Here is a 57,671-nt window from a genome sequence, read left to right on the forward strand (position 1 = left end):
GGGAACGGCAACTGACAAAAGGGTAGTGATGGTGCAATCGTTTGATGTCGCGGTCGTGCAGATCGGTGAGCTCACCGACGACGTCGACCACAATCTGGAACGGCTCGTCGACGCGGTCGAGGGTGTCACGTCAGGAGATGCGCCGGACCTTGTCGTCCTTCCGGAACTGATCACCGCACCCTACTTCTGCACCAGCCACGACACCGACCGGACCGGATGGGCGCAGACAATCCCGGGGGAGGCGACGCAACGAATCGCGGCCATCGCACGAAAGCGTGGCTGCGCCATCGCCTTCGGCACCTATGAGTGGACGACGGACGGCACCTTCCACAACTCGGTCGTCCTGATCGACGGCGCGGGAGAGATCGTCGACTGGCGAACCCCGCACGGCGGCCGGATGCCCGCCTATCGGAAACTGTCGCTGCCGGCGAGCAAGGTCAGCGGCATCGACATCGACGAGAAGTACCACTTTGCTCCGGGGCCGGCGCCCGCGACCGCGGATCTGCTCGGCACCCGCTTCGGTTGTGTCATCTGCTACGACCGGACCTTCCCCGAATACTGGGCGGTCGCCCGCGCACTCGGGGCCGAGGTGATGCTGGCCATCGTCTCGTCGCTGGGATCACGGGAGGACCTCTTCCTGGCCGAATTACAGACGCGCGCACTGGAATCCCAGACCTGGGTGATCGCGGCGAACCGCGCCGGACCGGAAACCCTCAACGGGGTCACCGTCGACTACTTCGGACTGTCGTGCGTGATCGCACCCAACGGTGAGATCGTCGCCCAGGCGCCTGCACACCAATCCGGCGAGACGCTGCGGTTCACCATCGACCTCGATCGTGTGTCCCAGGTGCGTCGCGCACTGCCGCTACGTCGCGACCGCCGTGCCGACGTCATCTCCCTCCTCGACGACCTGACATCTGGTGTCATCCAACCTCTTCCGATCGATCGTGGGTCCGACCACGGCGACGATGACGCCGTTCCGGCGACCGTCACCCCGATCGGGTTGCGGCGGTGACCGGAACCCACTACCCGGATCTGACCGCGGACGCGGTGGCCGCCGTGGACGAACTCGCCGGCGCTGCGCACACGGACATGTCGGAGGTCCTGCAACGATCCCGGGAGCGGACGCTGCCGGCGTCGCCGTGTGTGACCGGCGCCGAGCCTGCGGACTTCCACGGTCGGATGATGGCGTACCCGGTGCCCGACGGACCTCCGGTCCGGGTGCCGGTCGTGCGCACGGACGCCGCGCTGCACGATTTGGGCGTCGTCGAACTGCTCGAGGCCTTTCGCACGGGCCGCACCACCCCGACCGAGGTGCTCGAGGCACTGAGTCTGCGTTGGGACGAACCGGAACTCGTGGGCGGGGCGATCCTCGCCACCGTGGACGGTCGCTCTGCCGCCGCGGCGTCGGACGACCGCTGGCGATCCGGAACGCCCCGTCCGCTGGAGGGAATCCCGTTCGCGGTCAAGGACATCATCGACGTGGCGGCGTCGCCGATCACCGCGGGATCGCACACGACGGGCAACCGGATCGCAAGCGCCGACGCCACCGTGGTCGCCCGCCTCCGGGCGGCGGGAGCCATTCCGGTCCTCATCACCGCGACCACCGAATTCGCCTGCGGTGCGCCGTTCAACGCACGATACGGGCCCGTCACCAATCCCTGGGATCGGGAGCGGTGGACCGGAGGCTCGTCCACCGGTTCAGGTGGTGCGCTGGCCGCCGGACTGGTCCCGCTCGCACTCGGCTCCGACACCGGCGGTTCGATCCGCGTACCCAGTGCGCTGTGCAACCTCTCGGGTGTCAAGCCCACCTATGGGCTCGTCCCGCGAACCGGTGTGGTGTCGCTGTCGTGGACGCTCGATCACCTCGGCCCGATGGCGAGATCCGCCGCCGACCTGCGTGCTGTTCTCGCGGTAATCGCCGGTCCCGACGGCGTGGACCCGACCGCGGTGACGCCCTCCATCACCGCAGCACTCCGCGATCGGCTCGGCGACCACGGCGGGTTGGATGCCCCGTCCCTGGCCGGTGTGCGCGTGGGCATTCCGCGCAATTGGTTCACCGAGGTCTGCGACGCCGCGGTCCTGAGAGCCTGGCAGGCGGCCATCGGTGTTCTGTCGGATCTCGGCGCCGAGACGGTAGTCGTCGATCTGCCCGACGCGGAACTGCTGTTCGACGAGTTCACCATCGTCCTCGTCAGCGAACTCGCCGCCAACCAAGAGGGTGCGCTGGATCGGTTCGCGCACTTCGACATCGGCACCCAGGTGCGGATCGCGCGCGGCCGCGTGCCCGGGGCGATCGACTACATTCGCGCGTTGCGTCGGCGGGCGCCCGCGCTGACCGCCACGGTCGATGCCTTCGACACCGCCGGGATCGACGTCTTCGTCACGCCCGGTATCGGGGCGACCGCGCCACGTCTGTCCGACGTCACCGTTGAGATCAACGGGGAACGGCACCCGATGCAGGGCGTCATCGGCCGCAACACCGGCGTCTTCGATCATCTCGGTCTCCCAGCCGCGATGATCCCGGCGGGATTCGCGGACGGACTACCGGTGGGCGTCCAACTCGTCGGCCGACCGTGGGCCGACGACGCCGTCCTGCGGATCGGGCAGGCGTATCAGACCGTCACCGACCACCACCGTCGTCGACCGCATGAGTGAAACCCCGACACGCGCTGCTGCGAGACCGCATCCACACCCGTGGCGGGTGTTCGCCGCCACGAGTGTCGGGGTGATCGCGGTCTTCGTCGCGATGAGCGGACTGACCGTCGCATTGCCGACCCTCAGCCGCGAGCTCAATGCCACGCCGGCGCAGTCGACGTGGATCCTGTTGGGCTACATGGTGGTCACCACCGCGCTGATCCTGGTGTTCGGTCGGCTCGCCGACATCGTCGGCCGCCGTCCGCTCTATCTGTCGGGCCTGATCGTCTTCACGCTCGCGTCGACCCTGTGCATCGTGAGTCCGTCCGCCGAGTTCCTCATCGTCGCAAGGGTTCTGCAAGGGATCGGTGCGGCCGCGGTGGTCACCAACAACACAGCTCTGCTGACCGACACCTTTCCGCCGCATCTGCTCAGCCGGGCACTCGGCTGGAATGCGACGGTCGCCGCGATCGGCCAGATCATCGGACCGGTCGTCGGCGGAGCGGCCACCGCGTTGTTCGGTTGGCGGGGGTTGTTCGCTGCGGTGCTCGGGATCGCCCTGATCGCCACGGCGGCTTCGCTACTGGTGATCCCGCGGGGCGTGGGCGGCATCAGGAGTCGCGAACCCTTCGACCTCGCAGGCGCCATCCTGGCAACCACGTTGCTGACCGCTGTCGTGCTGGCGCTGACCCCGGGCTCGTCGGCCGCATGGCTGCCGTGGTGCTTCGGGGCGGTGAGTCTTGTCGTCGGCGTGCTGCTGATCGTCGTCCAGCGTCGCCGGGCGCATCCGCTGATCGATCTGAGTCTGTTCGCCGACCGCGGCATCTCACTGGTCCTCCTCGCCGGTCTGCTCACCGCCACCGCCACCTACGCAGTCGCCCTGATCATCTCGCTCTACGTGCAGGCCGTGGACGGGACCTCGCCGTTCGTCGCCGGTCTGCTCGTCACGCCGGTGGCGGCGGGGACCGTCATCGCGGCGTCGGCGGCCGGCTGGTTGGTCATCAGGATCGCGCCTCGCACACTCGCCGCGACCGGGATGGCGTTGAACACCGTCGGCGTGCTCGGTGTGGCCGTCGTCCTGTCCGCGGACGGTTCGCTCCCGGTGACCGCGCTGTTCCTGTTCCTGATCGGCACCGGCATCGGGTTGTTCATGACGCCGAGCACGAGCGTGCTGATGTTGACCGTGCCGGCGAAGCGTCGTGGGATCGCGAACGGGATGCGCTCGACGCTCCAGAACGTCGGCAACCTGCTCAGCACGGCGATCGTGGTCGCCATCATCCCCATCGGGCTGGGCGCCGCAGCACAGCAGGCGGCGTACGGCGGTTCCCCCGCCGCGTTCGACGATGCCGACCTCAGCCGGTTCGTCGACAACCTCCAGCTGGCCGGCGTCGTTCTCGGGGCCATGTCCGCGGTGGGAATCGCGGTGTGCCTGTCCTTTCCGCGCCGGATGCCCACCCCGGAAGCCGAGGTGCTGCCCGTTCCCGAGTACGCCACGACGAAGGAGTCCGCATGACCGAATCGAACACCCCGGCGCCGTCTGGACGCCTCGGCCGGACCGAGCAGGCAACGGATTACGCACGGGCCGGCTTCGGTCAGGAACTGACGCCTGGGGAGCGGCCTGCGCTCGTGCTCGTCGACCCGGCCCGCGCCTACATCGACAAGGACTGCGCGCTCTACGCAGGCGTCGAGGAGAACGTCGAGGCGATGCGGGCAATGTTGGCGTCCCGCGGGCGCTTTCCTCGGAACGAGCCTGAACTCGTACCTGAACTCGCGGCGGATCGACACCGTCTTTCTGGCCGGACTGTCGACGAGTGGGTGCGTCCGGGCCACCGCACTCGATACGATGCAGCACGGCTTCATCCCGATCGTCGTCGAAGATGCTGTGGGAGATCGCGATCCGGCGATCCACCATGCCAACCTCTTCGACATGCAACAGAAGATGGCCGAGGTGTGGTCGCTGGCAAGGACCCAGGAGTTCCTCGGCCGTCTGACCGCGCCGTCGTCCGACGGCTGAACCAACGAGAGGCATTGCCATGACCACTACCGTCGTCGCCGGTAATCCGAAACCCGGTTCGCGAACGCTCGACGCGGCCAACCGGCTCGCCGAATCGCTGACCGGTTCCGCACCAGACCACATCGTCGACGTCATCGAACTCGGCCCGGGTCTCCTCGGTTGGGGCGACGACAAGGTCAAGGCCGCCGTCGAAACCGTCGCGTCATCGGATCTCGTCGTCTTCGCGAGCCCCACCTTCAAGGCGACCTATACCGGCGTCCTGAAGCTCTTCCTGGATCAGTTCGCCACCGGCGACGGTCTGCGCGACGTCACCGCGGTGCCGCTGATGCTCGGCGCCGGACCGGCGCACGCCATGGCACCCGACCTACTGCTGAAGCCGGTGCTCGTCGAACTCGGCGCCGCGTGCCCGCTGCCCGGTCTGTATCTGATCGACTCCACGTACACCGAGGACACCCGGATCGCCGACTACACCGAGCGTTGGAAGTCGGCGTTGCCGGGCCAGGGGACCGGCGCCTGACGTCCCTCAGCTCTTGGAGCCGGACCCCGGTGCGGCGAGCACGCGATGGAGTGCAGCCTTGACCGCGTCGGGGGTGATCATGCTCGCCCCGGCCATGATCCGGGTCATCGCCGACGGGGCCACCGACCGGGCCTCGCCGCTCATCATCGCCTCGTAGCCCTGCCTGGCGACCTCGGCCGGATCGTCCTTCGACATCCGGCCCATGCGGGTGTCGTCCATCTCGGCGCGATGGAAGAAGTTGGTCTCGGTCGGCCCGGGCATCAACGAGGTGACGCTGACCGCCGACTCTTTCAACTCGTTCTGTAGCGCCTCCGCGAACGACTGCAGGAACGACTTGGATGCGTTGTAGGTGGCCTGGAAGCTGCCCGGCATCATCGAGGCGATCGACGAGGTGATCAACAACCGGCCGGAGTCGCGCTCGACCATGTCGCGGAGCACGAGCTTGGCCAGGTGGACGGTGGACCGGACGTTGAGGTCGATGATCGACAGGTCCTCGGCGAGGTCGGTGTCGACGAAGGCGCCGCCATGTCCGATGCCGGCGTTGAGGGCAGCCGAGTGGAGGGGCCGACCGGTGTTCTGTACAGCGGCGTACAGCGCGTCGACGCCGTCGGCCGTACGCAGGTCCGCCCGAACCGCCGTGACCTCGCGGCCCTGTGCCCGCAGCCGGTCGGCGACATCGTCGATCGCGGGGTCCTCCGCGCAGATGATCAGGTCGAACCCGTCGTCGCCGAACAGCTCTGCCAGTTCGCGTCCGATGCCGCTCGACGCTCCGGTGATCAGTGCGAGACGTGCTTGTGCATGTGCCATCTACACCGCGTACCCGTCCGCACTCGGATCATGCGTGAGACACGGGCGGTTTCAGCCCTTCTTCGTCCGGCGGCTCCCGGCGTGCCAGTCCTCCTGCTCGGGCGTCTCGTCGTCGGTCACGCCGAAGGCGCGCAGTTGCGGCTTCTCCCGCAGGCTCCGCTTGAGTTCGGCGAAGCCGGGGAAGCTCGCCAGTCCGATCACGTGGTCCCAGAGGGTGACCGCGTCCTCGTCGCTGGGCAGGCGACTGATGACGGGCCCGAAGAACGCCACGCCATTCGGCGGCTGGAAGTGGATGATCGGCGTGCCGACGTCGCGTCCGGTGAGGGCGAGTGCCTCGTCGGTCTCGGCCTGGATCTCCGCGTCGATGCCGGTGTCCTCCAGTGCGTCGACGTGATGGGTGGGTAACCCGAGCTCCTCCAGTACCGGGGTGAGGAAGCCGACGGTGCCGCGGTGGTCGGTGTTGTCGACCGTGTACGTGCCGGTGTGTTCCTCGAAGAACCTGGTGCCCAGTGCGACGTAGAACGGATCGATCGCATCCCGTCCGTGCTCTCGACGGATGCTCGCAGCGACGCGGAGCAGCCGGAGTCCGGCCGTGTGTCCCGCCTCGTACTCGGGCGGGAAATGCGCGGCGTAGTCGATGTGCGAGTTCAGCAGTCGGAGCGAGATGAACCGCCAGTCGACGCCGTAATCGCGCTGCGCCTGGACCTTGCGAACCCATTTGCTCGTCATCCACGCGAACGGACACACGGGATCGAAGTAGAAGTTGATGTCGGCGTGGGTCATGGGGTCGACGGTAGTGCCGAAAAACGCCCCGGGTGAACGGATCACCCGGGGCGTTTCGATTGGTACAGCGAGGACTAGAGGTCCAGCGAAGCGAGCGCCTCGTTGAAGGTCTTGCTCGGACGCATCACCGAAGCGGTCTTGTCCCAGTCCGGGTAGTAGTAGCCGCCGATGTCGACCTGCTGACCCTGGACGGAGTTCAGCTCCTCGACGATCTTCTCCTCGTTCGCGGCGAGGGTCTCGGCCAGCTGCGCGAACTGCTTGGCCAGCTCGGTGTCCTCGGTCTGGCCGGCCAGCTCCTGGGCCCAGTACAGGGCGAGGTAGAACTGGCTGCCGCGGTTGTCGAGCTCACCGGTCTTGCGCGACGGGCCCTTGTCGTTCTCGAGCAGCTTGCCGGTCGCGGCGTCGAGCGCCTTGGCCAGGATCACCGCACGCTCGTCGTCGAACTTCTTGCCCACGTCCTCGAGGCTGACCGCGAGGGCGAGGAACTCACCCAGCGAGTCCCAGCGGAGGTGGTTCTCCTCGATGAGCTGCTTGACGTGCTTCGGTGCCGAACCGCCCGCACCGGTCTCGTAGAGACCGCCGCCGGCCATCAGCGGCACGATCGACAGCATCTTCGCGCTGGTGCCGAGCTCCAGGATCGGGAAGAGGTCGGTGAGGTAGTCGCGGAGGATGTTGCCGGTCGCCGAGATGGTGTCCAGGCCGCGGACGACGCGCTCGAGGGTGTACCGCATGGCGCGGACCTGCGACATGATCTGGATGTCCAGACCCTCGGTGTCGTGGTCGGGGAGGTACTTGTGGACCTTCTTGATGAGCTCGTTCTCGTGCGGGCGGTACGGGTCGAGCCAGAACAGGACCGGCATGCCCGAGTCGCGGCATCGGTTGACGGCCAGCTTGATCCAGTCCTGGATCGGGGCGTCCTTCACGATGCAGAGGCGCCAGATGTCGCCCTCTTCGACGGTCTGGGTCAGCAGGACCTCACCGGTCTCGATGTCGGTGATGTTGGCGGTGCCGCCGACCGGGACCTCGAAGGTCTTGTCGTGCGAGCCGTACTCCTCGGCCTTCTGCGCCATCAGGCCGACGTTGGGGACGGTGCCCATCGTCGTGGGATCGAACTGCCCGTTGGTCTTACAGAAGTTGATCATCTCCTGGTAGATGCGGGAGAAGGTCGACTCCGGGTTGACCGCCTTGGTGTCCTTGAGGCGTCCGTCGGCGCCGTACATCTTGCCGCCGGCGCGGATCATCGCGGGCATCGAGGCGTCGACGATGACGTCGCTGGGGGAGTGGAAGTTCGAGATGCCGCGGGCCGAGTCGACCATGGCCAGCTCGGGACGGTGCTCGTGGCACTTGTGCAGGTCGTCGATGATCTCCTCGCGCTGGGCGCTGGGGAGCGACTCGATCTTGCTGTACAGATCCGACAGGCCGTTGTTGACGTTGACGCCGAGCTCGTCGAACAGTGCGCCGTGCTTCTCGAAGGCGTCGCGGTAGAAGACCTTGACCGCGTGGCCGAAGACGATGGGGTGCGAAACGCGCATCATCGTCGCCTTGACGTGGAGCGAGAACATGACGCCGGTCTTGTAGGCGTCCTCGATCTGCTCTTCGTAGAACTTGATGAGCGCCTTCTTGCTCATGAACATGCTGTCGATGACGTCGCCGTCGGTGATGTCGACCTCGGGCTTGAGGATCAGCGTCTCGCTGCCGTCGTCCGGGATGAGTTCCATCTTGACCTTGCGGTCGCCTTCGACGGTCATCGACTTCTCACCGTGGTAGAAGTCGCCCTCGCGCATGTGCGCGACATGGGTACGCGATGCCATCGACCACTCGCCCATGCTGTGCGGGTGCTTGCGCGCGTACTCCTTCACGGCCTTCGGCGCGCGGCGATCGGAGTTGCCCTCACGCAGAACCGGGTTGACCGCGCTGCCCAGGCACTTGGTGTACCGGTCGCGGATCGCCTGCTCTTCCTCGTTCTTCGGGTTGCCGGGGAAGTCGGGAAGGTCGTAGCCCTTTTCCTGCAGTTCCTTGATCGCGGCGAGGAGCTGCGGCACCGAGGCACTGATGTTGGGGAGCTTGATGATGTTGGTGTCGGGTTCCTGGGTGAGCTTGCCCAGTTCGCCGAGGTTGTCGGTGACCTTCTGGTCTTCGGGGAGGAGATCGGAGAACTCGGCGAGGATGCGCGCAGCGACCGAGATGTCGCTGGTCTCGACTTCGATGCCGGCCGCTCCGGCGAACGTGCGCACCACCGGCAAAAACGCGTGGGTGGCGAGCATGGGGGCTTCGTCGGTCAACGTGTAGATGATGGTCGGCTTCTGGGTGCTCATGCCTAATGTTCTCGATTCTGTCTGTATTAACCGGTGTCGCCGGCGACCTTGTGAGTCAGGCTTCACCGATACCACGCTTGCGGTGTGCTCGTGTGACAACTACTCCCCGATTCTGCCCCCTGTGATCAGCCTCGCGTTCAGGGGCCTCGGGTCTTGTGGTTTGATGCCGCCGGAGCCGGGACGTCCCGGTACCTCCGGAACCCGCGTCGGTGCAGGTAGTTCACATTCTCTCGCGTTCGACGTGACTCCGCGCGTGGGCGATGGCCTCGTCGAGGGTGTCGACGAGATGGTTGTCGTGGCGTAGGGAGTCGACGACACCGACACCTTCGAGCAGCCCGAGGTGTTCGGGTTGCACGCCCTTGATGATCACCGTGATGCCGCGCTTTTCCAGATCGGTCACGATCTCGGCGAGCGAGCGGGCGCCGGTGGCGTCGAGCATGCCGAGGTGCGACATCCGGATGACGACCACCTTCACCGACTCGTTGCGGTCGGCGCCCGCGGAGATGGTGGTCGAGATCTTCTCGGCGGCGCCGAAGAACATCGCGCCGTCGAGGCGGAGCAGGGCGATGTGCTCGTCGCCGGGTCGCGCCGGCCCGGGCAGCGGCTCGCGGGTCACGCTCGCCCGCTGAGCGACCTGGCGCAGCGCGAAGAACGCCGCGACGGCGATGCCGATCTCGACGGCCTCGATGAGGTCGAGCGTCACGGTGATGATCGCGGTGACCACGAAGATCAGGGCGTCCGAGCGGGTCGACCGCAGGATCGCGCGAACGGTCCCGATGGACACCATGCGGAACGACGTCACCATCAGCACGCCGGCGAGCGCGGCGAGCGGGATCTCCGACACCGGGCCGGTGGCCAGGTAGACGACGCCCAGGAGCAACAGCGAGTGCACGATCGCGGCGACCCTGGTGCGGGCGCCGGACCGCACGTTGACCGCGGTGCGGGCGATCGCGCCCGTCGCGGGCATGCCGCCGAAGAGGCCCGACGCGATCGACGCCAGACCCTGCCCGGACAGCTCGCGGTCGGGCTCGTACGGGCCGGTCGGCGACATGGTCGCCGCGACCCGCGCCGAGAGCAGCGACTCGATGGCGGCGAGCGCGGCGATCGCCACCGCTGCACCGAACATCGCCCGCAGTGCCTCGGAGTCGACGTGCGGGATCGAGGGCGCGGGCAGCGACGACGGGAGCTGTCCGATCGTCGCCACGTCGAACACATCGGTGAAGTAGACGATCAGGGTGACCGCGATGACCGCGGTGAGGGATTCGGGGATGGAGGCATGGATACGCGGCAGCACCACCATGATCACCGCGACCATCGCGACGACGGCCAGCGTGGCCCAGGCCTTCGACCAGTCGGCGTGGACGACGACGTCGATCGCCGTGTTGAGGGTCCGCATGCCCGCCGGGGCTGCCGTGTTGAACGCGGCCGGAACCTGCTGCAAGAAGATGATCGCCGCGATACCGAGGGTGAAACCCTCGATGACCGGCCACGGGATGAACGTCACTGCTCGCCCGAGGCCGAGGACGCCCGCGATCAGCACCAGCAGTCCCGCGAGGACGGTGACCATGGCGATGCTGCTCAGGCCGTGTTCGGCGACGATCGGTGCCAGGATCACGGCCATCGCGCCGGTGGGTCCGGACACCTGGACGTGCGAGCCGCCGAAGACCGCGGCGACGAGACCGGCGACGACCGCAGTGATCAGGCCCGCGGCGGCGCCGACGCCGGAGCTGATCCCGAAGGCGAGCGCCAGCGGGAGGGCGACGATACCGACGGTCACGCCGGCGAGGATGTCGGTCTTCCAGCTCCGGGGGAGGTCGGCGTAGTCGCTGCGTCGAGGAACGAACCCCTTGACCCGGGAGAGCGTGCCGGTGACGGCGTCGGTACTCACCGGCGGGTCACTGGTGGAAGGGACGAGATGGCGTCGAGTTGCTCGCGCTGTGCGTCGAGGGTGTCGATCAGGAACGTGCGCGCGATGACCAGCAGGTCGGAGATCTTCGGATGGGCGAGCTCGTAGAAGACGGCGTTGCCGACGCGGTTGGCGGTGACCACCCGGTGGCGCTTGAGGACGCCCAGATGCTGTGACAGCAGGGTCGGCTCGAGGTCGGTGGCCGCGATGAGTTCGCTGACCGGCGTCGGATCGCCGTTGGCGCTGAGCACCTCGAGGACACGGATGCGAGCGGGGTGCGCGAGGGCCTTGAACAGGTTGGCCTTGATCTCGTACAGCGGCTTGTCGGGGCCGGTATCGGTCACGGGTCACTCCAGCGGCGATCGAGTGGGCTGACGGTCCAGTTGATGGATTGACGGATTGAGCAATTCTTCAATCCGTACTATAACCCGACCTGGACACGGAAGCACCCCGCGGCCCTGGTCCGCGGGGTGCTCCCGATCGATCAGGCTGGATCAGCCCAGATCGAAACGATCGTTCTCGGCAACCTTCACCCACGCCTTGACGAAGTCGTTGACGAACTTCTCGGCGTTGTCGTCCTGAGCGTAGACCTCGGACAGCGCGCGCAGTTGCGAGTGCGAACCGAAGGACAGGTCGGCGGCGGTCGCCGTCCACTTGGTCTGGCCCGACGAGCGGTCGACGACCTCGTAGACGTTCTCGTCGGTGCCCGACTTCCACTCGTAGTCCATGCTGACGACGTTGCGGAAGAAGTCGTTCGACAGCACGCCCGGACGATCGGTGAACACGCCGTGCTTGGAGCCGCCGTAGTTCACGTCGAGGGCCCGGAGTCCGCCGATCAGCACGGTGAGCTCCGGAGCGGTGAGGCCGAGCATGTAGGCGCGCTCGAGCAGCAGCTGCTCCAGCGGGGCCTTCTCACCACCACGGCTGTAGTTGCGGAAGCCGTCCGCCGCGGGCTCGAGCACCTCGAACGAGTCGACGTCGGTCTCCTCCTGCGAGGCGTCGGTGCGACCCGGTGTGAACGGCACGGTGACCGGGAAACCGGCTGCCTCGGCGGCCTTCTCCACGGCGGCGGCGCCACCGAGGATGATCAGGTCGGCCACCGACACCTTCTTGCCGCCGGACGCCGAGTCGTTGAAGTCCTTCTGGATCTGCTCGTAGACCGGCAGGGCCTTGGCGAGTTCGCTGGGCTCGTTGACCTCCCAGTTCTTGATCGGTTCGAGGCGGATGCGTGCACCGTTCGCGCCGCCGCGCTTGTCGGTGCTGCGGAAGCTCGCCGCCGACGCCCACGCGGTCTTGAGCAGCTGGGTCGGCGAGAGCGCCTCGAGCAGCTTGCTCTTCAGTGACGCGATGTCGGAGTCGTCGACGAGCTCATGGTCGACGGCCGGCACCGGGTCCTGCCAGATCTGCGGCTCGGCAACCCACGGTCCGAGGTAGCGCGTGACCGGCCCCAGGTCGCGGTGGAGCAGCTTGTACCAGGCCTTGGCGAAGGCCACCTCGAGTTCCTCGGGATGGTCGAGCCAGCGGCGGGTGATGTCGGCGTAGATCGGCGACTCGCGTAGCGCGACGTCGGTGACCAGCATGGTCGGTGCGCGTCCCGGTCCGCCGAACGGATCCGGGATCGTGCCCGCGCCAGCACCGTCCTTGGCGACGTACTGCCAGGCCCCGGCGGGGCTCTTCTGCAGCTCCCACTCGTAGCCGTAGAGGATCTCGAGGAAGCTGTTGTCCCACTGGGTCGGCGTGTTGGTCCAGACGACCTCCAGGCCGGAGGTGATGGCGTCCTCCGCCTTGCCGCTGCCGTAGCTGGACTTCCAGCCCAGGCCCTGCTGCTCGATCGGTGCGGCCTCGGGCTCGGGGCCGACGAGGTCGGCGTCGCCGGCACCATGGGTCTTGCCGAAGCTGTGGCCGCCGACGATGAGAGCTGCGGTCTCCTCGTCGTTCATCGCCATCCGCGCGAAGGTTTCCCGGATGTCGTAGGCGGCCGCGATCGGGTCCGGCTTGCCCTCGGGCCCTTCGGGATTGACGTAGATCAGGCCCATGGTGGTGGCGCCGAACGGCTTTGCCAGTTCGCGTTCACCGGAGTAGCGCTTGTCGGTGCCGAGCCACTGGTCCTCGGGGCCCCAGAACACTTCTTCCGGTTCCCAGATGTCCTCGCGACCGAAGCCGAAGCCAAAGGTCTTGAATCCCATGGATTCCAGCGCGACGTTGCCGGCGAAGACCAACAGGTCCGCCCACGAGAGCTTGTTGCCGTACTTCTGCTTGATCGGCCACAGCAGGCGTCGTGCCTTGTCGAGGTTGGCGTTGTCCGGCCAGCTGTTGAGCGGGGCGAAACGCTGCGCACCCTGACCGCCGCCACCGCGGCCGTCGAAGATGCGGTACGTGCCGGCCGCGTGCCAGCTCATGCGGATGAACAGGCCGCCGTAGTGGCCGTAGTCGGCGGGCCACCAGTCCTGCGACTGGGTCATCAGCGAGACGAGGTCGGCCTTGAGTGCCTCGACGTCGAGCTTCGCGAATTCCTTCTTGTAGTCGAAGTCCTCGCCCAGCGGGTTGGACAGCGGGGAATGCGCGTGCAGGACCGACAGGTCGATCTGCTCGGGCCACCAGTCCTTGTTGGTCAGCGGCGCATGCGCTTTCGGCTCCGGCGACGGGATCGCCGGGTTCTCGCTCTCGCTGTTGCTCCGGGTGTCTTCTGCGGAATTCGGTGGGCGGCTGTCGGAGGTCACGACATTCCTTTCGATGGTGGAACCGGTTGGGCTGCGATCACGGATGTGATCAGGTCGGGGCCGTACTGACGCAATCCGGGCAGAGTCCCCAGAAGATGACCTCGGCTTCGTCGAGGACGAAACCGTGGTCCTGGGAGGCGGTGAGGCAGGGTGCCTCACCGACCGCGCAGTCGACGTCCTCGACGGTTCCGCAGGACCTGCAGACAACGTGATGATGATTGTCGCCGGTGCGGAATTCGTAGAGGGACACCGAACCCGACGGTTGGATTCGCCGGATGAGACCGGTCTCGGTGAGTGCCCGGAGGACGTCGTAGACGGCCTGGCGGGACACGTTGGGCAGCGTCTGGCGGACGATGCCGTAGATGGTCTCGGTGTCGGTGTGGGGATGTTCGTCGACGGCATGCATGACCGTCACCCGTGGTTGGGTGACTCGAAGGTCCGCGGCCCGGAGTTGCTGGGCATAGTCCGATGTCGATGCCACGCGACCACCATAGGCACACCGCCTACGAGTTCACGTCGTTTTTCTGGATCTGATCAAAACTCCGCGGGAACAGCGGGTTTACCCCCGGTCAGCGCAGGGAAAGCGTGACGCGGTCGGGACGAAGGTAGTCCTCCGGGTCGCGGAGGTAGCGCACCTCGGGACGGGCGTCGATGGTTTTCAGGGCGTCGAAGAAGGCCCGTTCGCGGTTGACGGCGGGGGTCGCGATCACCGGAAACCAGTCGTCGTGATGGTTGGGCACAAAGACTTTCGGCTGCAACGCGTCGATGTAGCGCATCGGGTCGCCCAGGCCGTTGGTGATCTCGTTGAAGCCTTGGATGGACCCGACGTGCAGGTCGACGGGGCCGAGAGCGCGTAGGCCGGCGAGGATCGCCCGACCGCCGGGATCCTGGCTCACCGGACCGACCGAATCGTTCCAGACGATCCGGCGGCCGCCGACGGAGAACGCATAGAGGACCGCGCCACCCTCCGGGTCGTTCAGATGCCCGGCGAGACGGCCGAGTTCGTCCGCCTGCGGCGGGTCGGTGAGCAGACGGTCGCTCGGTGGGATCGGCAGCAGCGGGGGATGCTGCCCCGTGGGCGCCTTGAGGGTCGAATGGATGTTGCTCATCGCGGTGACCGTGATTCCCGGGATGCCACGGTAGATCTGGGTGCTGCCGGGACGTGCGCCGGCAGGGACAACCGCGTCGCACGCGACGTCGGGCCGGCGGAAGAAGGCGCAGTGACCGGCCGAGCCGACGAGGCGCGCACCGGAGGCCTTCGCGATGTCGTCGGCATCGGCGGCATGGTCGAAGTGCCCGTGGCCGATCAAGATGTGCGACGGTTTGATCGCAGCGATCTGCGCGCGCGTCGTGGGGACCTGGTTGCGGTAGGCGTTGGGCACCCACGCGTCGGTGAGGAACACCTGACCGGACATGGCCACGGCGAAACTCGAGACGCCGAACCAGGAGAAGATCACGCGGTCGTTCCGGACCGCGCCGGTGGTCTGGTCGACATTGTGGGGGCCGAACACCGCCGAACGGGCGGAGACCAGTGCGGAGTCGGCGCGGGCGGTGCCGACGCCCGGCAGCGAGGTGGCGACGACGGCCAGGAGCAGTGACAGGACCAGGACGACGCGACGGTGCATGAGTGGGGAGTCTACGGCTGCGGCAACGGGAGTCGTCCGAGATCGTGATCCCGACGCCGCCTACGACTCGGCGCAGGCGGGCGCCGGTGCGTCCTGTGACAGTGGCTTGCCCGGTGGTGTCAGATACAGGAACACGATGACCACCGGGACGTCGCCGACGTTCTTGCCCTCGTGGACGTGTTTCTCGCCGGGCGGATCGCTGAAGATGCTCCCGGCGGGGTAGATCGACGGTTTGCAGTCCGACTCCGGGTGGGTGAGCGTGCCCTGCCGGACGAACGCGAAGGTCTCGCCGTCGTGGTGGTGCCAGCCGGTGGTGCCGCCGGGCGCGATGGTCGTCTCTTTGACCTCGATGTCCACTCCCCGCGGGACGAACGGCAGGAGTCCGGCCGGGATCTCGGTCCGGGCCAACGTTTTCGACGAGACCCCGGTCGAGGGCGTGGCATTCGCGGTGGCGGGGCCGATGAGCGCGGGCCCCAGGAGGGCGGCCGCCGCGACGACGCCGCCGATAACTGTTCGGATCGTAGGAGTCATCGGGCGACGGTACGTCCGACCGGACCTTGTGACCTGCGGTTACGCCGATTCGTTCCCGTTTCGTTAGGGCGGCGGCCTACGGCTGGGCGCAGGCCGGGGCGTCGGCATCCTCCGACAGCGGCTTGCCGGGCGGCATCACGTAGAGGACGTCGAGGATCACCGGCACGGTGCCCAGGTTCGTGCCCTCGTGGGTGTTGGCCTTCCCGCCGGGCTCCTCGATGATCTGGCCCGCCCGGTAGACGACCGGCTTGCAGTCCGCGCCCGGGTGGGTGAGCGTGCCCTGCCGGACGAGACCGTAGATCTGTGCGTCGTGGTAGTGCCAGCCGGTGGTTCCGCCAGGGGCGATGGTGATCTCGCGGACCTCGACGTGCGCTCCCTGCGGAATGAACGGCAGGAGTCCGGCAGGGATGTCGGTGTGGGCGAGGGTGACCGCCGAAACCCCCGACGAGGGAGTCGCATTCGCGGTGGCCGGTCCCAGCAGGACGGGCGTGAGGAGTGCAGCCGCGGCGAGGGCGGTGATTGCTGTGGTGCGGAGGGTCATTGCGCGACACTACGACGGCGCCGCGCGTGTGAGCTGCGGTTTCGACGAATCGGTCACGACTTTCGCTCACTTCCTCCGTTCGCGCTCACGCGATGAAGGTGGGCGAGAACGGATCCCGTGAGCGCGGCGTCGGACGAGTGTGATGCGGACATACGACGACGGCCGCCATCCGAGTGGATGACGACCGTCGTGTTGCCTTGAGCCAGATCAGCTGTCGATGCCGACAAGTTCCTTGGCGAGCTCGGCGAAACGGATCTCGATGGCCGAGACGACCCGCTGGCGGTTCTTGTGGTTCTCCTCGTAGGCGAGGGTCACCCGCAGATCGGCCGGCGTGGTGAGTTCCTTGACCGCGGCGACGGCGTCGCCGACGTTGAGATCGGGGTAGCCCTCGATCGGAAGGTCCTCGGCCTCGACGGTCCCGGTGATCTCGCGGAGCTGGTGCAGTGCGTCCGCGGCACCCTTGGCGCCGTTGTCGCGGGCGCTGTCCTCGACTGCCTCGAGTGCCGCGTCGCGTCCGGCGGCTACGGTCTTCGAGACGGCGGTGCCGGCGTTCTCGATGGCGTCACCGGCGCGCGCTGCGGCATCCGCGGCGTCGTCGACGGCGGTCGCGAATCGGCTGCGTACCAACGCGATCGGGTCGGGGAGCTGTCGAGCGAAGTCGGCAGTCCGGTCGATGGCCCACGACGCGCCGTTCGCCGGAGCGGTGAGCGCACGCGCTGCGAGTCCGCTGACCCATTGGGTCGGGCCTCGACGTAGCGCGGTGGGTCCACCCAACGCCTCTTCGGCGAGGACGGTGGTGAGCCAGTCGACCGTCGCGGTGTGGGCGACGATCAGCTTCTCGGCCAGGTCGACGAGAGCCTTGTCCTCCTGGCCGGTCGCGAGGGCCTTGAGGTACGTCGAACGTGCGAGGAGACGCTGCTCGAGCGCGAGATCGTCGAGGAGTGCCTCGTCGAGCGGCTGCGCCTGCTCGACGACGGTCTTGGCCAGCGCGCCGACCCGGCCGATCACGGGGCGGATCACGTCGACGAGTCCGCCTCGTTCGCGGAGGGCCTCCTCGATGGCGACGGCACGCAGCTGCGCGTTCTCGGCGTTCTCGGAGAGTTCCTTGCGGATTGCGTCGGTCCGGGCCTGGGCCTGACGCGTCTCGGCGATCTGGATCTCGGTGTGCGTCATCGCGAGGATTGCACGAAGTTGCTGGTGGACGGTGGTGGTCGAAACAGTCATTCGGTCTCGCTCCCTTCTCATCCGCGGTGGGATGTGTACGTCCAGAGTGTTGCCACAACGACCAGGTCCGTAACCTCCCTCTCGACATCCGCGGCAGTGCTCATCCGAAAACTGTTGCGCCACAGATGTGTACAGCAACCGTGAGGTGGGTCACAGCAGGGTTGATGCGAGGGCTGAACTACACAAAGACGACAAAACGCCCCGGTCGACGCTTGGTGCGTCGTCGCGGGGGCGTTCTGTCGGGATCGTCCCGACTCGATCAGTAGGTGTAGAAGCCGCGTCCGGACTTGCGGCCCAGGTGGCCGGCGTCGACCATGCGGCGCAACAGTGCCGGCGGCGCGAAGTGTGGCTCGGCGAACTCGTCGTACAGCGACTCGGCTGCCGCAAGAGTGATGTCGAGGCCGATGGTGTCGACGAGGGTCAGCGGTCCCATCGGGTAGCCGCAACCGCCCTTCATCGCGGTGTCGATGTCCTCGGCCGAGGCGTAACCGGAGTCGTACATCCGGATGGCCTGGCAGAGGTACGGGATGAGCAGAGCGTTGACGATGAAGCCCGAACGGTCGCCGGCGTTGACCGGGTTCTTGCCGAGGACATCCTTGACGTACGCGCTGACGGCTTCGGCGGTCTCCGGCGAGGTGACCAGGGTCGAGATGATCTCGACCAGCGGCATCACCGGGACCGGGTTGAAGAAGTGGACACCGACGACGCGCTCGGGGCGCTTGGTGGCGGTGGCGACCTTGATGATCGGGATCGACGAGGTGTTGGTGGCCAGGATGGTGTTCTCGCCGACGGCCTCGTCGAGACGCGCGAAGATGTCGCGCTTGAGCTGCTCGTTCTCGGGGGCGGCCTCGATGACCAGGTCGCGATCGGCGAGGTCGGCGTAGTCGAGGCTGACGCGCAGACGGCCGAGCGCGGCGTCGGCGTCCTCCTGGCTGAGCTTGTTCTTGCTGACGGCACGGGACAGGGACTTCTCGACGCGCGCACGTGCGGCGTCGGCGAACTCCTGCTTGACCTCGATGATGACGACGTCGCTGCCGGACTTCGCGCACACCTCCGCGATGCCAGCTCCCATGGTGCCGCCGCCGATGACGCCGATGTTCTGCACAGTAAAACCTCCGAGTCGAGTTACACGACAAACGGTAGTACGTCGGTTCGGCCCGGTGGAGTCGAGGTCAGATGAACGTCAAGGTGAAACCGGTTTCACCACGGCGGGCGGCCCTCGTAGCGTGCGAGACGGTCGTAGAGATCCCGCATGGTCGCCTCCACGTCGTCGAGGAACTGGTCGACCTGGTCCTCGTTGTAGCCGCGCTTTCCGATCGGCGGCTTTCCGAAGGCAACGTTGTGCACGTCGTCAGGAGTCAGCATGTCGGTCATTTTCGCACCCGCGGCCCGACGACGCGTCCGGGTGTCCACAGGGTGCACACGTCACAGTCGGTAGAAGGCGCCCTCGTCGGTCGTCGAGACCTGGCCGTGGCGCATGAGTCGTTCGAGGTGGAGGTGCGCAGTACGACGTTCGACCGCGTTGACGAACGGCATCTGCACGTGCGGGCGGTACACCAGACGGTGCTCGACGATCTCCTCCAGCCGCCGTGGCCGGTCGAGAAACCCCAACAGTCGTTCCTCGCGGCGGTGAATGACGCCCTCATATGCGGTCAACCGTTCTCGGAAGTCCTTGGCCCCCTCCACGACTCCCTTCTGGTGGAAGGTTCCGTACCAGCGGGCGTCGACTTCGCGCACCCGTGCGATGGAGGCCAGGTAGTCGTCGACGCTGCTGCCGACGTCGCCGTACATGGGGCCGAACGACGTGAGATCGATGTCGGCGATGTAGAAGAAGCCGGTCGGTTCGATGAGGACGCCGCTGTGTCCGCGGGTGTGCCCGGGAAGGTGGATGACGGTCGCGGTGATGTCCCCGAGGTCGAAGACGTGCCCGTCGCCGACACCCTCGGCTTCGGGGAAGCCGGGCGTGAGCGCGAAGGTGTCGCCGATCTGGGCGTCGACCGCGGCGCGCTCCTCCGGCGTCAGCCCGTAACCGTCGAGCAGGACCTGCAGTGAGCGAACCCCGCCGACCTCGTCGTGATGCGCGAACTTGGCGGTGTCGAAGTGGCGCAGTCCGGCGATGTGGTCCTCGTGGGCGTGGCTGATCATGACGGCATCTGCGCCGACCGGGTCGTGGTCGACGTCGAGGGAGGGGTCGAGGACCAGCGTCGCCTCGGAACCGTGCGCGATCACGGTGTTGCCGCGCGGGAAGGCCCCACCGCCGGCCGGCTCCAGCACCGAGACTTCGTCGAAGCGGGTTTCGGAGAAGCTCGGCGCAGTGGTCACCTCGTCTGCCTACCTGTGCGGAGCGTGGACTGTCAACGGTGGTCGTCGCCGGGGGAGGGGGTCGTCGCCCGAGCGCTCAGCGGCAGGACGACCCAGGCCAGGGAGAACAGAACGAGCGTGCAGACGCCGGCGATGACCGAGGGCACGGGTCCTGCGGTGGCTCCGAACACGACGGTGATCGCACCCGACAGTGCCAGACCGAGAAGTGTGAGACCGGCAAAGGCCAGACGGTGCGCACGGTTGACCAGCAGTCCGATTTGGTGCCGACGGAACAGCGCGCGGTGAAGAGCGACCGGCGCGGCGAGAAGTATCGCTGCCCCGACGGCGAACGAGACGGTGACCAGGTAGACGACGCGGAGCGCACCACCCAACTCTTCGAAGCCGTCCTGAAACGGGAGCGTGAGAAGAAACCCGGTCAGGATCTGCACCCCGGTCTGCACCACGCGCAGCTCCTGAAGCAGGGAATTCCAGTTGCGGTTGAGGCGCTGTGTCTCGGTCTCGTTGCGTTCCGCCCGGTTCCAGTCGGCATCGTCGGCGCCCGATCGCCGTTCGGGAGATTCGCTGTCCGGTGGGTCGGCCACTTTCCCATCGTGGCACCCGCCTGGAGCCGATATCGGTGTTCCCCGGGTTGCGGTGCGGTCACCGACGAAGAGCTCTGGCCAATCGATACGAGCCGGAGGACCATCGGTCCATGGCCATGTCACTGGATGAAGTCTCGAAGTCCCAGATGGGTCTCCTGCGGTGGACGGACATGCGTCGACGTGTCCGCGCATACGTCGACGGGCAGGTGGTCGTCGACTCACTTGCACCGATCCAGGTGTGGGAGCCGTACCGGGTGGTCGGTTGTTACGCGGTGCCGTCGGCCGATGTCGTCGGACGACTCGAACACCGCACCCCGACGACGCCGGCCGCGGAACACCCGCCGATCCTCACGCCGCAACATCCGTTCTCGATGCACACCGCCGCCGGATCGGCCTACGACATCGGTACCGGGACAAAGACACTCGCCGGGGCCGGTTTCCGCCTCGACGACCCCGATCTGGCGGACTACGTGCTGCTCGACTGGGATGCGTTCGACGAATGGCGCGAAGAGGAACAGAACGTGATGGGGCATGCACACGACCCGTACCAACGCATCGACTGCCTACCCACCAGCAGGCACGTCGTCGTGCGGATCGGTGACACCGTGCTGGCCGAGAGTCGGCACCCGACGCTGCTCCTCGAGACGCACCTACCCATCCGGCACTACATTCCACGTGACGACGTCCGGATGGACGTCCTCCAGCGGTCCGACACCGTCACGGTGTGTGCGTACAAAGGGCAGGCAACGTACTGGTCGGCGATCGTCGGCGACGAGGTCATCCCCGACGTCGCGTGGACCTACACCGATCCGCTGCACGATGCGGAGCCCGTGCGCGACCTCATCTGCTTCTACGACGAGCGGGTCGACCTGGAGATCCGGTGATCACGAGAACGGCTGATCACGAGAAGGTCGGCGGGTCCGCAGGTCGCTTGAGCTGGGCGAAGGTCGAGGTGCCCGCGAGGGTGACGAGCGAGGAGTAGAGCGCCTCGGCCTCGTCGCCGGTCGGGAGGTCGGCGAGCACGGGACCGAAGAAGAAGGTGCCGTCGATGCCGAGGATGGGGCTGCCGCCGTCCTCGCCGAGTGCGTCCTGACCGCGCTGGTGGGATTCGCGCACCGCGTCGTCGAACGATGCGTCGTCCATGGCGTCGGCCAGTTCGGCGGGGAGGCCGGCCTCGGTCAGCACCTCCGAAACGACGGTGGGTGTCATCTCGTCGCCGGCATGATGGATGCGCTTGCCGAGTGCCGTGTAGAGCGGGTCGATCGTATCCACACCGGCTTTCGCGGACGCAGCTGCGACGACGCGACCCAGACGGCGGGCGGTCTCGAGTTGGCGGCGCTGTTCGTCGGACTCGGGCTCCTCGTCCTCGTTGAGGATCGCGAGGCTCATGAGATGCCAGTCGACGTCGGCGTCGTGTGCGGCCGCGCGGTCACGAAGCCATCGCGACGCAGCCCAAGCGAACGGGCACACCGGATCGAAGTAGAAGTCGAAGTGCGTCATGGAGGCCCGTGTACCCAGTTCGACCGGGTTCGACGCGTGCGTCTCAGCGCAGCGAATAGCGGATCGGTAAATGCTTGAGTCCGCCGACGAACACGGTCGCGGCCAACTCGGGTTCGCCGGCGAACTCGATCGAGTCCAGGCGCGGGATCAGTTCGCTGAACAGGCTTCTCATCTCCATCCGGGCCAGCGCTGCGCCGAGGCAGAAATGCACGCCGTAGCCGAACGCGAGGTGCTTGTTGGGGAAGCGTCCGACGTCGAAGGTGAACGGGTCGTCGAAGATCTCTTCGTCACGGTTTCCCGAAGTGTAAGCGAGATAGACGGATTCACCCTTGGCGATGGGCACGCCATGCACCGTCGTGTCCGCGGCGGCGGTGCGCATGAACTCCTTGACCGGTGTGGTCCACCGGATCATCTCCTCGACGGCGGTTCCGATGAGGTCGGGCTCGTGACGGAGGCGGGCGAGTTCGGCAGGGTTCTCGATGAGTGCGCGCAGACCGCCGGAGATCGCATCCTTGGTGGTGTCGTGGCCGGCGCTGGCGACGATCACGTAGTAGGACGCGGTGTCGACGTCGGAGAGGGGTTCGCCGTCGATGCGTCCGTTGGCGATTGCCGACGCGAGGTCGCCGGTGGGCTTCGCGCGACGGGAGGCGGTCAGCTTGCTGAAGTAGTCGAAGAAGTCGAGCAGTGTCGCCATCCGTTCCTCGATGGTGGTGCCGCGCTGGTACTCCTTGTCGTCGGCGCCGAACATCTCCTGGGTGAGTTGGTGCATCCGGGGAAAATCTTCTTCGGAGAGCCCGAGCAGCGACATGATGACGTACAGCGGGAAGTGGACGGCGATGTCCTCGACGAAGTCGCATTCGGGGCCGATCTCGGCCATCCTGTCGACATAGCGTTTGGCGAGTGCATCGACCTGGATCTCCAGATCACGCAACGCTTTTGGTCGGAACCAGTCCTGTCCGATCGCCCGCACCTTCTTGTGGTGGGGATCGTCCATGTGGATCAACGTCCGCAGGCCCGCGCCGGAGTCGAGCTGCGACTTGGCGAAGTCGTCGGCCACGGCGGTCACCAGCAGGGGGCGTGGCTCGCTGAGCCACAGGTTGTGGTCGCGTTCGATGTCCATGATGTCGGCGTGTTTGGTGATCGCGTAGAACGGGCGGTACGGCGCCTTGTCGACGTACGCGACCGGGTTGTGCGCCCGGAGGTGAGCCATCGCCGCGTGCAGTCGCGGCTCGTCGGCATATGCGGTCGGGTCGGCGAATACGTTGGCGGCCTCGTCGGTCATGCTCGTGCTCACCGATGGCGTCCTTCCGTCGAGAGGATGCTTCTCGCTTCGAGTGTCCGATACAGGTGTGTTCCGGATCCGCAGAATGACGAACCCGCCCCATTTACGCTGGATACATGCCATATCGGGTCCTGGCCGACGGCATAGCGGTCCTGCACATGATGTTCCTGCTGTACGTGATGTTCGGCGGGTTCATCGCCTGGCGGTGGCCGCGCACAGTCCTGCTGCACCTCGTCGCCGTCGGGTGGGGGATCGCGTCGGTGGGCTTTGGCCTGGGTTGCCCGTTGACCGACGCCGAGAACTGGGCGCGGCACCAGGCGGGCGAGAAAGGATTGCCACCCACCGGATTCATCGACAACTACCTGACCGGGGTGATCTATCCGGATTCTGCGCTCGGGTTGGTGCGGGGGTTGGTTGCTGCGCTGGTCGTCGCGTCGTGGGTCGGGTTGTGGTGGCGGATGGGGAGCGGCCCTCGCCGCCGCGGCATCGCTGGTTCCGGGTAGAGGCGCTATTTGCAGCCAGCGCGTGTGAGGCGGAGTCGCGATTCTGGGGAAGCGTCGTCTAGCGCGTCGGGGAGTCGCGCGGCAGCACACCTAGGAGCGACGCGGCGACCGACATCCGGAGGGCTTCTCGCAAGTCCATGTTGAACACACCGAGTTCGGGTTCGTCCGCGTAGGCGGCAAGCACGCTCGGGGGTGGCGGTACGTAGGTCTTGAGGGCGCCCGCCGAGAAGAAGATCATCAGGCAGAGCTGTGGAGCGTTGTCGCCGAGTTCGGGCAGGTATCGGCGCAGCAGGTCGACCGTGGCCGCGAGCTTCCCGAGCGAGGCACGCTTGTGCCGTTTGACCACGTCGACCGAGACATTGCGTTCCAGGACACCGCCCTGCGCGCCGATGAGGTCGCACAGCACCGTCCGCGTCGCGAGCGTCCGGCCGATGATGTCGGCGACCTGGTGGGCACGAGCGTCCATCGGGGAAGCGGGGGTGACGCCAGTGGCCAGCTCATCCGCCAGTTCGTCGAGCCAGCTCGCCATCGAGGCGTCGAGCAGTTCGAGGAGCACCGCCTCGCGTGATTCGAAGTACCGCAACACATTCGACTTGGCCAGACCGACCCGTCGGCTCAGCTCGTTGAGGGTCACGTCGGCCACAGGCATCTCGTCGAGCATCGCGGCCGTGGTGTCCAGGATGGCCCGACGACGAATCTCGCGCTGCTCCTCGCTGCGCGCACGCTGGAAAGTCACGTACTCACCCTAGCTTGAAGACCGGCGGTCCCTTGACAGGAGACCGTCGGTCTCTTATGGTCGCACATGTAACAGACCGGCGGTTCTTAAAGGGAGGTAATCATGAGTGACAACTGGACTGAGCAGCACATTCCCGACCAGAGCGGGCGGGTGGCGGTGGTGACGGGAGCCAACTCTGGGCTCGGGTTCGAGACGGCACGGATGCTGGCCGCACACGGGGCGACGGTGGTTCTTGCTGTTCGGAACGTCGAGAAGGGGCGAGAGGCTGCCGCTCGAATGACCGGCGACGTCAGCGTGCAGGCGCTCGACCTCACGTCGCTGAACTCGATCCGGACCGCGGCCGCCGACCTGCGCGCCGCGCACCCGCGCATCGACCTGCTCATCAACAACGCGGGCGTGATGTACACGCCGCGACAAACCACCGCTGACGGCTTCGAGCTGCAGTTCGGCACCAACCATCTCGGACACTTCGCGCTGACCGGGTTGTTGCTCGACCGGCTGCTACCGGTGCCTGGTTCGCGCGTCGTCACGGTGAGCAGCACGGGTCACCGCATCCGAGCCGCCATCCACTTCGACGATCTCCAGTGGGAACGCTCGTACTCCCGCGCCGGCGCGTACGGCCAGGCGAAGCTCGCGAATCTGATGTTCACGTACGAACTTCAGCGCCGGCTCGCATTGCACGGCACCACGATTGCGGCCGCCGCGCACCCCGGTCTGTCCAACACGGAGCTGGCTCGGAATGCGCCTGCCGCGCTGAGGCTTCCCCTCACCTGGTTGGCGCCGGTGATTGCTCAGGGTCCGGAGATGGGCGCACTGCCAACCGTGCGGGCCGCCACGGACCCGGGTGTCGTCGGTGGCCAGTACTACGGGCCGGGTGGCCGTGGGGAGATCAAGGGTTATCCCAAGGTCGTCGAGTCCAGCGATCAATCACATGACGAAGAAATCCAGCGCCGGTTGTGGGCCGTGAGTGAGGAACTCACGGGGGTGAGGTTTCCGGTGGGCCGCAGTTCAGCTGCGGCCCCGCGGTAACGCGCGGCGAGGCTTCAGCAGCGGGAGCATCCAGTCGTAGACCGCATCGCTGTTGAGCACGGTGAAGTGGTGGGCACCGCCGATGTGGAAGCCGTCGTCGACCTCGAAGCCGAGGTGGTGCTTCCGGTCTCGACCACCTCCGCTGTTGGTCAGCACCAGTCCGTCGCCGACTATGCGGCCGAACGGGTGGTCGGGGCGTTGGGTCACCGTGGCGGTCACGTAGAGGTGGCGCGCACCTTCCATGAGCGGCGGGTAGTCGACGGCGGGCTGCGAAAAGGCCTCCGGGTCGGTGTCGCGCCAGTGTTCCTCGGTGACCGCCCCGCGGAACAGGTCGCGAACCCCGGCACTGCGACGCCCGAGCAGGGTGCCGAACGGTCGGCTCGTCGGCCACAGGCGCAGGGCCGCCGTCGCGCGGTGGACTCCGCGGGCCAGCGGCGCCCCGAGGTGGGGAGTGCCGAGACACACGGTATGTCGAACGAGCCTGGGCCAGTACGCATCACGGTCGACACCTTGATGGCAAGCGCTGCGGATGACCAGACCGCCCATCGAGTGGCCGATGAGCGTGAGGCCGGTGACCGGAACCGGCCACAGCAAGACCAGGTCGTCGAGCAGTCGTGCGAGATCACGGCCGTTGTCGCTGATGTGGCGTCCCGAGTTGTATCGGATCTGCACCTCGGTGCTGCCGAGATCGTCGGCGAGGCGAGCGCCGTACGTGGGTCTGTCGCCGAGCGCCCAGGCGAACTCGGTCTCCATCAGGCCGTGCAGGAAAACCGTCAGGTGGCCCGACGCTCCGGGGAAAGCGGTCGCCAGACCGTCCGGGGTGATCGGAACGACCGCCCCGTTCACGCGGATCGCGGCGTCCGGAGCCAGGGGAGAACGCTCGGCGGTCAGTTGATCACCGATCAATCCGTCGAGGATGCCGATGGCCAAAGCGCCTCGCTTGGTCTCCGAAGGCACGCCGTTGCTGTGAACGGTCAGCGACTCGGCCAGGTCGCCGGCCACATCGACCGTCGACGTGATCGCCGAATAGACGGACGTGCTGATCGCGTCGTGCACAATCTGAGCCGGACGGACCCTCGCACCCCACGCCACGCGCAGACCCGCGAACACGGTATCGGCGACGGATGAATGAACGGCCGCGATGCCCGAGACCGCCTTGTTCAGCTCATCGCGACCCAGAGCCGCCAGTGCCGGCAGTTCGCGAGTGCGGGCAGGATCAACAGACATGATTTCAGTGTACGTCTGTCCACTGAAATGTGAGTCCGCATCGCTGAGGCTCTCCTCACTCCGACTGGTCGAACGGACTGCTCACCCATCCGGCGACGACGGCAAGGCGCGTGGGTCGATGAACCGCGAGGAAGCCGAACGGACGGTCGAAGGTGACGGAGACGAACTTGATCTGGTGCGTGTCCCGGGGATATGCGCCTGTCGGAGCCAGTGCGAAAGCAGTCACCGCGGCGGCCTCGAAGCCTACGGGGGAGAAGCGCGCGATCACGTTCTGCGCACCCTGGGCGACGAACAGCGGGACCGAACTCAGGTGGGGTAGGTGCGGGTTCTCCGGGTCGGTCACCGCGTGAAGCCCGAAAACATCCTTGTGCGAAAGCAGGTCGTGGTTGCTGTTGATCGAGAAGGCGGGCAGCTCCAGCGACAGTCGGTCCTCAGGCCCAGGCGAAGCCACCACTTCGACGGTCAAGCCCGGCGCGTGAGCGTCGAAGTCGACGGCCGGTTGAACATGGCTATCGCCGGACAATTCGCGTAGGCCGGTGTCCAGCACGTGCCCCGGGTCTGATCGCCGAGCAACAGGTGGACGTCGAGATCACCGTCGCCCTCGACCACCACGCGCGTCACTGAGTTGTCGAGGACCGCCGCGACCGACGGATCGTCGGTTTGCCGCTCGAGCCACGTTGGCTGCGCGTCGTCGGACAGGGGGTCGCAACCGCGCGAACTCCCTCTGAACGGTTCGAGCCATCGTGTCTTGGCCGCGATGACCGAGGCGATCACCAGGCGAACTTCGTCGTCGATCTCCAGAGGAAAGCGGTCGATCAGACCTCCAGTCCCGTCCGCGGCCCACTTGTCGAGGGCTTCCTGGCCGGTCAGCCTCCCCGTGACTCCTGCGGGGAGCCGTGAGGCCCAGTCTTCGATCAGCGGCGCAGCGTCGTGGGTCCAGACGCCTACTGCCGCAGAGGTCGACATTCCTTCGCGAAGTGCGTCCAGCACCTCCAGGCCCTCGGCCCGAGCCGAATCGGCCGGTCGGCCGAGTGCGGCAGCCAGCTCGTTTCGCGCGGCCTCGTCAGCTGCAGATGCGAGCAGTGCGAGTAGTGGCCACACGCCTGCCCCGGAGACGACGCAATCCTCGTCGCGGAACTGCGAGCACCAGCGAGCGGTCAGGTCGTTGACTGCTCGGACGGGAGGTGCGAGGTCGTCGGCGGCGGTGGTGACAAACAGGTCCGGTTCGTGCATGCGCGAGATCATCTCACCGCGGACCGACAGCGCCGGCGATGCACAAAATCGCGACCTCGACAGCAGGTGCGCCACTTTGGCTGGCGGTTGATCCGGGAAACGGCGACCCTGGATGAGTGACGTACATCACAAACAAACTAGGTATGAGCGGAATGGACTCAACTGTGTTGGCGTTGAATCCTCCGTATGGCTCATACTTGAGCCTGTTGGACTAAAGAGAAAGGTGCACGCGAGTGGACAGCTTCACCCCCACCACGAAGACACAGCAGGCATTGAGCGCTGCTGTGCAGGCGGCGGCCAGTGCTGGCAACCCCGACGTGCGGCCCGCCCACATCCTGGTGGCACTGCTCGATCAGTCCGACGGCATCGCGTCGCCGCTGCTCAAGGCAGTGGGCGTGGACCCGTCGAATGTTCGCGCGCAGGCCCAGATGCAGGTCGACCGCATGCCGACGGTCGCGCAGGCCAGTGCCACCCCGCAACTCTCCCGCGAATCGATCGCGGCGGTCAGTGCTGCTCAGCAGCTGGCCGTTGAACTCGGCGACGAGTACGTCTCGACCGAGCACGTCGTCGTCGGTCTGGCGACCGGTGACTCCGATGTCGCCAAGTTGCTGCACAACGCCGGAGCAACACCGCAGGCACTGCGCGATGCGTTCGTCGCAGTCCGCGGGAGCCGGCGTGTCACGAGCGAGGACCCGGAGTCGACCTACCAGGCGCTCGAGAAGTACTCGACCGACCTGACCGCAGCGGCCCGCGAGGGCAAGCTCGACCCGGTCATCGGTCGCGACACCGAGATCCGTCGCGTCGTGCAGGTGCTCAGCCGACGGACCAAGAACAACCCGGTCCTCATCGGTGAACCCGGCGTCGGCAAGACCGCGATCGTCGAGGGCCTCGCCCAGCGCATCATCGCCGGTGACGTGCCCGAATCGCTCCGGAACAAGACGGTCATCTCCCTCGACATGGGTTCGATGGTCGCCGGCGCGAAGTATCGCGGTGAGTTCGAGGAGCGGCTGAAGGCCGTACTCGACGAGATCAAGAGCTCCGACGGTCAGATCATCACCTTCATCGATGAGTTGCACACCATCGTCGGAGCCGGTGCCACAGGCGATTCCGCGATGGACGCCGGCAACATGATCAAGCCGATGCTCGCCCGGGGTGAGCTGCGGCTGGTCGGTGCCACGACCCTCGAGGAGTACCGCAAGTACATCGAGAAGGACGCCGCACTCGAGCGTCGCTTCCAGCAGGTGTACGTCGGCGAACCGTCGGTGGAAGATGCCATCGGCATCCTCCGCGGCCTGAAGGATCGGTACGAGGTGCACCACGGCGTGCGCATCACCGACTCCGCATTGGTCGCCGCCGCAACGCTTTCCGATCGCTACATCACCTCGCGCTTCCTCCCCGACAAGGCCATCGACCTCGTCGACGAGGCGGCGTCGCGGTTGCGGATGGAGATCGACTCGCGCCCCGTCGAGATCGACGAGGTCGAGCGCATCGTCCGTCGGCTCGAGGTCGAAGAGGTTGCGCTGCAGAAGGAAACGGACGCCGCGTCGAAGGACCGTCTCGAGAAGCTGCGCGCCGAACTGGCCGACCAGAAGGAGAAGCTCAACGAGCTCTCCGCGCGGTGGCAGTCGGAGAAGACCGCCATCGACGCGGTGCGCGACCTCAAGGAAGAGCTGGATCGTCTTCGTGGGGAAGCCGAACGCGCCGAGCGTGACGGTGACCTCGGACGCGCCGCCGAGCTGCGGTACGGGCGGATCCCGGGCCTGGAGAAGGAACTCGAGGCCGCGCTGGAGAAGACCGGCACGGAGCCCGGTCAGGACGTGATGCTCCAGGAGGAGGTCGGACCCGACGACGTGGCGCAGGTCGTGTCGTCGTGGACCGGAATCCCGGCCGGACGCATGCTCGAAGGTGAGACCGCCAAGCTGCTGCGCATGGAAGACGAGCTGGGCAAGCGCGTCATCGGACAGAAGGCTGCCATCGAGGCCGTCTCCGACGCGGTGCGGCGCGCCCGTGCCGGTGTCGCCGACCCGAACCGGCCGCTGGGTTCGTTCATGTTCCTCGGCCCGACCGGCGTCGGCAAGACCGAGCTGGCCAAGGCGCTCGCCGAGTTCCTGTTCGACGACGAGCGGGCGATGGTCCGCATCGACATGAGCGAGTACGGCGAGAAGCACAGCGTCGCACGGCTCGTCGGTGCTCCTCCCGGCTACGTCGGGTACGAGGCCGGCGGCCAGCTGACCGAGGCGGTGCGTCGTCGTCCGTACACGGTGGTCTTGTTCGACGAGATCGAGAAGGCCCATCCGGACGTGTTCGACGTGCTGCTGCAGGTGCTCGACGAAGGCCGTCTCACCGACGGCCAGGGACGGACGGTGGACTTCCGTAACACCATCCTGATCCTGACCTCGAACCTCGGCGCCGGTGGCGACAAGGAACACGTCATGAATGCGGTGCGCTCGGCCTTCAAGCCAGAGTTCATCAACCGCCTCGACGACGTGGTCATCTTCGACCCGTTGAGCCCCGAGGAGCTGGTGGCGATCGTCGACATCCAGATCGGACAGCTTCAGAAGCGGCTGGCCCAGCGTCGCCTCGACCTCGAGGTCTCGCCGAAGGCCAAGGAATGGCTGGGCGCACGTGGATTCGATCCGCTGTACGGCGCCCGTCCGCTCCGCCGCCTGGTGCAGCAGGCCATCGGCGACCAGCTCGCCAAGCAGCTGCTCAAGGGCGACATCCGCGACGGCGACATCGTTCCGGTGAACGTCAGTGCCGACGGCGAGTCGCTGGTCCTCGGCTGATCACGAGTGACGCGACCAGGGGCCCATCCCTTCGGGGGTGGGCCCCTTCGTCGTCTACCGGTGCGGGCAGCGGTTCAGCGGACGACCTCACGGTGACCGGCGTCGATGCGCCGGGTCCACCCCCGGCCGTCGAGGAGTTCGAGCAGTGGGATCACGACGCGCCGCGTCGTCCCGAGTGCCTGGCGCGCTTCGCTCGTGGTGAAGGGCTGAGGCAGGGCGGCCAGGGTTCGCATCGCCAGTGCCGGCGCGGTCGGCAACAACACCACCCCGTCGCGGAGTCGGAGGATGCGGCCGGTGCGTTCGGCAGCGGCGAGTTCCCTGGCACCGAGGCCGAGCGCGGTGAGGTCGTCGGACTCCGGGGCCCGGAACGGGCGCTCGGCCAGACGGCGCTCCAAAGCGCTCATCGCCTCCTCGGCGTCACCCAGATCCGGGACATGGCCCGGGATCGACAGGTACCCGTCTGCGGACGCCAGCCCGGCATCGGCGACCACCGTCGCCAGCAGTGCTGGGTCCGGAAGTTCAAGCAACGCAGGAACTCCCGACGCCGACAAGCCGGCCGACATCGGTTCCCGCTCGTGGACTTCGACGACCGCGTCGCGCAAACGCTTGATCCACGCGGCGCACGACGATTCGTCGACCCACCAGTCGTCGACAACACGGACCCCGGCCGGTGCTGTGTCCCCGTCGTCGACGAGACCGAGGCGCTGTAGCTCCACAACGCGCACCGCGCCGCGTCGAGCAACCTCGTCCGCGGCACCGCCGGCGTCGCTCATCCGGGCCAGGGCCGCCTCCCGGCGGGCCGAATCGCCGCGGCGACGGAGTTCCGGTGGGTCGGGATGCAGGACGACCCCACCGCCGACGATCCGCTGACCGGGGTTGCGCAGCACCACCCGGTCTCGGTGCGAAAGAGGCACGGCGCGTGCGAATGTCAGCCGTGCGTAATCGGGGCCGAAGGGGCGTAGACGGGCCGGGAGTGCAGCAGTGCCGAGGTGGACGACGAGACGCTCGGGCACATCATCGAAGGGGACGCCGCCGACCCGCCTGATGTCGGCCTCGGCAGACGAATGCCATGCGCCCGGAGTGACGAGGGCGTCCCCGCGTGCCACGGCGTCGACCCCGACGCCACGAAGGTTGACCGCAACCCGGCTGACCGGCAGTGACATCGTGAGAGCAGATCCCTCGCTGTGCAATCCGCGGACATCGACCGCCCGGTGCCCGTCGGCGCCAATCAACTCCAGGGTGTCGCCGACGCGGATGGTGCCCGAGGCCAGCGTGCCGGTGACCACCGTGCCGGCCCCGGTGCGGGTGAATGCGCGGTCGACCCAGAGGCGCACGCGGCCCGAGGTCGACGGTCGTGGCGTCTGGGCGAGGACCGCGTCGAGGGCCGTGCGTAGTTCCGCGAGACCCCGCCCTTGCGGTGCGGACACGACCACGACCGGAGCGGTGGCGAGCCCGGTGCCGACCAATTCGGCACGGGCGGAGGCGATCACGTCCTTGATGTGAGCATCGGTCGCGCGGTCGGCACGTGAGATCACCAGCACTCCGTACTCGATGCCGAGCGCGGACAGCGCGTCGCGGTGGTCGTCGGACTGGGCACTCCACCCCTCGTCGGCTGCGACGACGAACAGCACGACCGGTGCGGGGCCGAGTCCGGCCAGCATGTTCGGGATGAAACGCTCGTGACCCGGGACGTCGACGAGGGCGACATCGGCACCGGACGGCAGTGTGGTCCAGGCGAAACCGAGATCGATCGTCAGACCGCGGCGGCGTTCTTCCTCCCAGCGATCCGGCTCGATGCCGGTGAGCGCACGCACGAGTGTCGATTTGCCGTGGTCGACGTGACCGGCGGTGGCCACCACGTACTTCACCGGCGAGACCTCACACCCCGGCCGTGGCCTGCTTGACGGCGGCGAGGACCAGAGGATCGTCGGCTTCGGGGATGCAGCGCAGGTCGACGAGGCACGCGTCGTCATGGACGCGTGGCAGGACGGCTGGGTCGCCGAGGCGCAGACGCGGTGCGGTGCTCACCGGCAGACGCACCGCCCAACCCGGCAGGGGGACTCCGGGTGCGCCGCCGCCGCCGACTCGCCCGTCGTGTTCGACGATCGGAAAACCGGCTGCGACGCCCAGGTTCTCGGTGCGTACACGGAGGCGGTCGACGTCGGCATGCAAGTACTCGTACACCGGGGGACGCGGCCCTCCCACGGTCGCCTCCATCGCGGCGAGCGCGAGCTTGTCGGCGCGAACGGCGCGCGCCAGCGGATGTTTGGCGAGTCGCTGGACCAGCTCGGCGCTGCCGAGGAGGAGACCGGCCTGGGGGCCGCCGAGTAACTTGTCCCCGCTCGCGATGACCAGGTGGGCACCGGCGGACAGCGCGGAGGTGGCGTCCGGTTCGTCGGGGAGCAGGGGATCGGGCTGCAGGAGCCCGCTGCCGATGTCGGCGATCACCGGGACGCCATGAGCCCGTCCCAGATCCCGCAGCTCGCCCAACGAGGTCTCGCTGGTGAATCCCTCGACACGGAAGTTGCTCGGATGCACCTTGAGGATGGCGCCGACCTCGTCGCCGGCGACGGCGTCGGCGTAGTCGCGCAGATGGGTGCGGTTGGTGGTCCCGACCTCGTGCAGGCGGGCCCCGGTGGAGGCGATGAGCTCGGTGAGCCTGAATCCTGCACCGATCTCGATCATCTCGCCGCGACTGATCACCACCGCACGCCCGGCGGCCAGCGCGGTGGTCGCCAGGACCAGAGCCGCCGCCCCGTTGTTCACCATCAGGGCGTCACCCGCCGCGGGGCAGGCCCGCAACAGCGCGGCGCGGGTGGCCGCACCACGTTTCGATCGCTGACCCGTGTGCAGGTCGAGTTCCACGTCGACGTAGCCGGATGCGGCGACGACCGCATCGAGCGACGCCGCCGACAACGGAGCACGACCGAGGTTGGTGTGCACCACCACGCCGGTGGCGTTGAGGACCGGACGGGCCGACGACACCCGGTGAGCGTTCACGGCGTCGGCGACGTGGCGTCCGACGTCATCCGGCGAGATCTCGCCGCGTCGGGCCGAATCCTGTGCATTCCGGATGATCTCCCGAACAGCTGTGTCACCCAACCGCTCCCGCGCTTCCGTCACCGGCGGCAGCGCCAACAGGGCGTCGGTGCGCGGAATCCGTCGACGTGGGTCGGACACGCGGCCTCCTGAGAATTCTGGCGGAGGCGGACGGGAATCGAACCCGCCAGGCCGAGATACTCGACCTCCTCGGTTTTGAAGACCGGGGAGCCCACCAGGACCCGTACGCCTCCGTGCGTCTTACAACCTAGCGCGTGTTGTGTTCGGGCGCGGTCAGTCCTGCTGATGCGGCCAATTGCCCTCGGTGATCAGCTCTTCGAAGTGGCGGATGAGTTTCGGATTGAGATCATCGTCGACGGCACGTTGGAAATCGTTGTCCCACTTGGTCAGCCATTCCTCATCCCGCTTCATGAGGAAGATCGGCCAGCCGTGGGTGATGTCGAGCTCGTCAGAGTAGAGATCGGTGGAGCCGTCCTCGCGCATGTACCAGTAGTCGTGTCCGGAGTTCCAGAACGCCTGCAGCTCGTCGGCCGTGACGTAGTACTCGCCGTCTGCTTGCCTCATCTCCCCGATGGTAGCCATCGTCGGGCCGCCCCATGGGTGATCGGAACGGCGCTAGTGTCGGCAGGGTGACTGTCAGCAGCGAAACCCCAGTCCGACTGACCGGCTACGCCCACGGCGGCGGTTGCGCCTGCAAGATCCCGCCGGGTGAGCTCGAGCAGGCGGTCGCCGGCCTGACCGGCCAGGCCGGCGACGACATCATCGTCGGGCTCGACGACGGTGACGACGCCGCAGCGGTCCGGATCCGCGACGATCTCGCCGTGCTCTCCACCGCCGACTTCTTCACGCCGGTCGTCGACGACCCCTTCGAGTGGGGGCGCATCGCCGCCGCGAACGCGCTCTCGGACATCTACGCGATGGGCGGGACACCGGTGGTCGCGATCAACCTCGTCGGCTGGCCGCGCGGCGTGCTGCCGATGGAACTGATGACCGAGGTCCTGCGCGGTGGTCTCGCGATCGGCGCCGAAGCAGGATGCCCGGTCATCGGCGGGCACACCATCGACGATCCCGAACCGAAGTACGGCATGGCCGTCACCGGCGTCGCGACACCGGAGAAGTTGCTGCGCAACGACGCCGCGGAGCCCGGCCGGCCCATCACCCTGACGAAACCGATCGGGGTCGGCCTCCTCAACAACCGGCACAAGCAGACCGGAGAGGTGTTCGACGAGGCGATCGCGCTCATGACCACGCTGAACCGTGACGCGTCGACGGCCGCCGTCGACGCCGGTGTCCGGGCGGCGACCGACGTCACCGGCTTCGGTCTCCTCGGGCACCTGCACAAGATGTGCCGCGCGTCCGGCATCGGCGCGGTGCTCGACCGCAGCGCGGTTCCGGCCGTGGGCGGCGCCCGTGAAGCCCTACGGGACGGATACGTCTCCGGCGGCACCCGACGGAACCTCGACTGGGTACGACCCCATCTAAGCACCGACGACGGCGTTTCCGAGGACGATCTGCTGTTCCTCGCCGACGCCCAGACCTCCGGCGGGCTGCTGGTCATCGGGGAGGTGCCGGGGTATCCGGTGATCGGGGAGACCGTGGCGGGGTCGGGGATCCGTATCCGGTGACCCTTCGAGGCCCGTAGCCATCGCTCCTCCCGACTGCCGAACCTCGACTCGACCGGTGGTTGGGTGGCGACGGTGTCTCACCAGGCCTTCGTGGCTCGTCGCTTGCGCTCCTCGCACCTCAGGCAGCAGAGCTGGGTGCGTCGCGCTCTTCGGATCAGGGAGCAGCAGTTGGGACGGGGATCAGAACTCGGTGGCGGGTCCGGTGGTGATCGAGTCGTCGGTGATCCCGGCTGCGCGTCGGGCGGCGAGGCGTCGCTTCTGCGGCTCGATCGTGTAGCGCGGGTTCTTCGCTGATTCGATCCCGGCGTCGAAGACGCCGAAGCGCGTACAGGCCGACGCGGCGAGCAGCGCGATACCCGACGCGACGGCCACCGGCCGGGAGCGTCCGCTGAGCAGGGCGCCGACGCCGCCGGCGACTGCGAGCCGTTCGCTCCACCGCAGGAGCTTTCCGGCCTTGCCGTCGTGCAACGGTTCGGCCGTCACCGGGTCCATGCGGCTCTCCATGACCCGCATCGCGGTGAGGTCGCCGACGACACCGAGCGCGGCCAGGGTCCGGGCGGGTCCGGCCTGTGACGTCCGGGTGGCGACCAGCGCCAGACCGCTCGACGCCAGGCTGGCAGAACTCACGAAGACGAACGGCAGGTCGCGGTGCATGGCGTTCCAGGTGGGAACAGCGGTGTCCGACAGCAGCACCGCGGTGTACACGGCCAGCGGCGGGCCGGCGACCGCGGCGGCCAGCCCGGCCGGCGCCTCGACCGCACGCAGCACCGGGCGGAGCACGCCGAGGGGCAACCGGGAACCGGTCATCCGGTCGATCTCGCCGACCGCCGCCACGCCGAGGGCGCCGCTGAACGCCGAGAGGATCCACGAACCGACGCTCATCGGCGAGGTCACCTTGAACGTGCGCAACATGTTGTAGAACCGGTCGGGGCGTCCGAGATCGGCGACGAGTGCGATCGCGCCGAGCCCCACCGCGCCGAGTCCGCCGAGCCGCGCGTTACGGCGCAACTCGTCCCGGCCGGTGAGCTGTGCGCCCGCCGCCAGCACACCCGATCCGCCGGCGACACCACCGAGAAACAGGTAGGCGGCCACCTTCTCGTCCCACGGCGGCGGCTTGACGACGGGATGGCCGTAGTACGAGGTGAATTCGGCGTCGGGCACCATCGACATCTCGCGGTTGCCCTCGCCCTGACCGAAACCTCTGCGCGGCTTGCGCTTACCGCCGCGGCCGAGTCCGCGCCCGCGACGCCGTGGCGGCTCCGGGGGCCGGAAGGAGTCGAACTCCGACGACGTCACCGGCCACCTCGCAGGAACGACACGGCGGCCGCGGCCAGCATGCCCACCGCCGCGACGCCGGCCCGCTTGTACATCGACGGCAGATCGGCGGTGCACACGCGCGGATCTGGTGGCAGACCGTAGACCTCGGGTTCGTCGAGCAGCAGGAACACCGAACCGGTACCGCCGACACCGTCATTGGGATTGGCGCCGTAGAGACGCGCCTCGGTCATACCTTGCTCGTGGAGTTGCGCGACGCGGGTCTGGGCGTCGGCGACGAGGTCGTCGTGGTCGCCGTACTTGATCGACGTGGTGGGACAGGTCTTCGCGCAGGCGGGCGTCTCGTCGTCGAGGAGTCGGTCGTAGCAGAGCGTGCACTTCTGTGCGACACCGCGTTTGGGCACCTCGGGTTGTTCGCCCTTGCGTTCCCCGGATCGGGTCGTCGGCGCCGCGGTGCCGTCGGCGCGCCGTTCGACGACGCCGAACGGGCAACCGGCGACGCATGTTCCGCATCCGTTGCAGACGTCGTCCTGGATGACCACGGTCCCGAACTCGGTGCGGAACAATGCCCCGGTGGGACACACGTCGAGACACCCGGCGTGCGTGCAGTGCTTACAGACGTCGGAGGACATGAGCCAGCGGAACTCCGGGGTGTCCGGGGGCGTGAGATCCTCGTCTCCGGTGGTACCGGCCGACGGGTCTCGCCGGTCGGTACCATCGAACCCCTCATCGCCGGGCATGGAGGGCATGCCCAGTCCGACCAGTGCACGGCCCGACTCGCGGGCCTCGGCGATGCGGTCGGCGCTCTGTTCGATGAAAGCGACGTGTCGCCATGTGCTGGCACCGAGCGCGACGGTGTTGTCATACGACATGCCGGTCAGTTCGAGGTCGCCGTCGCGAGGGTTGGAATTCCATTCCTTGCAGGCGACCTCACAGGCCTTGCAGCCGATGCAGATCGAGGTGTCGGTGAAGAATCCCTTCCGGTTCTCGTGCGTGTGCCACCCGACGTCGGAGGTCGGATCGGTCGGTCCGGACAGCTGCCCCATCTACTCCTCCGCCTTTCCGGTGATGTGCTGGTTGTCGGTCTCGGTCGTCACTCCGGCACGCTCCTGGTACGCACGTACCAGTTCGATCAGGGCCGCGCCCTGGGGTCGACGGCCGGCGACCACGTCGCACGAACCGACCTTCGACTCCTGGATCTGCACGTTGGGATCCAGTGTGACCCCGATCAGGTCGTTGGCGGCATCACCGCTGACCACGGCGTCGGAGCCGACGCCCCAGTGGTACGGGAGGCCCACCTGGTGCACCTGACGGCCGTTGATGGTCAACGGCGTCATCCGGTCGGTCACCAGGACACGCGCCTCGATGGCACCGCGCGGCGAGATGATCGTCGCCCACCCCTCGTTGCTCAGTCCGCGCTCGGCGGCCAGTTCCGGGGAGATCTCGCAGAACATCTCGGGCTGGAGTTCCGACAGATACGGCGACCAGCGGCTCATCCCGCCCGCGGTGTGGTGCTCGGTGAGCCGGTAGGTGGTGAAGACGAACGGGTACACATCGGCGCCGGGCATCTCGCCGCTGGGGGCGTCGAGATTGTCCTCGCGCGGGAAGAGCACCCGCGCCGGCGACTGCTGCTGTGGGTACAGCGAGTTGACCACCGGCGATTCCTGGGGTTCGTAATGAGTCGGGAGCGGACCGTCGACGAGACCGCGCGGAGCGAAGAGCCACCCCTTACCGTCGGCCTGCATCACGAACGGGTCGTCGCCGCACAGCGCGTCGACGCCGCCGAGCGACGGATCCGGTCGGGCGTCGGGGGCGAGGTCGGCCGGGAAGTCCGGCACGTCGGGCCCCACCCAGCGGCCGGCGTCGGCGTCCCACTCCATGTACCGCTTGCGCTCACTCCACGGTTTGCCGTCGGGATCGGCGGAGGCGCGGTTGTAGAGGATCCGACGGTCCGCCGGCCACACCCAACCCCACTCGTGCTGAGTGACGCCGCCGCCGCCCTGGGGAACGCGTCGAGCCGCCATGTTGTGGGCGTCCGCGTAGACGCCGGTGTAGATCCAGCAACCGCCGGCGGTCGAACCGTCCCGTGCCATCTCGGTGTACGACGTCAGGTTCTTGCCGGCGTCGGGTCCGGCGACGTGGTAGCCGTTGATCTCCGACAGTACGGCCTCGGGTTCGGGGTTTCCGTGTTCGTCCACGGGATAGTCCCAGGTGAGGTCGAGCAGCGGGCGGTCGCGTTCGTCGGTGGAGCCGGCGAGACGCTCGCGGATGCGACGCCCGAGTTCGAAGAAGAAGTCCATCTCACTCTGGCACTGGCCGGGCGGTTGGACGGCCTGATGGCGCCACTGCACCATCCGCTGGGTCTGGGTGAACGAGCCGGCCTTCTCCACATGGGTGGCCGCGGGCAGAAAGAAGACCTCGGTCGCGATGTCCTCGGTGCGCAACTCGCCCGAGCCGATCTCCGGGCCCTCCTTCCACCAGGTCGCCGACTCGATCATGTTGAGATCGCGCACCACGAGCCATTTGAGGTGTGACATCGCCATCCGCGCCTGGCGCCCGTTGGCCGAGCCGACGGCGGGGTTCTGCCCGAGGATGAAGTAACCGTCGACCTTGTCGGCGAGCATGTCGACCGTCGTCTGGAAGGTGCCGGCGGGACCCGTCAGGCGCGGGAGGTGGTCGTAGCACCAGTCGTTCTCGCTGGTCGCGGCGTCGCCGAACCACGCCTTGAGGAGGCTCACCATGTAGTCCTCGGCGTTGGCCCAGTAGCCCTTCTCGTTCTTCGACGTGATCGCCTCGATGTAGTCGGCGAAGGTGTCGTGTTTACCCGCCGATGGCATCGGCAGATAACCGGGCAGGAGGTTGAACAGCGTGGGGATGTCCGTCGACCCCTGGATGCTCGCATGGCCGCGCAGCGCCATGATGCCGCCGCCCGGACGTCCGACGTTGCCGAGCAGGAGCTGCAACACCGACGCGGCGCGGATGAACTGGGAGCCGAAGGTGTGCTGGGTCCAGCCGGTGGCGTAGCCGAAACAGGTCGTGCGGTCGCGCCCGGAGTTGTCGGTGACCGACTGGGCGAGGTAATCGAAGTCCTCGAGGGAGATGCCGCACATGTCGCGCACCATCTCGGGTGTGTAGCGCGAGTAGTGCCTGCGCACGATCTGGAAGACACTCCGCGGATGTTCCAGGGACTCGTCGCGCAGCGTGGCGCCGTGCTCGAGGGGCGGTCCACCGGAACCGTGTTCGTGGCCGACAGCTCGGTCCGTGGCGGACGCACTCGTGTCCGGCCCGCCGGGCGAGTCCACCGTGCCGTCGTCGGACTTCGGTCGCGGTTCCTCGTAGGCCCACGAGGTGGCGTCGTATTCGCCGGTCTCGGGATCGAATCCGGAGAAGAGGCCCTCGAGGTCCTCGGTGTCGCGGAAGTCGTCGGATACCAGCGTGGCCGCGTTGGTGTAGGCGACCACGTACTCGCGGAAGTACTTGTCGTGGGCGATGGCGTAGTTGATCAGCGCGCCGAGCAGGACGACATCGGAGCCGGCACGGATCGAGATGTGCTTGTCGGCCACCGCCGAGGTCCGCGTGAACCGCGGATCGACATGGATGATGCGCGCACCGCGTGCCTTGGCCTCAGCGACCCACTGGAAACCCACCGGGTGTGCTTCGGCCATGTTGCCACCCATGAGGATGATGCAATCGGCGTTGGCCATGTCCTGCAGTGATTGCGTTGCGCCGCCGCGTCCGAACGAGGCCCCCAGACCGGGAACCGTGGCGGAGTGTCATATGCGGGCCTGATTCTCGATCTGGATCGCGCCCGCCGCGGTGAAGAGCTTCTTGATCAGATAGTTCTCTTCGTTGTCGAGAGTTGCGCCGCCGAGCGAGGCGATGCCCATCGTGCGACGGAGGAGCCGGCCCTCGTCGTCGTGCTCCTGCCAGCCACGACGCCTCGCCTCGAGGAAGCGGTCGGCGATCATGTCGATCGCGGTGTCGCGGTCGAGGTCCTGCCACTCGCTCGCATAGGGCGCCCGGTAGCGAATCGTGGTCTGACGCAGCGGGTTGTTGACGAGCTGCTCGCTCGAAGCTCCCTTGGGGCACAGCCGGCCCCGGGATATGGGGGAGTCGGGATCGCCTTCGATCTGGACGACACGCTCGTCCTTCACGTAGACCTTCTGTCCGCATCCGACGGCGCAGAACGGGCACACGCTCTGCACCACTCGGTCGGCGGTGGCCGTTCGCGGCTCGATGGCGCGGGTCTTCGCCGACGTGACGGCCGGTCCGCGTCCGAAGACGTCGCCCGACCGAAGCTGGCGGAACACCGGCCATTCGAGGGGACTGAAGGCTGGCACGAGTCCGAGTCTAATCACTCTCGCGACGTGTGTGCTGGCATCATCGCCACCATGAACCGAACGCCACCTCCTGGCCTCGTCGTCGGCGGCGTGCGATGAGCAGGATGGATGCCGTCGAGCTGCCGCTCACCGCGCTCGGCGAATTCCTCGAGTCGACGGCCTTCGCCGAGATGCTCGACCCCGAGGACGAGCGGTCCGCGTCACGGGATGCGCGGTCGCGGAAGGCCGAGGTCGTCGACGTCGTGAATGCGATCGACGCCAACGCGGGTCGTCGCTTCGTCGACCGTGAGCGCGCCGGCGAGGTCATCATCGGTGGTCTGCGCGGAGGCGGACTCGGTGTGCGGCCCACGGTGGTCGATGCGGTCCTCAATCTCTTGCGGCCGGTCGGGGTCGCGGCGCCGGGCGCCCCGAAACCCGTTCCTCTCGAAGTCCAGTCGGTGCTCGGCGTCTACATCTACGCACTGGTCGATCCGCGTGATGCCTCCGTGTTCTACGTGGGAGCAGGACGCGGCAACCGCGTCCACCACCACGCCCGCGCGGCGCTGGCCGGTGTCCCGCCGGATGCCGGGGAAGTGGTGGGGGAGGCCGACTCGTCGACGATCTGGACCGCGACCGACGAACGCATCCGCGACATCGACGCCGACGGGTTCGGCGTGGAGCACTGGATTCTCCGGCACGGCGACGAGGTCGTCGACTCCGCCGAGGCGCTGGCGTCGTACGTGCAGCGGTTCACCGTGGAGTTCGCCGACCTGGCGCGGGTCCCGCTGACGAACGGCGTGCCGAGTGGCGCGATCCAGCTCGACGAGATGGTGTTGCAGCACGCGGCGCCGCTCGCACCGCCGCTGCCCGAGCCGTGCGTGCTGGTGAAGGTCGACGACTCCGCGCGACCCGACGCGGGCGCCGAACAGATCTACGAGTGGGCGCGCAGCGGATGGCGGGCCGGGCCGCATCGCACAGTGCCCGACCTTCCGGTCCTGGTGTTCGCCGACGACATCGTCCGTGCCGTGCACCGCGTCGACTACTGGGAGGCGTACCAGGACGCCGACGGGAACCTCGACCCGAAACGGTGGGTCTACACCGGGGCGCCGGACGCCGAGCTGGAGAAGCGGTACGTCGGCACGAGCCTGCGCGAGGTGCGCGAACGCCGCGGTGGGAAGTGGAACCACAACGGGTGGCACCCGTACGGGCAGGTGTGACCGCCGCGTACTCGGCCCCGACGAAAAACGCCCCTGAAAGAAACCCTCCAGCGGACCGCCGTCGACATCATGTCGACGGCGGTCCCGTGGAGGGCGTTCTTCAGGGGCGTTTCTCAGGGGTGCTTTTCAGCGCGGGAGCGGGACTAGCCGGTCGCGGCCAGGCCCGGCACGGTCTGGCGCAGCCGGATGAGGCCGTCGCGGATGCGTGACTTGACCGTGGGCAGCGCGACGCCGAGGTGCTCGGCGACCTCGCGGTAGGTGAGCCCGTGGAAGTAGGCCAGCTCGATGGCCTGTCGCTGGATGGGGGTGAGGCTCTCGAGTCCGGTGTGGATCAGGCGGGCGATCTCGCGACGTTCGACCGACTCGCTGACGTCGTCGACCTCACGGGCGGTGTCGGCGATGCCGTAGGCGACGGTGCGTCGGGTCGCGGCGGACTCCGACCGGACGCGGTCGACGGCCCGACGGTGAGCCAGGGTCAGAATCCAGGACAGTGCCGAACCGGAGCGGGGGTCGTAGGTCTCGGCGTTGCGCCAGACGGCTAGGAAGGTCTCCTGCGTGGCTTCCTCGCTGTAACCGGGGTCGCGCAACACTCGCAGTGTCATGCCGTACACCCGGTCACAGGTGGCGTCGTAGAACTGGGCGAAGGCGTCCATGTCCCCGGTCGCCACGCGGGCAAGGAGGCTGTTCAGGTCGGATTCATGCATCACGAAACTCCTTGGCGCAGTGGGGTTGTCACGCTTCCGGGGCGGGGTTCGGCGTCGGTGCCGGAGTGCTCTCGGTGCGATGTGTCCAACGCTATGCGGATGCCGGCTGAAAGTGACCATCGAGAGACACAACGGGATGCTTTCGAAATGTTTGGTAACGGAACGATAACGGCGGCCATCTGTCGTGACCGTGCCGTAGCCTCCTCGCCACGAGAGGAGACGTATGTCCGAGGACACGATAGAGGGACCGGACGGTCGGCTGCGGTGCTTCTGGGCGGGCCGCGAGCCGGAGACCACCTACCACGACACCGAATGGGGATTCCCGACCACCGACGATACGTCGTTGTTCGAGCGCGTGTGCCTCGAAGGCTTCCAGTCGGGCCTCAGCTGGCGAACGATCCTGCTCAAACGGGAGAACTTCCGGGCCGCCTTCGCCGGCTTCGACGTGGCGAAGGTCGCGCGGTACACCGACGCCGATGTCGAACGTCTGCTCGGCGACGCGGGCATCATCCGGCATCGCGGCAAGATCGAGGCGGCGATCAACAATGCGCAGCGGGCCGTCGACCTCATCGACGAGTGCGGATCGCTCGAGTCGTACTTCTGGGGATATGCCCCGGCTGGTGAGCACGTGCCGAACTCGATGACGACCTCGCCGGAGTCGATCGCGATGTCGAAGGACCTCAAAAAGCGCGGATGGCGGTTTGTGGGGCCGACCACAATGTTCGCGCTGATGCAGGCGACCGGGATCGTCAACGATCACGCCTATGAATGCGTCATTCGGGACGAGGTGAGCGCCGCGCTCCGCCAGCGATTGTAGACAATCAAACAATGTGCCATCATCCCTGCATGAACGCCCAAATCGGCATCGGGATGGTGTGCCCGTTCGACATGGCTCTCGACCGGGAGCTGTGGCGCTGGATGCCGGACTCGGTCTCGTTGTATTTCACACGGACCGGCTACATCGACGCCCCCGTCGACGTCGAGCTGTGCCGGGATCTCAACAATCACACCGAGATCGCGGCGGCCGTGAGGGCGGTCTCGTCGATCGGGCCACGGGCGTTCGGCTACGCATGCGCGTCGGGCAGTTTCGTCTACGGGATGGCGGGCGCGATCGAGATCTCCAACTGCATGCTCGCCGCCGGCGCGGAGCGGGCCGTCACGACATCGGAGGCGCTGATCCGGGCGCTCGACACGATGAACATCGGCACGCTGGCCGTCGCGACGCCGTACACAGCGGCGCTCACCGGTTTGCTCTGCGACTTTCTCGCCGAATCCGGCCGGGGCGTCGTTGCCCAGGCCGGCCTCGGGCGTGACCACGAGATCTGGAAGATCCCGTATCACGTGACGGCAGACCTCATCCGCGCCGCGAACCATCCCGACGCCGATGCCGTCTTCGTGTCCTGCACCAACCTATGGACCTACGACATCCTCGCCGATCTCGAGGCCGAGCTCGGCAAGCCCGTCCTCTCCGCCAACCAGGTGACCGCGTGGGCGACGCTCTGCGATGCCGGTGTGCTCGGCGGCGAGATCACGCCCGCGGACTGGTCGACAGCTCACGCGCAATCGCTGTTCGCCCGTAGCATTGCGGCATGACCTCACAGGATTCGACGAACACGTTCGGCGAGGCAGGAACTGCGAAGTACGTGCAGCTCACCACCTACCGCAAGGACGGCACCCCGGTGTCATCGCCGGTGTGGGCGGTACTCGACGGCGACCGACTGCTCGTGTGGACCGAGAGCGAGTCGTGGAAGGTGAAGCGCCTCAAGCGGAATCCGAAGGTGGTCGTCCAGGCGACGGATGCGCGCGGCAGCAAACTGTCCGGCGAGCCGGTGTCCGGCACCGGGGTGGTGCTCGACGCCGAGGGCACCGCGCACGTCCGTGAGAAGCTCATCGAGAAGTACGGTCTCCTGGCCCGGGTCCTGATCTTCAGCAGCAAGTTGCGGCGGGGTGCAGGCGGAACCATCGGTCTCGCGATCACCGCGGGGGACCAATAGTCCTTCGGATCCCGCCGGGTCTGGCACGCCGGTCGGACCTGGGCCCGGCCTGGGCGGACTGGCTCCGTCGGCTACCGGCCACCGCGGAAGGCCTTCTTGCCGACTGGGAACTCCGCCGCGACGGGGAAGAACTGTGGCACGGGTTCGAGTCACTGGTGATCCCGGTGGTCGGACGCGACGGCCGGCGTGCGGTCCTGAAGGTCGCCTTCGACGGCGACGACGAGGGCGCCCAGGAAGCACTCGGCCTGCAGCACTGGGCCGGTCGTGGTGCGGTGCGGATGCTGCGCGCCGACCCGCGGCGACGTGCCCTGCTCCTGGAACGGCTGGACCGGACCGACCTCACCTCTGTCGACGACGACGAGGCGTGCCGGATCGTCGCGGGCCTGTATGGCGTCCTGCACATACCTGCTCCCGGACGGATGACGCTCCTCACCGGACACCTCGAGCGGTGGCTCGCAGGACTCGAGACCATGCCGCGGGATGCGCCGGTTCCGAGAAGATTTGTGGATCAGGCTCTCTCGCTCGGCCGGGACTTCCTCTCCGACGCGGCGACCGTCGGCGTCGTCGTGCACGGCGACCTCCACCACGAGAACGTGCTGGCGGCGCCGTCCGGCGAGCAGCGATGGCTGGTGATCGATCCGAAACCCATGTCGGGGGACCCGCACTACGAACCAGCGCCGATGTTGTGGAACCTGCTCGATCGCCGCCACGGTGACCCGCGGTGGGTGATCCGATCCCGCTTCTACTCGATCATCGACGCCGCGGGCCTCGACCCGGACCGGGCGCGGGACTGGGTCACCGTCCGCATGATCCTCAACGCGCACTGGGCGATCGAGGATGCGGAGAAGGCGTCGCGGAATCTCACCGCCGACGATCGCGAGTGGATCACCACCTGCATCACGGTGGCCAAGGCGGTCATCGACTGACCGTCAGCGGGCGAACAGAGTTCCCAATTCCGGTATGACCGCGGAGATCCCGGCGAGACGCAGTCCCTGCCACGCGGTGACCTGGTTGGCGGTCAGCACCGGCTTGCCGAACTTCTCCTCGAGCCCGGTGATCCACATCGCGGTGTGCAGGGCGGTGTCGGGGATCAGGATCGCCTCCGCGTCGGGATGGTCGGCGGCCGCGATCATGTCGAAAAGGCCGTCACCGTCGAGGATTCCGGCCTCGGAGGCGGTCTCGATGTCGTTGGCGCGGAGCGAGACCACCTCGATGCCGCCGTCGCCGAGGAAGCCGATGAACCGCGAGGCCAGGGGATCGGGGTAGGTCGCGGCGATCGCGACCCGGGACAGTCCGAGATGGTGACATGCCTCGACGAAGGCCAACGAGGTCGACGACGCGGGACGGTCGGCGAGCGCGGCGATGTCGGCGACCTGGCGGCGGGCGCCGTCGAGGCCGTAGACGAAACTCCCTGAGGTACAGGCCCACATCACCGACGCCGGCTCGTCGACCTGAGCGCGTCGCAGGCCCTCGGTGAGACGCTCCTGCTCGCCGACCGCGGCCATGGCATCGACGGTGTGGTCGTCTGAATCGATCTCGGTGATGGTCACCGGCAGTCGGACCGCGGCGCCGGATGCCACGAGTGCGGACTCGATGAGTTCGTAGTCGTCTTCGGCAGCATGACCGGGATAGAGCATCGCGACGGTGGTTGTCACTCGCACACCTCCAAGGTAGATTGTCAACAATCTACCAACTTCGACAGACGAGGGGGCGTATGTCGGGAACGGCACGCTGGCTCAGCGCGATCGAACTGGCCGACGGTTACCGGACCGGCGAGCTGACGCCAGAGGCGGTGGCCGTCGAATTGCTCGACGCCGTCGACCAGGTCGATCAGGCCGTCAACGCATTCTGCCTTGTCGATCGGGACGCGACACTCGCCGCCGCGCGGGACTCCACCGAGCGTTTCCGAGTCGGCACGCCGCTCGGCCCCCTCGACGGCGTGCCGGTCAGTATCAAGGACCTGCTGCTCACCCGTGGTTGGCCGACGCTGCGCGGTTCGTTGATGATCGAGCCCGATCAGATGGTCTGGGACACCGACGCCCCCGCGGTCGCGCGACTCCGCGAGGCCGGCGCGGTCATGCTGGGCAAGGTCACCACGCCGGAGTTCGGGTGGAAGGGCGTCACCGACAGTCCGCGCACCGGAGTCACCCGGAACCCCTGGAACACGCTGCGGACATCCGGCGGATCGAGCGGCGGTTCTGCCGCGGCCCTGGCGGCCGGACTCGGCCCGCTGTCGGTGGGAACCGACGGAGGCGGATCGATCCGCATACCGGCCGCGTACTGCGGCGTGGTCGGATTCAAGGCGACGCTGGGCCGGGTCCCGATGTACCCGCCGAGTCCGTTTGCCCCGGTCGCGCACGTCGGGCCGATGACCAGGACCGTGGGCGACTGCGCGCTGCTGCTCGACGTCCTCAGCGGGCACGATCCACGGGACTGGTCGGCGCTGCCGACCCCGACCGAGAGCACCGCCGCCGCCATCGCCGATGTCCGCGACCTCTCCGATCTGCGGATCGGGTACAGCTCTGACCTTGGCTTCGGGTCGAATGATCCTGGAGTGCAGGCCAATACGGATCGGGTCGTGTCGGTGCTCGAACAGCTCGGGGCGACGGTGGAGAAGGTCGACCTCGGCTGGGACGACCCGGCGTGGGCGTACCACATCATCTGGTTCGCCGGGGCCGACGTGGTGGTGCGAGGGCTCGGACCGGGCGCGGAGGAGAAGGTCGATCCGCTGCTCCTCGAGGCGCTCGAACGACATCGGGACTTCACCGCAGGCGACTTCGTGAGTGCCAACGCGCTGCGCATGGAGATGGGCACCACGATGGGCCTCTTCCACGAGGAGTTCGACCTGCTGGTCACACCCTCGATGCCCACGGTCGCCTTCGAGGCGGGACGCACCGTCCCCGGAGGGTCGGCGTCGTCGGACTGGACGTCGTGGACGCCCTACAGCTATCCGTTCAACCTCACGGGGCAGCCGGCGATCACGGTACCCAGTGGATTCGTCGACGGTCTGCCGACCGGTGCGCAGTTCGTCGCAGCGCGACACCAGGATACGACCGTGCTACGCGTCGCGGCGGCCTACGAGGCGGCTGCCGGCTTCACGATGTTGGGAGATCGTCCGTGACCGGGTCAACCGAACGATTCATCACCGTGACACTCGAGAAGCGGGGCGTCACAGCGGTCGCCCGGATGCTCGACGCCGAGGCGCCACGGACGGCCGCCGCGGTCTGGGACGCGCTGCCACTCGGTGGCCAGGTGTTCCACGGCAAGTTCGCGCGCAACGAGATCTACACGCTGCTACCGGCATTCGCCCCGGTGGAACCGGGCGCCGAGAACACTACCATCACGCCGATTCCCGGTGACCTGTGCTACTTCACCTTCGACGGTGTTTTGGACAACCCCGCATATGGGTACGATCCCACATCCGCGCCGGCCGAACATCGGCGGCTGATCGACCTCGCAGTCTTCTACGGGAGGAACAACCTGCTGGTCAACGGCGATGTCGGCTGGGTGCCGGGGAACGTGTTCGCCACCATCACGGAGGGCCTGGAAGACTTTGCGGCGGCTTGCAACGACGTCTGGATGGGCGGCGCGCGGGGTGAAACGCTCACCTATGCGCGTTTGGAGCGGTAAGAAAGAAGGAATGACGGTGGCGATCAAAGTGGATGGGGACGACCCGGGCGTGAACGGCCCGGGAGGTCGACGTACCACTTCTCACCAGGGGAAACGTGGAGATTCGGCGCGCCGACGCGTGCTCACGCCACTGGTGCAGGAGTCGACACCGGCGATCATCGCGCGTAAGTTGCACAATGCCATTGCGAACGGCGACTTCCCACCCGGGTCGCAGTTGACGGAGTCAGGTCTGGCTGCAGACCTGGGTGTCAGCCGCGGCCCGCTACGTGAGGCGATGCAACGTCTCACCGCGGAGGGGCTGCTGGTCAGCCATCGCAACCGGGGCCTGTTCGTCGTCTCGATGGAGAGAGACGACATCCGCGACATGTACGTCGCGCGCACGGCGGTGGAACGTGCTGCCGTGCAACAGGTCATCGCGCACCGCGAGTCGGAGGCGGTGGCCGCGCTGGACGAGGCCGTGGAGGCGATGCGCGCGTTCGTCGACGAGCCGAACGGGGCCGGGATGGCCGAGGCGGACATGGGATTTCACCAGACGCTGGTGGAACTCGCGGAAAGCCAGCGCCTTTCGCGTCTGCACGAGACGATCCTCGTGGAGACACGAATGTGCTTGCGTGCCATGCGAGGAACATATTCATCGGGAAAGGAACGGATCGACGAACACCAGGCGTTGGTGGACGCCATAGCTGCGGGGGATTCTGCCAAGGCAGATGCGCTGATGATCGAGCACATGGCCGATGGGCTGCGTCGATTGATCGGTGACGGCGACGACGCCGGCGATCTCACCGCGTCCGGGAGCTGATCGCTTGCGGTCCGGATGTCCATGGATGGTCGAGCAGCCTGCCGTCCGTGCACAGGGGTCCACCAACGGGGAATGACCTAGCGCGGGGCGGGTTATGGCCCCCGATGACATTCAGGAAGCGCAGATGAGCGACACGACACCAGCGGACACTTATGAGCAGCTCGCCCCGGACCCGGAGTCACCCGAGGGACGGAAACTACTCCACAAGGCCATCGGTGCCTCGGCCATCGGAAACGCCACCGAGTGGTACGACTACGGCGTCTACGCCGCGGCCTCGGTCTATCTGACCCAGGCCTTCTTCCCTGGTGATTTCGGAACCATCGGCACCATGCTGGGTTTCGCGATCTCCTTCGTGCTCCGTCCGCTCGGCGGCATGATCTGGGGGCCCATCGGCGACCGCATCGGTCGCAAATCGGTTCTCGCCATGACGATTCTGCTGATCTCGGGTGCCACCGCGCTCATCGGCATGTTGCCCACCCACGCGTCGATCGGGGTGTGGGCGCCCATCCTGTTGATCCTGCTCCGCGTCATCCAGGGTTTCTCGACCGGTGGTGAATACGGCGGTGCCGCAACATTCATGGCCGAGTACGCGCCGGACAACAAGCGCGGCAAGTACGGGTCCTTCCTCGAGTTCGGCACCCTCGCCGGTTTCTGCAGTGGTACGGCATTCGTCCTGCTCCTGCAGCTGGGCCTCTCCGATTCGCAGATGGACCAGTGGGGGTGGCGCATCCCGTTCCTGTTCGCGTTGCCGATGGGCCTGATCGGTCTGTACCTGCGTTCACAGATGGACGACACCCCGGTCTTCCAGGAGCTGGAGCAGGAGGACGAGATCAAGGGTTCGGCATGGACCCGGTTCAAGGATCTCCTCGTCAACTACCGGCGACCGATCCTGACGATGTTCGGCATGGTCATCGCGCTCAACGTCGCCAACTACACACTGCTGGCGTACCAGCCGACCTACCTGCAGAACACCATCAACCTGACCGAGACGTCGGCGAGCGTCGTCAACCTGATCGGGCAGCTCGTGATGATGCTGCTCATCCCGTTCTTCGGCTGGTGGTCGGATTCGACCGGGCGTAAACCGATGTGGTGGGGCTCGCTGGTCGGCCTGTTCGTCCTCGCGTTACCGCTGTACTGGCTGATGGGCCAGGGATTCGTCTGGGCGATCGTGGCATTCGTAATCCTCGGCGCGCTCTACATCCCGCAGCTCGCCACCATCTCGGCGACCTTCCCGGCCATGTTCCCGACCCAGGTCCGGTACGCCGGCTTCGCGATCTCCTACAACGTCGCGACCGCTGCCTTCGGCGGTACGGCGCCACTGGTCAACGATGCCGTCGTGGAGAGCACCGACTGGAACCTCTTCCCGGCCGTGTACATGATGGGCGCCTGCGCCATCGGCATGGTCGCGCTGTTGTTCCTGAAGGAGACCGCGGGCTGCTCGATCCGCGGCACCGAGATCCCCAGCAGGGAGAACGACTTCCGCGAGCTGCAGAAGAAGCTGGCGGAGTCGGGGGCCTAGTCAGCCCAGCATCCTCAGCCCGGCGAGCGTGTACGCCTTTGCCGCAGTGACGAGATCTGCGATGGCGACCGACTCGTCGGGCTGATGTGCGTCGGTGTTGATGTTGCCGGGGCCCAGGACGATCGACGGGATACCGAGATCGCGGCTGACGAAACCGCCGTCGCACGCAGCGCTCCACCCGCCCACCGAGGTCGCGGTGCCGGCGTCGGTGACCGAACCGACCGCAGCGGTGACGAGCGGGTGATCCGCCGCGGTCGCGAAACCGGGCATCTCCATGGTGACGCGGACGTCGACGGTGATGCCGTCGGTGTCGATCTTTCGATCGCGGATGGTCTTTCGGAGTTCCTCCGCGATGACGTGGGGGTCCTCGAAGGGCATCAGACGACGGTCGATGCCGAGCGAACAGGTGGGCGCGACGACCGAGATGCCCTGTCCGCCTTGGATGGTGCCGACGTTCCAGGTGCCGCAGCCGAGCAGGTCGTCGAGCGTCTCGTGCAGGTGTTCGTGGTCGGCGCGGATGATCTCGACGATCGCCGCGGCGGCATTGATGGCACTGCGCCCGTCGGCGGGGCGGCCGGAATGTGCGGCGCGACCGGTCACGTCGATCTCGATGTACGACGCACCCCGGCAGCCGCGGACGATCTGCATGTCGGTGGGTTCGGCGACGATGCAGCCGAGGAAGTCGTGATCGGCGGGACGGCCGACGAAGTCGCGCACGCCGATGCCGTGCTCCTCCTCGTCGACCGTGCACACCAGACGCACCGGGCCGGAGAGTTCGACCCCGTGGTCGCGTGCGCGCGACAACACGCTCATGGCCGCGACGACGGACGCGATCCCGCCCTTCATGTCGGTGGTGCCGCGCCCGTAGAGCCGACCGTCGCGGTTCCGCACGGTGTACGGGTCGGCGGTCCAGTTCGGGCCCGCGGGGACCACGTCGGAGTGGCCCAGGAACATCAGGCCCTGGCCGTCGCCGCCAGGGAGGGTGGCGATCAGGTTCGGACGCCCGGCGGCCACCTCGTGGGTGTCGACGTCGAACCCGAGCGCGCGGCACGCCTTCTCCAAGACCTCGACGGCGGCGCGCTCGGTGCCACCGGGATTCTCGCTCGGGGCCTCCACCAGCGCAGTCGTGAGCGCGGTGATCGCAGCCTCGTCGATCAGATCGACGAGCGACCGCTCGGCCGGACTCAGCTCAGGGTTGTGTTCACCGCTCACCGTGCCATCTTCTCAAGACTGGACGTGAGGCGTCGAATACCTTCGTCGATCCGGTCCGGCGTGCTCGATGCGAAGCACAGGCGCATCGAGTTGCGGAACCGGCCACCCGGCGACAGTGCCGGACCCGGGATGAAGGCGACGCCGTCGGCCAGGGCGATCTCGAACAGCTCCCGGGTGTCGATCTCGGCGAACTCCTCCCGCAGCGTCACCCACAGGAAGAAGCCGCCCTCCGGGTTGGTGGTGACGACGCGGTCGCCGAGATGACGGGCGATGGAGGCGAGCATGGCGTCCTTGCGCTCGCGGTACAGCGAGCGGATGCCGGCGAGGTGGTCCTCGAGGCCACCGCGCGCGATGTACTCGGCCACGATGTGCTGGTTGGGCACGTTGGTGCAGGTGTCCATGGCCTGCTTGCCGTTGATGAGCAGCTGCCGCAACGACGGGTCGGCGTCGACCCAGCCGACGCGCCACCCGGGAGCCAGGATCTTGGAGAAGGTCCGCACCGAGAAGATCAACGGATCGCCGGGGCTCAGCGTCTGGAAGGTCGGGATGTCGGTGCCCGCGAAGCGGAGCAATCCGTACGGATCGTCGTCGATGATGACCGACCCCCAGGTGTGGGCCAGGCGCAACAGCTCGCGGCGTCGTTCCTCCGACATCGTGACGCCGGACGGGTTCTGGAACGTGGGGATCGTGTAGATCGCCTTCGGGGTCTTGTGGGTGTGCGCCACCAGATCGGCGAGTTGGTCGACCTGCATGCCGTCGTCGTCGACGGGCACCTCGAGCAGTTGTGCGCCGTAGGACAGCGCGGTCGCGCTCCCGTTGGTGTAGGTCGGGGACTCGACGATGACCAGGTCACCGGGGTCTACGAACAGCTTGCAGGCGAGGTCGAGGCCCTGCATGCCGCCAGTGGTGATCACCAGACGGTCGTGGGTCGACGGGTCGGGCGTGGTGGCCAGGTAGTCGACGAGCAGTTGCAGCAGCCGCGGTTCGCCTTCGGTGGCGCCGTAGGTGAACGACGTGTGGTCGAGGATCTCGCCGGCGATCTGCCGGAACTCGTCCGCGGGAACGGCCTCGTCGGCAGGCGAACCCATCGCAAAGCGCACGATGTCGTGGGACTGGGCGGCCAGCAGGGACGTCGACGAGTCGATCATCGACCCGACCAGATCCTTCGTCCGCCCGGCCAGAGGCAGGGTGGGGCCGGAATGCCGTACGTCGTTCACGGGTTCGGTGGCGGTCATTCTGGTCACCTCGTTCCTTCTCTGGGTTGGGTTGTGCTCGTGACTATTTCTGGATCAGTTCGCGCGGGAACGACGTGAAGCACTCGACGCCGGTGGGGCTCACCCGCACCGATTCGGAGAGCTCGAAACCGTAGTTCTCCATCCACATTCCGCAGACGATGTGGAAGGTCATGTTGGTCTCGAGGATGCTCTCGTCCTCGGAGCGGATGCTGATGGTGCGCTCACCCCAGTCCGGCGGGTACCCGATGCCGATCGAATACCCCAGGCGCGAAGGCTTCTCGAGGCCGTACTTGGCCAGGGTCCAATTCCAGGTGGAGGCGAGTTCGCGCGTCGCCACCCCCGGCTTGATCGCCTCGAGGACGTTGTTCAGGCCCTCGGCGGTCGCCTTCGCGACATAGTCGAGATCCTTGTGCGGAACGCCCAGCGACACCGTCCGCGCGAGCGGACAGTGGTACCGGTTGTGTGCGCCGGTCAGCTCGATGACCACCGCCTCGTCCTCGACGAAAGTGCCCTGATGCCAGGTGAGATGGGGGGTGTCGGCGGCCGCGCCGGTGGGCATCATCGGCACGATGGCCGGGTAGTCGCCGCCGTAATCCGGCGTCCCGGTGATCTGTGCCTGCGAGATCGCCGCCGCCGCATCGCATTGCCGCACACCGACGTCGATCGTGTCGATCGCCGCGCGCATTGCCTCTGAACACACCATCCCGGCCTGACGCATCAGCTGGACCTCGGCCTCGGACTTCACCGACCGCACCCAGTTCACCAGCTCGAAGTTGTCGACCAGCTTCCATTCCGGGATCGCATTGTGCAGTGCGCGATAGGCCTTGGGGGAGAAGAAGTGCGAGTCCATCTCCAGGCCGACCGAGCCGCCGCGTGACGCCGGCGCGATCGCATGCCGCTGACGGAGTGACCAGGCGACCCAGTCGAAGGGATGCACGTGCGGCCGGTGCACGTAACTCTCCGGGTAGCCGACGATCTGATCGTCGGGCAACCACGTCGTGCGGTGCGCGCCACGGGCATCCATCTCCCGGGCGTAGAAGACCATCTCGCCCTCGATCGGGACGAACAGCATCTGCGGGGTGTAGAACGACCACGCGTTGTACCCGATCAGATAGAAGATGTTGGCCGGGTCGGTGACGATGATCGCCGACAACCCCTGACGGTCCATGAGTTCACGGACCTTCGTCAGGCGCTGTTCGTACTCGCTGTCGGTGAACAGCTGAGCACCGAGGTACATGGGCTTGCTACTCCTTGCTCACACGTCGGTGGTTCGAGGGCGGTCTTCTCGGCGATTGACTTTTCGGCGAGGGTCTTCAGCGGCGGATCGGCGTCGCCGTGTACTTCATGTCGAGGAACTCCTCGATGCCCACGCGGCCACCCTCACGGCCGAGGCCGGACTCCTTGACACCGCCGAACGGTGCGGCCGGATTCGACACGATGCCCGTGTTGACCCCGACCATACCGGCTTCGAGCTCTGCCGACAGGCGAGCGCAACGGTCGACGTCCTGGCTGAAGAAGTAGGCGACCAGACCCCATGCGGTGTCGTTTGCGAGGGAGATCACCTCGTCGTCGGCAGCCGGGTCGAGAGGGTTGTCGGCGTCGCCGAACGGGATGATCGCCGCGACCGGACCGAAGATCTCGTTGCGCACCAGGTCGGCGTCGAGTCCGACACCGGTCAACACCGTCGGCGGGTAGAAGAAGCCGGGGCCCTCGGGCGCCTCTCCGCCGCAGGCCACAGAGGCTCCCTTGGACACCGCGTCGTCGACGAGCGAGGAGACCTTCGCGACGGCCTTGGGTTCGACGAGCGGTCCGACCTGCGTTCCGTCGGCGGCGCCGTCGCCGACCTTCAGTGCGGCCATCTTCGCCGTGAACTGCTCGGTGAACTCGTCGATCACGCTGCGGTGCACGAAGATCCGATTTGCCGCGGTGCACGCCTGGCCGGTGTTGCGCATCTTGGCCAGCATGAGTCCGTCCACCGCGCGGGAGATGTCGGCGTCGGCGCACACGATGAACGGGGCGTTGCCGCCGAGCTCCATGGAGGTGCGCATGACCGTTCCCGCGGCCTGCCGCAGCAGCGTCTTGCCGACCTCGGTCGAGCCGGTGAAGCTGACCTTGCGGGCGAGCCCGCTGTCCATCCACTCGGTGACCACCGTCGATGGATTGGTGGTGGTGACGACATTCAGCACGCCGGCGGGCAGACCCGCCTCGACGAGGATGTCGGCGAGGAGAAGGGTGGTCAGCGGGGTGAGCTCGGCAGGCTTGAGAACCATCGTGCAGCCGGCCGCGACCGCCGGACCGATCTTGCGGGTTCCCATGGCCAGCGGGAAGTTCCACGGCGTGATCAGGATGCAGGGGCCGACGGGCTGCTTGCTCACCACGATGCGGGTCCCGCCGTCTCCGGTGGTGGTGTGGTCGCCGCCGATGCGCACGGCCTCCTCGGCGAACCACCGGAAGAACTCGGCGCCGTAGGCGACCTCGCCCTTGGCCTCGGCGAGCGGCTTGCCCATCTCGGCCGTCATCACCGAGGCGATCTCGTCGACCCGGCTCATGATGATCTCGTATGCGCGGTAGAGGATCTCGCTGCGGCTGCGCGGCGAGGTGGCCGCCCACTCGGCCTGATGCGCGGCCGCGGTCTCGAGTGCGCGTCGGGCGTCGGCCGCATCGGCGTCGGCCACCTGTGCGAGCACCTCGCCGGTCGCGGGATTGAGCACGTCGAACCGGTCGCCGGCGGCGGCCGGAACCCATTCGCCGTCGATGAACAGATCGGTGTGGATGGACGAGATGGCGTCGGGGACCTGGGTGGGGGCGATGGCCGTCATGATCGGGCTCTCCTCGGTTCGTCGGGGGTTGATGGGGGTCGGGTCGTGGAGGTGAGAAGTTCGGCGAGGTGGACCCCGCGGATCTCGCGTGCGTCGGCCAGCCCGTCGTCGACCGTGGCGAGGTGTTCGACCGCCATCGCGCAACTGAACCCGTCGGTGACGACGGGGCGATGCGGGTCGTCGCGCAGCGCCGGTGCGAGACCGTTCTCGGCGACGGCCATGCTGACCTCGTAATGGCCCTTCTCGAAGCCGAAGTTACCCGCCACACCGCAGCACCCGTCGGCCGAGTGCACGGTGACGCCGAGCGCTTCGAGAGCGGCGGTGCCGGTGCGTGCGCCGAAGACCGCGTACTCGTGGCAATGGGTCTGGAGGGTCACCTCGTCCGGGAGGGCCGGCGGTTGCCATCCCGCGTCGAGCAGGGTCGGGAGGTGGGCGGCGAAGCTGCGTACCCGGGCGGCCACACGCCGTGCGCTGTCGGTGGGGACGAGTTCGGGCAGATCTTTCGCCAGTGCAGCAGCACAACTCGGCTCGGGCACCACGATGGGTCGATCGGTACCGTCGTCGAGATTCGCGGCGGTGCGTCGAAGAGTCCTGCGGGCCTTGCCCAACTGACCGGTGGAGATCCAGGTGAGGGCGCAGCAGTTCTCCGCCGAACAGCCGACCTGCTCGCCTGTCGCGCCCAGGACCTCCGCGGCGGCGGCGGCCACCTGCGGCCGGAAGGCGCGGGTGAACGAGTCGACGAACAGGATGACCTGCGAGGTCGGGGACACCGGGGCGAGGTCGTCGAGATGGGCCTTGCGGGCGCGCCGGGTCGCGAAGGCCGGCATCGTGCGGCGAGGGTCGAGGCCACCGGCGCGGGCCGCCAGGCCGCTGATCTTCGACGACAGCGCGCGATTGATCAGCGGCGCAGCCGTTCCGGTCGCCGACAGCCAGGCCGGCATCCAGCCCAGGGAGTAGTGCGACAGCGGGCGAAGTCGACGGCGGTAGTGGTGGTCGAGGAACTCCGACTTGTAGGTGGCCATGTCGACACCGGTCGGGCAGTCCGTCGAACATGCCTTGCAGGACAAGCACAATTCGAGGGCGTCGGTGACCTCGGGTGAGCGCCATCCCTCGTCGACCGACGGGGCCGTGCGCACCATGTCCTGGAGGACGCGGGCACGCCCTCGCGTCGAATCCTTCTCGTCGCGGGTCGCCCGGTAGCTCGGGCACATGACGCCGCCGGTGTCGGCGCGGCACCGGCCGACTCCGATGCAGCCCTGGACGGCGTGGACGAACGGATCGAGGAGCGGGAGTTCGGGTGTGGCCTCGAAACCGCCCCTGACATCCGCCCCCGAGAGAGCCGTCGCCGACATATCGTCAACAGCGCCGCTGCTGAGGGCGGATTCCAGGGGCGCATTTCGGGAACCGTGGCCGAGGTCGAAAGTGGTCGGCCAGGTCCGCCGGG

The 57,671-nt window shown here is 67.4% G+C and carries 51 protein-coding genes, 1 tRNA gene and 2 pseudogenes (1 of these 54 cut by a window edge); 19 read left to right on the forward strand and 35 right to left on the reverse strand.

Translation table 11 applies throughout. The features are described from left to right. Positions 1–25: 25 nt before the first annotated feature. The 5 genes and pseudogenes from OK17_RS09485 (at position 26) to OK17_RS09505 (ending at position 5,168) form a co-directional block, all read left to right on the forward strand. The gene (locus OK17_RS09485) at positions 26–1,015 is read left to right on the forward strand and encodes a carbon-nitrogen hydrolase family protein (RefSeq protein WP_461417298.1); all 990 of its coding nucleotides are present in this window, start codon (positions 26–28) and stop codon (positions 1,013–1,015) included. Next, positions 1,012–2,658, forward strand: coding sequence for an amidase (locus tag OK17_RS09490; RefSeq protein WP_461417299.1), 1,647 nt, complete (start codon positions 1,012–1,014; stop codon positions 2,656–2,658). The genes OK17_RS09485 and OK17_RS09490 overlap by 4 nt, the downstream gene beginning before the upstream one ends. Further along, a complete protein-coding gene (locus tag OK17_RS09495) occupies positions 2,651–4,150 on the forward strand; it encodes an MFS transporter (RefSeq protein WP_232716181.1) in 1,500 nt (499 codons plus the stop codon). The genes OK17_RS09490 and OK17_RS09495 overlap by 8 nt, the downstream gene beginning before the upstream one ends. Continuing rightward, positions 4,147–4,651 (forward strand): annotated as a pseudogene (locus OK17_RS09500) (isochorismatase family protein). The gene OK17_RS09495 and the pseudogene OK17_RS09500 overlap by 4 nt, the downstream one beginning before the upstream one ends. Positions 4,652–4,670: 19 nt before the next feature. Continuing rightward, on the forward strand, positions 4,671–5,168 hold the full coding sequence (locus tag OK17_RS09505; RefSeq protein ID WP_461417300.1) for an NADPH-dependent FMN reductase: 498 nt from the start codon (positions 4,671–4,673) through the stop codon (positions 5,166–5,168). 6 nt (positions 5,169–5,174) lie between these two features. Here OK17_RS09505 and OK17_RS09510 read toward each other — a convergent pair whose 3' ends face one another. The 15 genes and pseudogenes from OK17_RS09510 to OK17_RS09580 all read right to left on the reverse strand — a co-directional run bounded on the left by OK17_RS09510 (position 5,175) and on the right by OK17_RS09580 (position 20,523). Further along, positions 5,175–5,975, reverse strand: coding sequence for an SDR family NAD(P)-dependent oxidoreductase (locus OK17_RS09510; protein WP_461417301.1), 801 nt, complete (start codon positions 5,973–5,975; stop codon positions 5,175–5,177). A 51-nt stretch (positions 5,976–6,026) separates the two neighbouring features. After that, positions 6,027–6,758 (reverse strand): mycothiol-dependent nitroreductase Rv2466c family protein, encoded by a 732-nt coding sequence (locus OK17_RS09515; RefSeq protein WP_461417302.1) that lies wholly within the window; start codon positions 6,756–6,758, stop codon positions 6,027–6,029. 74 nt (positions 6,759–6,832) lie between these two features. Beyond that, a complete protein-coding gene (locus OK17_RS09520) occupies positions 6,833–9,073 on the reverse strand; it encodes an NADP-dependent isocitrate dehydrogenase (protein WP_461417303.1) in 2,241 nt (746 codons plus the stop codon). 220 nt (positions 9,074–9,293) lie between these two features. Continuing rightward, the gene (locus OK17_RS09525) at positions 9,294–10,961 is read right to left on the reverse strand and encodes a SulP family inorganic anion transporter (protein ID WP_461417304.1); all 1,668 of its coding nucleotides are present in this window, start codon (positions 10,959–10,961) and stop codon (positions 9,294–9,296) included. Further along, positions 10,958–11,323 carry an ArsR/SmtB family transcription factor gene (locus tag OK17_RS09530; protein ID WP_461417305.1) on the reverse strand — a complete coding sequence of 122 codons (366 nt, stop codon included), beginning with the start codon at positions 11,321–11,323 and terminating at the stop codon, positions 10,958–10,960. Before OK17_RS09530 ends, OK17_RS09525 begins: the two co-directional genes overlap by 4 nt. A 150-nt stretch (positions 11,324–11,473) precedes the next feature. Continuing rightward, the gene (katG, locus tag OK17_RS09535) at positions 11,474–13,699 is read right to left on the reverse strand and encodes a catalase/peroxidase HPI (protein WP_232716757.1); all 2,226 of its coding nucleotides are present in this window, start codon (positions 13,697–13,699) and stop codon (positions 11,474–11,476) included. 49 nt (positions 13,700–13,748) lie between these two features. Next, the gene (locus tag OK17_RS09540) at positions 13,749–14,180 is read right to left on the reverse strand and encodes a Fur family transcriptional regulator (protein WP_006867601.1); all 432 of its coding nucleotides are present in this window, start codon (positions 14,178–14,180) and stop codon (positions 13,749–13,751) included. An 88-nt stretch (positions 14,181–14,268) separates the two neighbouring features. Next, on the reverse strand, positions 14,269–15,324 hold the full coding sequence (locus tag OK17_RS09545; RefSeq protein ID WP_461417306.1) for an MBL fold metallo-hydrolase: 1,056 nt from the start codon (positions 15,322–15,324) through the stop codon (positions 14,269–14,271). Between the two features lie 60 nt (positions 15,325–15,384). Continuing rightward, on the reverse strand, positions 15,385–15,855 hold the full coding sequence (locus OK17_RS09550; RefSeq protein WP_232716754.1) for a cupin domain-containing protein: 471 nt from the start codon (positions 15,853–15,855) through the stop codon (positions 15,385–15,387). Between the two features lie 76 nt (positions 15,856–15,931). Beyond that, positions 15,932–16,396 carry a cupin domain-containing protein gene (locus tag OK17_RS09555; RefSeq protein WP_461417307.1) on the reverse strand — a complete coding sequence of 155 codons (465 nt, stop codon included), beginning with the start codon at positions 16,394–16,396 and terminating at the stop codon, positions 15,932–15,934. Between the two features lie 207 nt (positions 16,397–16,603). Then, positions 16,604–17,620 (reverse strand): ferritin-like domain-containing protein, encoded by a 1,017-nt coding sequence (locus OK17_RS09560; RefSeq protein WP_461417308.1) that lies wholly within the window; start codon positions 17,618–17,620, stop codon positions 16,604–16,606. A 259-nt stretch (positions 17,621–17,879) separates the two neighbouring features. Continuing rightward, positions 17,880–18,725: a 3-hydroxybutyryl-CoA dehydrogenase gene (locus tag OK17_RS09565; protein ID WP_006867606.1), complete on the reverse strand. Its 846-nt coding sequence runs from the start codon at positions 18,723–18,725 to the stop codon at positions 17,880–17,882. A gap of 131 nt (positions 18,726–18,856) precedes the next feature. Next, positions 18,857–18,985, reverse strand: a pseudogene (locus tag OK17_RS09570) (DivIVA domain-containing protein); the annotation flags it as partial. A gap of 60 nt (positions 18,986–19,045) precedes the next feature. Further along, a complete protein-coding gene (locus OK17_RS09575) occupies positions 19,046–19,942 on the reverse strand; it encodes an MBL fold metallo-hydrolase (protein WP_461417309.1) in 897 nt (298 codons plus the stop codon). Positions 19,943–19,974: 32 nt separating this feature from the next. After that, a complete protein-coding gene (locus tag OK17_RS09580) occupies positions 19,975–20,523 on the reverse strand; it encodes a DUF6328 family protein (RefSeq protein WP_461417310.1) in 549 nt (182 codons plus the stop codon). Between the two features lie 110 nt (positions 20,524–20,633). On the opposite strand from OK17_RS09580, the gene OK17_RS09585 reads away from it, so the two are divergent. Further along, on the forward strand, positions 20,634–21,407 hold the full coding sequence (locus tag OK17_RS09585; protein WP_461417311.1) for a DUF427 domain-containing protein: 774 nt from the start codon (positions 20,634–20,636) through the stop codon (positions 21,405–21,407). Positions 21,408–21,423: 16 nt separating this feature from the next. On the opposite strand, the gene OK17_RS09590 is transcribed toward OK17_RS09585, so the two are convergent. Beyond that, positions 21,424–22,023 (reverse strand): DsbA family oxidoreductase, encoded by a 600-nt coding sequence (locus tag OK17_RS09590; protein ID WP_461417312.1) that lies wholly within the window; start codon positions 22,021–22,023, stop codon positions 21,424–21,426. Positions 22,024–22,066: 43 nt separating this feature from the next. Then, positions 22,067–23,305 carry a cytochrome P450 gene (locus tag OK17_RS09595; protein WP_461417338.1) on the reverse strand — a complete coding sequence of 413 codons (1,239 nt, stop codon included), beginning with the start codon at positions 23,303–23,305 and terminating at the stop codon, positions 22,067–22,069. Between the two features lie 116 nt (positions 23,306–23,421). On the opposite strand from OK17_RS09595, the gene OK17_RS09600 reads away from it, so the two are divergent. Further along, the gene (locus tag OK17_RS09600) at positions 23,422–23,808 is read left to right on the forward strand and encodes a DUF2784 domain-containing protein (RefSeq protein ID WP_461417313.1); all 387 of its coding nucleotides are present in this window, start codon (positions 23,422–23,424) and stop codon (positions 23,806–23,808) included. A 58-nt stretch (positions 23,809–23,866) separates the two neighbouring features. Here the strand turns inward: OK17_RS09600 and OK17_RS09605 are convergent, their stop codons facing one another. Then, entirely contained in the window at positions 23,867–24,544 is a 678-nt protein-coding gene (locus OK17_RS09605) for a TetR family transcriptional regulator (protein ID WP_461417314.1), read from the reverse strand. Between the two features lie 102 nt (positions 24,545–24,646). On the opposite strand from OK17_RS09605, the gene OK17_RS09610 reads away from it, so the two are divergent. After that, positions 24,647–25,573: an SDR family NAD(P)-dependent oxidoreductase gene (locus OK17_RS09610; RefSeq protein ID WP_461417315.1), complete on the forward strand. Its 927-nt coding sequence runs from the start codon at positions 24,647–24,649 to the stop codon at positions 25,571–25,573. Here the strand turns inward: OK17_RS09610 and OK17_RS09615 are convergent. The 3 genes from OK17_RS09615 to OK17_RS09625 are packed head-to-tail and all read right to left on the reverse strand — an operon-like array spanning position 25,553 to position 28,033. Further along, positions 25,553–26,800: an esterase/lipase family protein gene (locus OK17_RS09615; RefSeq protein ID WP_461417316.1), complete on the reverse strand. Its 1,248-nt coding sequence runs from the start codon at positions 26,798–26,800 to the stop codon at positions 25,553–25,555. The genes OK17_RS09610 and OK17_RS09615 overlap by 21 nt on opposite strands. Before the next feature lie 55 nt (positions 26,801–26,855). Then, positions 26,856–27,347: a serpin family protein gene (locus OK17_RS09620; RefSeq protein WP_461417317.1), complete on the reverse strand. Its 492-nt coding sequence runs from the start codon at positions 27,345–27,347 to the stop codon at positions 26,856–26,858. Beyond that, positions 27,263–28,033, reverse strand: a complete 771-nt coding sequence (locus OK17_RS09625) for a serpin family protein (RefSeq protein ID WP_461417318.1) — start codon at positions 28,031–28,033, stop codon at positions 27,263–27,265. The genes OK17_RS09620 and OK17_RS09625 overlap by 85 nt, the downstream gene beginning before the upstream one ends. Before the next feature lie 233 nt (positions 28,034–28,266). Between OK17_RS09625 and clpB the strand changes: the two genes are divergently transcribed. Next, positions 28,267–30,819, forward strand: coding sequence for an ATP-dependent chaperone ClpB (gene clpB / locus OK17_RS09630; RefSeq protein WP_461417319.1), 2,553 nt, complete (start codon positions 28,267–28,269; stop codon positions 30,817–30,819). A 74-nt stretch (positions 30,820–30,893) separates the two neighbouring features. On the opposite strand, the gene selB is transcribed toward clpB, so the two are convergent. The 4 genes from selB to OK17_RS09650 all read right to left on the reverse strand — a co-directional run bounded on the left by selB (position 30,894) and on the right by OK17_RS09650 (position 34,443). After that, on the reverse strand, positions 30,894–32,687 hold the full coding sequence (gene selB, locus OK17_RS09635) for a selenocysteine-specific translation elongation factor (protein ID WP_461417320.1): 1,794 nt from the start codon (positions 32,685–32,687) through the stop codon (positions 30,894–30,896). A gap of 10 nt (positions 32,688–32,697) precedes the next feature. Further along, positions 32,698–33,999, reverse strand: a complete 1,302-nt coding sequence (selA, locus tag OK17_RS09640) for an L-seryl-tRNA(Sec) selenium transferase (protein ID WP_461417321.1) — start codon at positions 33,997–33,999, stop codon at positions 32,698–32,700. 18 nt (positions 34,000–34,017) lie between these two features. After that, positions 34,018–34,112 (reverse strand) — tRNA-Sec (locus OK17_RS09645). Positions 34,113–34,152: 40 nt separating this feature from the next. After that, on the reverse strand, positions 34,153–34,443 hold the full coding sequence (locus OK17_RS09650) for a hypothetical protein (RefSeq protein ID WP_232716743.1): 291 nt from the start codon (positions 34,441–34,443) through the stop codon (positions 34,153–34,155). Positions 34,444–34,475: 32 nt separating this feature from the next. Between OK17_RS09650 and selD the strand changes: the two genes are divergently transcribed. Continuing rightward, the gene (selD, locus tag OK17_RS09655) at positions 34,476–35,504 is read left to right on the forward strand and encodes a selenide, water dikinase SelD (protein WP_461417322.1); all 1,029 of its coding nucleotides are present in this window, start codon (positions 34,476–34,478) and stop codon (positions 35,502–35,504) included. Between the two features lie 180 nt (positions 35,505–35,684). Here selD and nrfD read toward each other — a convergent pair whose 3' ends face one another. From nrfD to fdh, 3 genes are read right to left on the reverse strand one after another with little or no spacing between them, the layout of a single operon-like run. After that, positions 35,685–36,800 (reverse strand): NrfD/PsrC family molybdoenzyme membrane anchor subunit, encoded by a 1,116-nt coding sequence (nrfD, locus tag OK17_RS09660; protein WP_232716741.1) that lies wholly within the window; start codon positions 36,798–36,800, stop codon positions 35,685–35,687. Further along, on the reverse strand, positions 36,797–37,825 hold the full coding sequence (locus OK17_RS09665; RefSeq protein ID WP_232716740.1) for a 4Fe-4S dicluster domain-containing protein: 1,029 nt from the start codon (positions 37,823–37,825) through the stop codon (positions 36,797–36,799). Before OK17_RS09665 ends, nrfD begins: the two co-directional genes overlap by 4 nt. Continuing rightward, complete coding sequence (gene fdh, locus OK17_RS09670; RefSeq protein WP_232716739.1) at positions 37,826–41,119, reverse strand: formate dehydrogenase; 3,294 nt, start codon at positions 41,117–41,119, stop codon at positions 37,826–37,828. A 104-nt stretch (positions 41,120–41,223) separates the two neighbouring features. On the opposite strand from fdh, the gene OK17_RS09675 reads away from it, so the two are divergent. After that, positions 41,224–42,315: a GIY-YIG nuclease family protein gene (locus tag OK17_RS09675; RefSeq protein ID WP_232716738.1), complete on the forward strand. Its 1,092-nt coding sequence runs from the start codon at positions 41,224–41,226 to the stop codon at positions 42,313–42,315. Positions 42,316–42,458: 143 nt separating this feature from the next. On the opposite strand, the gene sigK is transcribed toward OK17_RS09675, so the two are convergent. Continuing rightward, positions 42,459–43,019 (reverse strand): ECF RNA polymerase sigma factor SigK, encoded by a 561-nt coding sequence (gene sigK / locus OK17_RS09680; protein ID WP_232716737.1) that lies wholly within the window; start codon positions 43,017–43,019, stop codon positions 42,459–42,461. A 223-nt stretch (positions 43,020–43,242) separates the two neighbouring features. On the opposite strand from sigK, the gene OK17_RS09685 reads away from it, so the two are divergent. From OK17_RS09685 to OK17_RS09700, 4 genes are read left to right on the forward strand one after another with little or no spacing between them, the layout of a single operon-like run. Continuing rightward, a complete protein-coding gene (locus tag OK17_RS09685; RefSeq protein WP_232716736.1) occupies positions 43,243–43,836 on the forward strand; it encodes a DNA-3-methyladenine glycosylase I in 594 nt (197 codons plus the stop codon). 29 nt (positions 43,837–43,865) lie between these two features. Continuing rightward, complete coding sequence (locus OK17_RS09690; RefSeq protein ID WP_461417323.1) at positions 43,866–44,612, forward strand: maleate cis-trans isomerase family protein; 747 nt, start codon at positions 43,866–43,868, stop codon at positions 44,610–44,612. Further along, complete coding sequence (locus OK17_RS09695) at positions 44,609–45,013, forward strand: PPOX class F420-dependent oxidoreductase (RefSeq protein ID WP_232716734.1); 405 nt, start codon at positions 44,609–44,611, stop codon at positions 45,011–45,013. Before OK17_RS09690 ends, OK17_RS09695 begins: the two co-directional genes overlap by 4 nt. Further along, positions 45,010–45,939 carry an aminoglycoside phosphotransferase family protein gene (locus OK17_RS09700; RefSeq protein WP_232716775.1) on the forward strand — a complete coding sequence of 310 codons (930 nt, stop codon included), beginning with the start codon at positions 45,010–45,012 and terminating at the stop codon, positions 45,937–45,939. Before OK17_RS09695 ends, OK17_RS09700 begins: the two co-directional genes overlap by 4 nt. Before the next feature lie 3 nt (positions 45,940–45,942). Here OK17_RS09700 and OK17_RS09705 read toward each other — a convergent pair whose 3' ends face one another. Beyond that, positions 45,943–46,668 carry a maleate cis-trans isomerase family protein gene (locus OK17_RS09705; RefSeq protein WP_461417324.1) on the reverse strand — a complete coding sequence of 242 codons (726 nt, stop codon included), beginning with the start codon at positions 46,666–46,668 and terminating at the stop codon, positions 45,943–45,945. 59 nt (positions 46,669–46,727) lie between these two features. Between OK17_RS09705 and OK17_RS09710 the strand changes: the two genes are divergently transcribed. From OK17_RS09710 to OK17_RS09725, 4 genes are all read left to right on the forward strand, one after another. Next, positions 46,728–48,134 carry an amidase gene (locus OK17_RS09710; protein ID WP_461417325.1) on the forward strand — a complete coding sequence of 469 codons (1,407 nt, stop codon included), beginning with the start codon at positions 46,728–46,730 and terminating at the stop codon, positions 48,132–48,134. 65 nt (positions 48,135–48,199) lie between these two features. Beyond that, complete coding sequence (locus OK17_RS09715; protein ID WP_461417339.1) at positions 48,200–48,643, forward strand: DUF3830 family protein; 444 nt, start codon at positions 48,200–48,202, stop codon at positions 48,641–48,643. A gap of 10 nt (positions 48,644–48,653) precedes the next feature. After that, a complete protein-coding gene (locus OK17_RS09720) occupies positions 48,654–49,442 on the forward strand; it encodes a GntR family transcriptional regulator (protein ID WP_461417326.1) in 789 nt (262 codons plus the stop codon). Positions 49,443–49,566: 124 nt separating this feature from the next. Continuing rightward, positions 49,567–50,961: an MFS transporter gene (locus tag OK17_RS09725; protein ID WP_232716730.1), complete on the forward strand. Its 1,395-nt coding sequence runs from the start codon at positions 49,567–49,569 to the stop codon at positions 50,959–50,961. On the opposite strand, the gene OK17_RS09730 is transcribed toward OK17_RS09725, so the two are convergent. From OK17_RS09730 to OK17_RS09750, 5 genes are all read right to left on the reverse strand, one after another. Further along, positions 50,962–52,173, reverse strand: a complete 1,212-nt coding sequence (locus tag OK17_RS09730) for a M20 family metallopeptidase (RefSeq protein ID WP_461417327.1) — start codon at positions 52,171–52,173, stop codon at positions 50,962–50,964. Continuing rightward, positions 52,170–53,408 (reverse strand): aminotransferase-like domain-containing protein, encoded by a 1,239-nt coding sequence (locus OK17_RS09735; protein WP_461417328.1) that lies wholly within the window; start codon positions 53,406–53,408, stop codon positions 52,170–52,172. Before OK17_RS09735 ends, OK17_RS09730 begins: the two co-directional genes overlap by 4 nt. Before the next feature lie 43 nt (positions 53,409–53,451). Then, positions 53,452–54,645 carry a M24 family metallopeptidase gene (locus OK17_RS09740; RefSeq protein WP_232716727.1) on the reverse strand — a complete coding sequence of 398 codons (1,194 nt, stop codon included), beginning with the start codon at positions 54,643–54,645 and terminating at the stop codon, positions 53,452–53,454. Positions 54,646–54,721: 76 nt separating this feature from the next. Continuing rightward, positions 54,722–56,227: an NAD-dependent succinate-semialdehyde dehydrogenase gene (locus tag OK17_RS09745; RefSeq protein WP_461417329.1), complete on the reverse strand. Its 1,506-nt coding sequence runs from the start codon at positions 56,225–56,227 to the stop codon at positions 54,722–54,724. Further along, positions 56,224–57,671: the 3' portion of an FAD-binding and (Fe-S)-binding domain-containing protein gene (locus OK17_RS09750; RefSeq protein ID WP_461417330.1), read on the reverse strand. The gene runs 1,618 nt beyond the window's last position; the window shows 1,448 of its 3,066 coding nt (coding positions 1,619–3,066); the start codon falls outside the window, past its right edge; its stop codon occupies positions 56,224–56,226. Before OK17_RS09750 ends, OK17_RS09745 begins: the two co-directional genes overlap by 4 nt.

The organism is Gordonia sp. GN26, assembly GCF_054823965.1.

Coding starts and splice junctions, on each gene's coding strand:
- OK17_RS09495 (WP_232716181.1), top strand. CDS start 2,651: ATGAGTGAAACCCCGACACGCGCTGCTGCGAGACCGCATCCACACCCG.
- OK17_RS09505 (WP_461417300.1), top strand. CDS start 4,671: ATGACCACTACCGTCGTCGCCGGTAATCCGAAACCCGGTTCGCGAACG.
- OK17_RS09510 (WP_461417301.1), bottom strand. CDS start 5,975: ATGGCACATGCACAAGCACGTCTCGCACTGATCACCGGAGCGTCGAGC.
- OK17_RS09515 (WP_461417302.1), bottom strand. CDS start 6,758: ATGACCCACGCCGACATCAACTTCTACTTCGATCCCGTGTGTCCGTTC.
- OK17_RS09520 (WP_461417303.1), bottom strand. CDS start 9,073: ATGAGCACCCAGAAGCCGACCATCATCTACACGTTGACCGACGAAGCC.
- OK17_RS09545 (WP_461417306.1), bottom strand. CDS start 15,324: ATGCACCGTCGCGTCGTCCTGGTCCTGTCACTGCTCCTGGCCGTCGTC.
- OK17_RS09550 (WP_232716754.1), bottom strand. CDS start 15,855: ATGACTCCTACGATCCGAACAGTTATCGGCGGCGTCGTCGCGGCGGCC.
- OK17_RS09555 (WP_461417307.1), bottom strand. CDS start 16,396: ATGACCCTCCGCACCACAGCAATCACCGCCCTCGCCGCGGCTGCACTC.
- OK17_RS09560 (WP_461417308.1), bottom strand. CDS start 17,620: ATGACTGTTTCGACCACCACCGTCCACCAGCAACTTCGTGCAATCCTC.
- OK17_RS09585 (WP_461417311.1), top strand. CDS start 20,634: ATGGCCATGTCACTGGATGAAGTCTCGAAGTCCCAGATGGGTCTCCTG.
- OK17_RS09590 (WP_461417312.1), bottom strand. CDS start 22,023: ATGACGCACTTCGACTTCTACTTCGATCCGGTGTGCCCGTTCGCTTGG.
- OK17_RS09595 (WP_461417338.1), bottom strand. CDS start 23,305: ATGACCGACGAGGCCGCCAACGTATTCGCCGACCCGACCGCATATGCC.
- OK17_RS09600 (WP_461417313.1), top strand. CDS start 23,422: ATGCCATATCGGGTCCTGGCCGACGGCATAGCGGTCCTGCACATGATG.
- OK17_RS09610 (WP_461417315.1), top strand. CDS start 24,647: ATGAGTGACAACTGGACTGAGCAGCACATTCCCGACCAGAGCGGGCGG.
- OK17_RS09615 (WP_461417316.1), bottom strand. CDS start 26,800: ATGTCTGTTGATCCTGCCCGCACTCGCGAACTGCCGGCACTGGCGGCT.
- OK17_RS09625 (WP_461417318.1), bottom strand. CDS start 28,033: ATGCACGAACCGGACCTGTTTGTCACCACCGCCGCCGACGACCTCGCA.
- OK17_RS09650 (WP_232716743.1), bottom strand. CDS start 34,443: ATGAGGCAAGCAGACGGCGAGTACTACGTCACGGCCGACGAGCTGCAG.
- selD (WP_461417322.1), top strand. CDS start 34,476: ATGGGTGATCGGAACGGCGCTAGTGTCGGCAGGGTGACTGTCAGCAGC.
- OK17_RS09665 (WP_232716740.1), bottom strand. CDS start 37,825: ATGGGGCAGCTGTCCGGACCGACCGATCCGACCTCCGACGTCGGGTGG.
- OK17_RS09675 (WP_232716738.1), top strand. CDS start 41,224: ATGGATGCCGTCGAGCTGCCGCTCACCGCGCTCGGCGAATTCCTCGAG.
- sigK (WP_232716737.1), bottom strand. CDS start 43,019: ATGCATGAATCCGACCTGAACAGCCTCCTTGCCCGCGTGGCGACCGGG.
- OK17_RS09685 (WP_232716736.1), top strand. CDS start 43,243: ATGTCCGAGGACACGATAGAGGGACCGGACGGTCGGCTGCGGTGCTTC.
- OK17_RS09690 (WP_461417323.1), top strand. CDS start 43,866: ATGAACGCCCAAATCGGCATCGGGATGGTGTGCCCGTTCGACATGGCT.
- OK17_RS09695 (WP_232716734.1), top strand. CDS start 44,609: ATGACCTCACAGGATTCGACGAACACGTTCGGCGAGGCAGGAACTGCG.
- OK17_RS09710 (WP_461417325.1), top strand. CDS start 46,728: ATGTCGGGAACGGCACGCTGGCTCAGCGCGATCGAACTGGCCGACGGT.
- OK17_RS09715 (WP_461417339.1), top strand. CDS start 48,200: ATGCTCGACGCCGAGGCGCCACGGACGGCCGCCGCGGTCTGGGACGCG.
- OK17_RS09720 (WP_461417326.1), top strand. CDS start 48,654: ATGACGGTGGCGATCAAAGTGGATGGGGACGACCCGGGCGTGAACGGC.
- OK17_RS09725 (WP_232716730.1), top strand. CDS start 49,567: ATGAGCGACACGACACCAGCGGACACTTATGAGCAGCTCGCCCCGGAC.
- OK17_RS09735 (WP_461417328.1), bottom strand. CDS start 53,408: ATGACCGCCACCGAACCCGTGAACGACGTACGGCATTCCGGCCCCACC.
- OK17_RS09740 (WP_232716727.1), bottom strand. CDS start 54,645: ATGTACCTCGGTGCTCAGCTGTTCACCGACAGCGAGTACGAACAGCGC.
- OK17_RS09745 (WP_461417329.1), bottom strand. CDS start 56,227: ATGACGGCCATCGCCCCCACCCAGGTCCCCGACGCCATCTCGTCCATC.